The organism is Ruegeria sp. BHSC029 (assembly GCF_059613085.1).
Genome location: NZ_JBXWRU010000005.1, coordinates 172110 through 229295, shown reverse-complemented (window position 1 = coordinate 229295; position 57186 = coordinate 172110). Strand labels below are relative to the sequence as shown.

Here is a 57186-nt window from a genome sequence, read left to right as displayed (position 1 = left end):
TCTCTCGCCGCCGCAGGCCGGGCGGCATCTGGTGCAATGGCAGCCCGACTTTCTGCGCCGCCATCTCAACTATCCGGTCCCAAAGGCCTTCGTCCGGGAACCCGGCCAGGTACCAAAGCTGGTCACTGCCCTTGAGCGCCGGAGTCCCGTCTTCGAAGGTCAACTGATCGGGCGCGTGGCCGGTCAACCGCTCGACCCAGTGTTGCGCCGCTCCGCCGCCCTGAACCGGGCGGGTGATCTCGGGCGGTAGGGATTCCACCAGCGCCACGTCGCAGTCCAACGCCTGCAGGCCGGGGCGGCCTTGGGCCGGGATCTGGAAATCAGCCGTGATTGCTCCGGCGCGCGGGCCCAGAACCGTCAGTTTCGCAGCCGCCCGCAGGCGGTCGGCCAGCGCGTCGTCCAGCGTGGCCAGCCCGGGGGCGAGGATCAGATCATAGTCGGCGTCGCAAAGGCCCGAGGCCGGCACGACATCGACCGACAGCCCGGCGCGGCGCAGTGCGCGATAAGCGGAAAACACCAGCCGAAAATAGTTGAACCCAGCGCCCTGAGGCTGGGTCGCCCAGGCCCAGTCCGACGGATAGTCGAACAGGATGGCGGCCCGCGCCTGCACCGGTTCGACCGGTCCCAGCGCGGCCAGATCTTCGGCCGTCTGCTGCGCCTCGGCCAGACCGGGGGCGGGGTGGTTGTTCGGCGTCAGCAAGCCCGCGTGCATCTGTTCCTGCGCAAAAGGCGCCTGCCGCCAGCGGAAATAGCTGACCACCTCGGCCCCGTGGGCCACGGCCTCGAGCGACCAAAGCCGCACCATGCCCGGCAGGGGGGCCGGGTTGTAGGGCGCCCAGTTCACCGGTCCAGGCTGCTGTTCCATCACCCACCAGCGGCCGCGCCCGACGGCGCGGTACAGATCGTGGTGAAAGGCCTGCATGTCCGGGTCGCCCTGTTGCAGAAAGGCTGCCTTGTGTGCCGCGTCGGCCTCGAGCCGGTCGGACAGGAACCCGATCGGGTAGCTGTCCCAGGCGGCGATATCCAGATCGGCGCCCACCTCGAAATGGTCGAAATCCAGAATCCGGCCCATGTAGTTGTGCAGCAGCGGCGCGTCGGTCAGGGGCCGCAGCGCCTGAACCTGGGCCCGGTTGAAGGCCACCACCTGATCCGAGCTGAACCGGCGGAAGGCCAGCACATGTGCGGGGTTGGGTTCGGTCACGGTCAGGTTGGGCAGGTCGATCTGATCGAAATCACTGTATTCCATCGACCAGAACCCGTTGCCCCAGGCCGCGTTCAGCGCCTCAATCGAGCCATAGCGTTCGGCCAGCCAGCGGCGGAAGGCCTTCCGCGCGGGCTCGCTGTAGCTGACGGTGGTGTCGTGGCAGCCATATTCATTGTCGATCTGCCAGGCGGCCACATGCGGGTTGCGGCCATAGCGTTCACCCATGATCCGGGCGATGCGGACGCAGTCATGAATGTATCCCTGATGGCTGAAACAATAGTGCCGGCGCGAGCCGAACTTGCGCGGCTGCCCGTTTTCGTCCACCGCCAGCATGTCCGGGTGCCGGTCCAGCATCCAGCGCGGCGGCGTGGCCGTGGGCGTTCCCAGCACCACTTTCAACCCGGCCGCACCAAGGGTCTCGATGGCCTGATCCAGCCAGTCGAATGTCAGCCGGCCCGGTTCCGGCTCCATCCGGCTCCATCCGAATTCGCCGATCCGGACCCAGCGCAGACCGGCCTCGACCATGCGCGCGGCATCTTCGGCCCACATCGACTGGGGCCAATGTTCGGGGTAATAGCAAACGCCAAGTTCGGGGTTCATAGGATGACTCTGTGTTCCGCCTGACCTTGGCCCGCGTTTTCGGCGGCAAAGGTCATTCCGTTGGTGGGGTGCGACGCGATGGTGTCCTCATCCAGCCCCTCACGGGCCGAGGTGCAGAACAGCGTCGTCAGATCCGGCCCGCCGAAAGCGGGGCACGAGGTATGGGCCGCCGCGAATGGCACCGCGCGCAGAAAGGTTCCGCCGGCGTCATAGGCCGCAACCCGCGCCGCGCCCCATTGTGCAAGCCACAGATTGCCCGCGGCATCGACGACCGCGCCATCGGGGTTCAGCCCCTCGGCGCGCAGGTCCAGAAGCACCGCGCTGTCGCCCTCGGGCCAGCCGGTTTCTGGGTTCAGACCCCAGCGCCGCACCTGCCCGGTGGCCGTGTCGCAGAAATAGGCGCAGGACCGGTCGGGCGCGAAACAGATCGCGTTCGAGATGGTCACGTCCGGCACCAGTTGCCGCAGCTCACCCCACCACAAGCGATAGATCGCCCCCGCGCCCCGTTCCGCGCGCTTGCCCATTGTGCCGATCCAGAACCCGCCCCACGGATCAGCCCGCCCGTCATTCGAGCGGGTCACCGGGTTGTCGGCCTCGAGCGCGACGACGCGGTCCTTGTGACCGGTCTCAAGCCCGAACCGCCACAGGCCGGTTTCCGACGCGATCAGCAGCGTGTCGCGGTCGATCCAACCTGCGGCCGAGACGTGCTCGGCAAAATCCCAGCTCTGCGGGCCATCCGCGTCGCGGGTCATCAGGCGCTTGTTGACGATGTCGAACCAGAACAGCTGTTGCCGTTCGGGGTGCCACAGCGGGCCTTCGCCCAACTCGCACGGGCGGTCGTCAAAGACGTGGTTCATCGCGTGGCCTCGTCATAGGCGGCGACGATCCGGCGGGCGTTTTCGGCGATCTGGTCCACGGACATGCCGGGTTTGAACAGGGCCGAGCCTATGCCGAAACCGTCGGCCCCGGCCTTGAGCCAGTCGCCGAAATTCTCGGGCCCCGCGCCGCCCACGGCATAGACCTGCGTGCCCTTGGGCAGGATCGGGCGCATGGCCGCCAGCCCCACCGGTCCGGCCATCACCCCGGGAAACAGTTTCAGCCCGGTGGCTCCGGCGCGCAGGGCGACGAAGGCTTCGGTCGGGGTATAGACCCCGGGCCAGCTTTGAAGGCTCAGATCCACCGTGCGCGCGATCACCTCGGCATCGCAATTGGGCGACACGATCAGCTTGCCACCCACGGAGGCCACCTGTTCGACCTCGTCCACGGTCAGGACGGTTCCGGCCCCGACCAGCGCGCGGTCGCCGATCGAACGGGCCAGACGGCCGATGCTGTCCAGCGGGTCGGGCGAGTTCAGCGGCACCTCGATCCGGTCGATGCCGGCGTCCAGAATGGCCTGGCCGACGGCCTCGGCCTGCGCTGGGTCAAGCCCGCGCAGAATGGCGATGATGGGGCGGCTCATGCGGTTTGCCTCGTGAGGGTGCGGGCCGGCAGCAGACCGGCCAGCGTGGCCTGGGTCGCGTCGGCGGTTTCGACGAACGCGCCCTGTTGCTGCAGCGCGGTGGCATAGATGTTCGACAGGGCCTCGGCCCCGATGATGGCCAGTTGCTGACCCAGCCAATAGGGGCGGGTGGCGGCCAGCTCGGCACCGATCAGCGCACCGGACAGGCGGGCGCGGGCGGTGGCCGGATCCTGCCCGTGCAGCAGGTCGGCGGCGCGCAGCCCGAACAGCCGCCCGGCCAGTTGCTCGGGCTTGGACAGCGTGTCCGCCACGGCCGTGGCAAAGGCGTCGTCGTCCCAGCCGTCGCCCACCGAGTGTTTCAGCACCGAGTGCTGTCCCAGCAGATCGAACAGCTCACCGGTCATGAAGGTGCGGAAGCTGACGACCTCGCCGGCGCTGACCTGCACCCATTTGGTGTGGGTGCCGGGCAGGCAGATTACGCCATCCCAATGTGGGCGCGTGGACAGGTAGCCGGCGATCTGGGTTTCCTCGCCGCGCATCACGTCGGCGGGGTCGTCCTGTTTCAGGCCGGGTACCACGAAGGCGCGGATGCGTGGATCGGTGCCGGGCACGCGGACCGGAACGGTCGAGATCGGCTTGGCTGGTACCGCCACATAGGGCGCCTCGACCCAGCCTTGCCGGGCACCGACCATGCCGCAGGCGACCACGTCGACGGGCGCCGCGCCCAGCCAGCCCTGGACCAACGTCAGCAGCGCGTCCTGGAACTGATCCCGGCCCAGCGTCGCCATGCCCCGGTCGCATTGGGCGTGGTCCAGCACCGTGTCGCCCTGCATCGCCCAGGCGCGCAGATGCGAGGTGCCCCAGTCTACTGCGATCCACTCGGTGTTCATGTCCTCACCCCGTTGTGACCACGCCGCCATCGACGACCATGCATTGCCCTGTCATGGCGCGGCTGGCCGTCGATGCCAGGAACAGCGTCGGCGCGATCATGTCGTCCGGGCTCAGATGTTCCTTCAGGCACTGTCGATCCATATGCGCGGCCAGATCCTCGGGCGTGGCCCACATGTCCAATTGTTTCTGCGTCAGCACCCAGCCGGGCGCCAGCGCGTTGACGCGGATGTTCTTCGGCCCCAGCTCGCGCGCGAGCGAACGGGTCATGCCGGTGATTCCGGCGTTGGCCGTCGTATAGATCGGATAGCCTGCATTGCCCATCATGTAGCTGATCGAGCTGAAGTTGATGATCGACCCGCCGGTTTCGTCCATCTGGCGCGCGGCCTGCTGGCAGGCAAAGTAATAGGCCTTGAGGTTGACCTCGATCATCCAGTCCCAAAACTCGGTCGTGGTTTCCTCGAGGCTGTGGCGCTTGTCGTTCGCCGCGTTGTTGACCAGTACGTTCAGCGGACCGTGGGCCTCGGCGGCCTTGGTCATGGTTTCGTGCAGCAGCGCGGTGTCGGTCATGTCGCCCTGCAGGAACAAGGGCGCGCGGCCGTGCTTGGCGCGCATCTCTTCGACGAACGCGCTGGCGTCGGACCGGCCGATAAAGGCGACCTTTGCGCCCTGGGCCAGGAACCCATCGGTCAGGGCCGCGCCCACGCCGGACCCGCCGCCGGTGATGAAGACGGACGCGCCGTCGAGGTCATGGAAGGTTGCTGGCTGGGTCATCAATGGCTCTCTCTGGTCACAAGGCGGGTGTCCTTGCCCACCAGGAAATCAAGGTCAGCGCCGCGATCGGCCTGAAGGACATGGTCGATATACAGCTTGGCATAGCCGCGGGTGTAATGCGGGTCGTCGGGCCGCCAGGCCGCACGGCGGGCAGCCAGTTCCTGTTCGTCGACCAGTAGTTCCAACTCGCCCTTGCGGGCCGAGACGCGGATGCGGTCGCCGGTTTTCACCAGCGCCAATGGGCCGCCCGCCTGCGCCTCGGGGCTGACATGCAGGATCACTGTGCCGAAGGCAGTGCCCGACATGCGGGCGTCGGAAATGCGGATCATGTCACGCACGCCCTGCTTCACCAGCTTGGCGGGGATCGGCATGTTGCCGACCTCGGGCATGCCCGGATAGCCCTTTGGCCCGCAGCCTTTGAGCACCAGGATGGTCTCGGGCGTCACAGGCAGGTCGTCGCGGTCGATATTGGCCTTCAGGTCCTCGATGCTGTCGAAGACATAGGCCTCACCTTCCGTCTCCAGCAGGCTGTCTGTGGCGGCCGAGGGTTTCACGATGGCCCCGTTCGGCGCCAGGTTGCCGCGCAGAACGCGCAGCCCGGCGGCCGGTTTCACCGGATCGTCAAAGGCGTGGATCACGTCACGGTTGAAGCATTCCGCGCCCTCATAGTGGGCCGAGATGTCCTTGTTCAGAACGGTGCGGGCCGGGCGCAGATGCGATTTCAGCTCGGACAGGACCACCGGCATCCCGCCGGCATAGCAGAAATCTTCCATCAGGTATTTGCCCGAGGGCATGCAGTTGACCAGCAGCGGAATGTCCGAGCCGATCTCGAAATCCTGCAGGGTCAGGTCCACGCCCACCCGGCCGGCCAGCGCCAGCAGGTGCACCACGGCGTTGGTGGACCCACCCACCGCGGCATTGGCCAGAATGGCGTTCTCAAACGCCGCCTTGGTCAGGATGTCCGAGGGCTTGAGGTCCTCGTCCACCATTTCGACGATGCGTTTGCCGGTCATGTGCGCCAGCGCCATCCGGCGGGCATCGACGGCGGGCAGGGCGGCGTTTGTGGGCAGGCTCATGCCCATCGCCTCGACCAGCGACGCCATGGTCGAGGCCGTACCCATGGTCATGCACACGCCCTTGGACCGGCTCATGCCGGATTCGGCGTTCATGAAATCCTGCAAGGTCATCTCGCCGGCGCGCACGGCTTCCGAGAATTTCCAAACATCGGTGCCCGAGCCGATATCCTGACCGCGATACTTGCCGTTCAGCATCGGCCCGGAACTGACCACGATGGTGGGCAGATCGACCGAGGCCGCACCCATCAGCTGGCCCGGCGTGGTCTTGTCGCAACCACCCAGCAGCACCACGCCGTCGATGCCATAGGCGCGGATGGATTCCTCGACATCCATGGCCAGCAGGTTGCGGAACAGCATGGCGGTGGGCTTCATCTGGGTTTCGCCCAGCGACATCACCGGGAATTCGACGGGAAAGCCGCCCGCTTCCCACACGCCGCGCTTGACGCCTTCGGCGAGGTCGCGCAGGCCCGAGTTGCACGGCGTCAGTTCCGACCATGTGTTGCAGATGCCGATGATCGGGCGTCCGTCGAACGCATGATCGGGAAAGCCCTGGTTCTTCATCCACGACCGATGGATGAACCCGTCCTTGTCGAGCTTGCCGTACCAGTGCTGTGAGCGGCGTTTCTTCATGTCTTTGTTTCTTTTTCGTATTGGGTCGTGGTTTTCTTGTGTGTTTGCCGGATGATCAGGCCGCGCGGGCCGGACGGCACCAATCCGGCAGCCAGTCGGCATGGGCGGTCAGCAGGTCACTTACCAGGCTGCGGATCTGGCGCAGGTCCAGTTCGGCGGCGGTGTGCGGGTCCATCATGGCGGCGTGGTAGATGTGTTCGGGGTTTTCCTCGACCAAGGCGCGCACGGTCAGTTCCTGCACGTTGATCTGGCTGCGCATCAGGGCGACCAGCTGCGGCGGGATGCCGGTCACGACCGAGGGCTGCACGCCGTTGCTGTCGACCAGACAGGGCGTTTCGACCGCCGCGCCCAGCGGCAGCTGCGGGATCTGCCCGGTATTGGGCAGGTTGCCATAGGCGACATAGGGCGTGTCGGTGACGATTGCGTTCATAAGGTCGGCGGCGAATTCGTGGCTGCGGATCACTTCGATGTCGCGCCCGTCGGTCAAGGTCTTGGCCTGTTCCTTCCAGTTCGCGACCTGTTCCTCGCAGCGGGTGGGGTATTCGTCCAGCGGGATCTGGAACTGGTCGATCAAGTCCTGACGCCCGTCCTTGATGAACCACGGGACATACTCGGCCAGGTGTTCCGAGCTTTCGGTGCAGAAATAGCCCAGGTGATCCATCACCTCATACCGCACCTTGTTCGGACAGCGCGGCATCAGCAGCGGCGCCTTGGGCAACTGGCCCGCGTGAGAGCCAAGGCGCAGCGCCGGATACAGGTCGCGGCCCTGATGTTCCAGCCGCAGGAAAAACGCCACATGGTTCACGCCCGCAACGCGATAGCGGATTTCATCCTTGGGCAGGTCCAGGTCATGGGCCAGTTCCTCGACCGTGTTCTGGACCGAGTGGCACAGACCCACATGTTTCAGTGCCGGGAACCGTTCGGCCAGCGCCCAGGTGTTGATGGCCATCGGGTTGACGTATTGCAGCAGCGTGGCATCCGGGCACAGCTGCGCCATGTCGCGGGCCACATCCCACAGGACGGGCACGGTGCGCAGGCCGCGCATGATGCCGCCCACGCCCAGCGTGTCGGCGATGGTCTGGCGCAGGCCATATTGCTTGGGGATCTCGAAATCGGTGACGGTGCAGGGTTTGTAGCCGCCGATCTGGAAGGCGGTGATGACGAAATCGGCCCCGTCCAGCGCCGCGCGGCGGTCGGTATGGGTGGACACGGTCGCGCCGGTCCCGACCGAGCGGATCATGGCGCGCGCGACGGTTTCGCTCTCGGCCAGACGCTCGGGGTCGATGTCCATCAGGGCAAAATGGCTGTCGGCCAGCGACGGGGTCAGCAGGGCATCGCCCACGATATTTTGCATGAAAATCGTGGAACCTGCACCGATGAAGGTGATCTTGGTCATGACTGTAAACCTTGACTAGGCGTTATTTTACGGCACCGAGGGTCAGACCCGCGATGAAGTGTTTCTGCATCAGAAAGAACATGGCCACCGGCGGCAGGGCCGCGACGATCGAGCCGGCACTCATCAAGTGATACGCTGCGCGGAACTGCGCGTTGAAGCTGGTGATGCCGGCGGTGACGGGTTGGCTCTCGGCCCCCTGGGTCAGCACGACGGCCCAGAAATAGTCATTCCAGATGAAGGTGAAGATCAGAACGCTGAGCGCGGCGATTGCGGGTTTCATCAGCGGCAGGACCACGTACCAGAAGATGCGCCATTCGCTGATGCCCTCGACCCGGGCGGCCTCGATCAACTCAAAGGGCAGGGCGCGGATGAAGTTGCGCATGAACAGGGTGCAGAACCCCGTCTGGAACGCAATGTGGAACAGTACCAGCCCGGTTTTCGTATTGTAGAGCCCCAAGTCCAGCGTCAGGTCGCGCACCGGCACCATCAGGATCTGGAAGGGTACGAAGTTGCCGGCCACGAACATGAAGAAAATCCACAGGTTCGACTTGAACTTGTAGATCCCCAGCGCGAACCCGGTCATGCAGCTGAGCGCCACCGCGCCGATCACCGTGGGAACCGTGATCAGGAACGAGTTCAGCAGATAGCGCGGCATGTCCGAGTTGAAGAAGACCTGACCATAGTTCCTGGCGCCTTCAAAGCTGGAGGGTAGGCCCCAGTAGTTGGCGTTGGTGAAATCCGCCTCGGGCTTGATGGAAAACAGGGCCACCGCCAGCAGAGGGCCGAGCCACAGCAGAAGGGCGACCGGCAGCATTGCCTGATAGGAAATCTGCGCCGCGCGGGGTTGTTTTTCGATCGGTTTGGGAAACATCTCAGTGCCCCTTTTCTTCGCGGTACATCGACCACAGGAAGTAGGCGATGAAGCACAGCATGATCAGGAACAGGATCACGGCGATGGCCGCGCCATAGCCCATGCGGAACCCGTACTCCGACAAGGCGACTTCGAACATGTAATAGGCCAGCACGCGGCTTGACCCGAACGGCCCGCCCTGCGTCATGATCGAGATCAGGTCGAACGAGCGCAGCGCGCCGATGATGGTCACCACGAAGGCGATGAAGGTCGCCGGGCGCAGTTGCGGCAGGATGATATGCCACAGCATCCGCCCGCCCTTGGCGCCGTCCAGCCGGCCGGCCTCGATCTGTTCGGGGTCCACGGCGTTCAGGCCGGTCAGATACAGGATCATGCAATAGGCGGTCTGCGGCCAGAGGCCCGCGAAAATGATGCCGTAGGTTACGAAGCGTTCATCACCCAGTACGTTCAGCGGACCCAACCCGACCAAGCCCAAAAGCTCGTTCAGCAGTCCGAAAGTGGGGTCGTAGAACCAGGTGAAGACCAGCCCGACTACGACCTGGCTGATGACGAAGGGAAAGAAGAACAGGGATTTGTACAACCGGATTCCCCAGACCGTCTGGTTGAGGAACAGCGCGATGAACAGACCAGCCGGGATCGCCAGCAGGTACATGATCAGCCAGATCAGGTTGTTCTTCAGCGAGACATAGAAGGCGTCACGATCGACCCATTCCCAATACAGGTCTTCATAGTTGCGCATTCCGACATATTCGGCCGCGCCCAGCCCGTCCCATTCGTAAAGCGACAGGTTGAAGGACTGGAATACGGGGATGATCACGTAGACCATGAAGAACAGCACGCCCGGAGCCAGAAACAGCCAGGGTGCGATACGTTGCTGATTTCTGTGGAACCAGCTTTCGTGTTCGGTGACGTCGACAGCGGTCATGGTCAATCCCGGTTTGGAATGGGCAGGACGGGATCGTGCCCGTCCTGCGTTTGGCTACGGCGTGGCCGGGGTTGCCCCGGCCACAACCCGATCAGTTGTCATAGATGCGCTGACGTGCGCGTTCCAGCTTGGCCAGGATGCTGTCCAGGTTGTCCGGCTTGACCATGAACTCCTGGAAGCCTTCCATCGACACTTTGGCCATTTCCGCCGGTGCGTCGCGATCCCAGAACTGGGCGACGCCGCCGGGGCTGTTGGTCGACAGCATCTTGAAGCCTTCCTGCAGGAACTTGTCGTCGTCCACCGAGGATTTGGCGTTGACGGGCAGTTGTCCGAGGTTCTTGCCGTTGTTGATTTCGGTCTGCTCGTCAGCCGAAACGACAAAACGCAGGAACTCGCGCGCGGCTTCTTTGTTCGACGCGTTCGCCGGGATGTGGAACGTGTCGGTCGGCGCATCTTCGGCCAGCTCGACATCGGGGTTGATCGCGACGAACTGGTAGAAGTCCAACTGGTCGTCGGTCAGACCGGCCTCGCGCAGCGGAGCCACCGCGAAGTTGCCCATCAGATAGGCCGCTGCATCACCCTGAACCATGAAGGGCAGGGCCTCTTGCCAGCTGTAGGTCTGGTGGTTGTCGATGAACGCGCCCATGTCGATCAGCTGCTTCCAGTTGGCGAAGGTCTGCTTGACCCGGTCGTCTTCCCAGCTGACTTCGCCATTGGCCAGTTGCTGGTGGAAGTCGAAGCCGTTGGTGCGCATGTTCAGGTAGTCGAACCAGCCGCCAGCCGTCCACAGGAACTTGGTGCCGATGGTATAGCAGGCGCGACCCGAGTCGACGATCTTCTGGCAGTTGGCCAGCTCTTCTTCCCAGGTGGTCGGTTCGGACAGGCCCAGCTCGTCAAAGATGTCTTTGCGGTAGTAGACGCCCCACTGATAGTAGGTGTAGGGCACGCCCCACTGCTTGCCGTCGATGGTCATCGCGCCCTTGGTCGAGGCCAGGTTTTCGGCGATTTCCGGCTCGGCCCACAGGTCCGATACATCTTCGAACAGTCCGGCCTCGACATAAGGCTTCATGCGGTTGGCCGCGTACCAGGTCGCGACGTCGGGCGTGTCCGCTGTCAGGAAGTTGCGGATCTGGGTCTTGTACGCCTCGCGGTCGATGACCGTGGTCTCGATCTCCAGACCCGGGTGCTGTGCCGCGAAACGCTCGATCATCGCTTCCATCGTCGCGCGCGGCGCCGGATTCGATGTGTCGAGGAAGATTCGCAGCTCGCCGGTCAGTTCTGCCGAAACGGGCGCTGCAAGTGCCACACTGGCCGCCAGAGCCGCCGCAGTGCGCTTGAACATGGAATGCATGGTTTCCTCCCTTAGCTTCCATTTTGCGGTTCCAAATAGTGAAACCAAGTTTTATATATTGAAAACTACACATCGAATCGGCTAGGCTTGTCAATACCCTCGCGGCCCGTCCGCAAGGGGAAGTGGAGGAGAAATCAGACCCGTGGCAGGTGACGGAACCATCGGCAAGGCATGTGACGTGCTGGAACAGGTCGCGGCGTTCGGCCGGCCTGTGCGGTTTGCCGAATTGCTGGAAAGCAGCAGCTTTCCCAAGGCGTCCCTGTACCGGTTTCTGCAGTCGCTGACCAATCAGGGCATGTTGTCTTACGACCCAGACCGGCAGACCTATTCGCCGGGGCTGCGGCTGGTGCGGCTGGCGCATTCGGCCTGGACGCAAAGCTCGCTCGCGCCGATCGCGCGGCCGATCCTGGATGGGCTGAGCCTGGAAACCGGCGAGACGGTGCACCTTGCGCAGCTTGATTCCAGTCAGGTTCTGTATGTGGACAAGCGCAATGCCAAAAACCCGGTCGAGATGTATTCCGAGGCCGGAAAGGTTGGCCCGGCCTATTGCACCGGTGTGGGGAAGGCGATGCTCGCCTTTCTGGATGACGACCGGTTGGACAAGGCGATCTCGCAGCAAAGCTTTCACCGCTTTACCGACAAGACGCTGACCTCGGAGGCGGTGCTGCGGGCGGATCTGGCCCGGATCCGCGAACGGGGGTTCGCCATGGATGATGAAGAGCACGAGCCCGGCATCATCTGCGTGGCCTGTCCGATCCTAACATCGGGCGGGCGGGTACTGGGGGCGATCTCGATCACCGGATCGACCCAGCGCATGGATTTTGACCAGTTGAAGAAATGGGTCCCTCGGGTGCGGCGTTCGGCCGACCAGATCGGGTCCGAAGCCGAAGCATGGCGGTTCCCCGAGGGCCGCAAGGACAGGATGCAAGCATCATGACAGGCGTTACCCTGAAGGGCGCAATCAAGCGTTATGGCCAGACCCAGGTCATTCACGGCATTGATCTGGAAATCGAGGACGGCGAGTTCTGCGTTTTTGTCGGGCCGTCGGGCTGTGGCAAATCCACCCTGTTGCGGATGATCGCCGGGCTGGAAGAAACCACCGAGGGTGAAATCCGCATCGGTCAGCGTGACGTGACCCACATGGACCCGGCCAAGCGCGGTGTCGCGATGGTGTTCCAGACCTACGCCCTGTATCCGCACATGTCCGTGGCCGAGAACATGGGCTTTGGTCTGCGCATGAACGGTGTGCCCAAGGCCGAGATCGACAAGAAGGTCGCCGAAGCGTCGGAAATCCTGAAACTGGACCAGTATCTCAAGCGCAAGCCCAAGGCCTTGTCGGGTGGCCAGCGTCAGCGGGTCGCCATCGGCCGGGCCATCGTACGCGGCCCCGAGGTTTTTCTGTTCGACGAGCCGCTGTCGAACCTCGATGCCGAACTGCGCGTGGAAATGCGGGTTGAGATCGCCCGTCTGCACCAGGAGATCGGCGCGACGATGATCTACGTCACCCACGACCAGGTCGAAGCTATGACCATGGCCGACAAGATCGTGGTGCTGCGCGATGGCCGGATCGAGCAGGTGGGCGCTCCGATGGATCTGTATCGGGACCCCGACAACCGGTTCGTGGCGGGGTTCATCGGCTCGCCCGCAATGAACTTTCTGGAGTGCGATGTCGTCGAAGGAACGGTGCGCCACCCGGCTCTGACGGACTCGATCCCCGTCACCAATGGCGTGCCGACCGATGCCAAGAAGGTGGTCCTGGGAATCCGCCCGGAACATATTGCCGTGGATCGGTCCGGCGACACCTGTACCGTCGATCTGACCGAAGCGCTTGGCGGCGTCTCCTACAGTTATTTGCTGACGCCCAACGGTGACAAGTTGATCGTCGAAGAGCGGGACGACCAGCGCAGCAAAACGGGCGAACGGATCGGAATCTCGGTTCGGCCCGAACGCGCCATGCTGTTTGACCCGGAAAGCGGGATGCGGTTGCGCTGAACCGTTGTTCAATTGGAAAATGTAAACGCGCCGGGCCCTCTGCCTGGCGCGTTTTCCTTTTGCCAGACGAATCCTATGGATTTTGGATACAAAATCCGATACTGCGGGGTTGAGACAGGAAATCTGACCGCCCGGCGATGGACGCGGGCAACTTGGAAAGGATCGGCCACATGTCACCCGACGTCTTTACCGGCACCATGCCCGCGCTCATGACCCCTTGTACGCCCGACCGTCAGCCCGACTTTGACGCCTTGGTGCGAAAGGGTCAGCAGATGATCGAGGCGGGCATGTCCGCAGTCGTCTACTGCGGGTCGATGGGCGACTGGCCGCTGCTGACCGACGAACAGCGGATGGAAGGGGTCGAGCGGTTGATCGGCGCGGGCCTGCCCGTGGTGGTGGGCACCGGGGCGGTCAACACGCAATCCGCCGTGGCGCATGCAGCGCATGCGCAAAAGGTGGGTGCAGCTGGGCTGATGGTTATCCCGCGGGTCCTGTCGCGCGGCAGTTCGGTCACGGCGCAGCGCAACCATTTCAAGGCCATCCTGTCGGCGGCACCGGATATTCCGGCGGTCATCTACAACAGTCCGTATTATGGATTCGCCACACGCGCCGACCTTTTCTTTGCGCTGCGGGCCGAGCACTCCAATCTGGTGGGCTTCAAGGAATTCGGTGGCAAGGACGATCTGCGCTATGCGGCTGAGAACATCACCAGCCGTGATAACCAGGTGACGCTGATGGTGGGGGTCGATACGGCCGTCTACCATGGCATCGTCAATTGTGGCGCAACCGGCGCAATCACCGGCATCGGTAATGTACTGCCCAAAGAGGTTCTGCTGCTGACCGCTTTGTCGAAAAAAGCGGCCACTGGCAATGCCGAGGCCCGCCAGCGCGCACAGGAGTTGACAGAGGCCATCCACGTGCTGTCCAGTTTCGATGAAGGCCCCGATCTGGTTCTGTACTACAAGCACCTTCTGGTTCTGAACGGCGAGGATGAATACCGCTTGCACTTCAACGAAACTGACGCGCTGACCGATGCGCAGCGCCACTATTGCGAACAGCAGTACAGCTTGTTTCGCGCCTGGTTTGCAGACTGGTCAAGGCAAGGCGGGGTGATTGCCGCGTGCATGTGATCGACAGCCATACCGGCGGAGAGCCCACACGCGTGATCCTGGACGGCGCGCCCGATCTGGGCAGCGGTCCTCTGTCCGAACGCGCAGGGCTTTTGGCGACCCAGCACCGCCCGTTCTGGCGCTCGGTCATGCTGGAGCCGCGCGGTCAGCCAGCGATGGTGGGGGCGCTGCTGGTGCCTTCGGTCGATCCGTCCTGCGTGACCGGGGTGATCTTCTTCGACGTGGATGCGGTGCTTGGCATGTGCGGGCATGGCACGATTGGGTTGACCGTGACGCTGGCCCATCTTGGGCGGATCGGTGTTGGCATCCACCGGATCGAAACCCCAGCGGGTGTGGTCACGGTGGAGCTGCACGATCCCAACACAGTGACAGTAACCAACATCGAAAGCCGGCGGGTGCATCAGGCCGTTACGATCGAGGTTCCGGATTTCGGGCCGGTGACAGGTGATGTGGCCTATGGCGGCAATTGGTTCTTTATTGTCGATCCCAGCCCGGTGCCGGTCGAGCCCGCGAACATCCGGCAACTGACCGATCTGGGCGTCGCCATTCGGCAGGCCTCGGTCGCGCAGGGCGTGGGCGGCGAAGCGGGCGAGCCGATCGATCATGTGATCTTCCAGGAGGCTGCGCCGGACTCTGACGTGCACAGTCGAAACTTCGTTCTGTGCCCCGATGACGCCTATGACCGCTCGCCCTGCGGCACGGGCAGTTCGGCGCGGTTGGCCTGTCTGGCGGCCGATGGGCGCTTGGCGCCGGGTGAAGAAATCGTGCAGGCTAGCGTCATCGGCAGCCCCTATCGGCTGTCCTATCAGCCGGGTCCGAACGGCGGGGTGATCCCCTCGATCACCGGTCAGGCTTTCGTGATGGCCGAAAGCCGCTTGATTTTTGATCCCGCCGATCCATTCCGTTCGGGTATAGAGATCACATGAAGAAAGATGTCATCGTCATAGGTGCCGGCGTCGTTGGTATCAGCGCGGCGCTGGAATTGCAGCGTCGGGGTTACACGGTTCAGATACTGGACCGCGAAGGCGTGGCCGCGGGCAGTTCGGCGGGAAATGCCGGGGCGTTCGCCTTCCCCGAGGTCGAACCTCTGGCCACGCCGGGGATCATGAAAAAGGCCCCGAAATGGCTGCTCGATCCGTTGGGGCCGCTGTCGATCCCGCCCGCCTATGCCCTGCAGATCGCGCCGTGGATGTGGCGGTTCTGGCGGGCCAGCCGCCCCAGCCGGTACCAGGCGCTGGTCGCCGCGCAGGCCAACCTGATGCGCCTGTGCCAGGCCGCGACCGAACGGCAGATCGCCGATACGGGTGGCGAGGCGATGATGCAGCGCGACGGGCAGTTGCAGTTGTACGAAAGCGCGGCCGAGTTCCGCGCCGCCTTGCCCACGTGGGAGTTGCGTCGCCGGCATGGCATCGCCTTCGATCTGCTGGAAAGCCCCGAAGCGATCGCCGAGATTCAACCCGGGCTCAGCCCGCGTTTTTCCCATGCCGGGTTCACGCCACACTGGTGGAATACCGTCGATCCCAAACGCTGGGTCGAGCATCTGGCACAGGTGTTTCGCGACCGTGGCGGGGTGATCGAAACGCGCCCCGTACGCGCGCTGGAGCTGTCGGGCACGGGCGTCTGGGTGCGCTTCGACCACGGTGCGGCGGATGCCAGCAAGGTGGTCGTGGCCGCCGGGGCGTGGTCGCACCACCTGACCCGCACGGTGGGCGACCGGATCCCGCTCGAGACCGAGCGGGGCTACAACACGACCCTGCCGCCGGGCGCGTTCGACCTGCGGCTGCACCTTGCCTTCTCGCGGCATGCTTTCGTGGCCACCAAGATCAACGGCGGTGTGCGCATCGGCGGCGCGGTCGAACTGGGCGGGCTTGACCTGCCACCCAATTTCAAACGCGCCGATACCTTGCTGAACAAGGCGCGCCAGTTCCTACCGGGGTTGAAGACCGAAGGCGGGACGCAGTGGATGGGGTTCCGCCCCTCGCTGCCCGACAGCATTCCGGTGATCGGACGGTCTTCGAAATCGCCGAACCTGATCTACGCCTTCGGGCACGGCCATCTGGGCCTGACCCAGTCGGCGGGGACCGCCGAACTGGTGGGCGCGCTGATCGACGGCACCGATCCGTCCATCCCGGTCGATCCCTTCGCCGCCACCCGGTTCTGAGCGGGGGATGCGCAGCAGCAAGACCATCCACGTGATCTCGGCCCATGCCGAGGGTGAAGTGGGGGATGTGATCGTCGGCGGTGTCGCCCCGCCGCCCGGCGACACGATCTGGGCGCAACGCAGCTTCATCGCCCGCGACCAGACCCTGCGCAACTTCGTGCTGAACGAGCCGCGCGGCGGGGTGTTCCGCCATGTCAACCTGCTGGTGCCGCCCAAACATCCTGATGCCGACGCCGCCTTCATCATAATGGAGCCCGAGGACACGCCGCCCATGTCCGGCTCGAACGCGATATGCGTGGCGACAGTGCTGCTGGACGGGGGCATCCTGCCGATGACCGAACCGGAAACCCACCTGACGCTCGAGGCGCCGGGCGGGCTGGTGCGGGTGCGGGCCGAATGCCGCAACGGCAAGGCAGTACGGATCTACGTCCAGAACCTGCCCAGCTTTGCCGACCGCCTCGCCGCGCCGCTCGAAGTCGCAGGGCTGGGGACCCTGACGGTGGACACCGCCTATGGCGGGGACAGTTTCGTCGTGGTCGACGCCGCGGCGCTGGGGCTGCGCATCACCGAGGACGAGGCCGCCGACATCGCCCGTCTGGGGGTGGCGATCACCGACGCTGCCAATGCGCAGCTGGGCTTTGCGCATCCCGAAAACCCGGATTGGAACCACATCTCGTTCTGCGCGTTCTGCGGACCGTTGGCCGAAACCGAAACCGGTCTGACCGGCCGGTCCGCGGTGGCGATCCAGCCCGGCAAGGTCGACCGCTCGCCCACCGGCACCGCCGTTTCGGCCCGCATGGCGCTGATGGCCGCGCGGGGGCAGATGCGCCCGTGTCAGAGCTTTGAGGCGGTGTCGATCATCGGGTCGCGGTTTACCGGCCGGATACTGGGTACGGCCCAGGTCGGAGACCGCCCGGCCATCCTGCCCGAGATCTCGGGCCGTGGATGGATCACCGGCATCCACCAGCACATGCTGGACCCCGACGACCCCTGGCCGCAAGGTTACCGCCTGCGCGACACCTGGGGTGCCTAGTCCAGAAGGGCCAGCAGGTCGCGGTGCAGTTGCGCGGAAACCTCGGCATATCCCCGGGCGGTGTTGCGCGCGCGGGCGGCAAAGCGGCGCTGTGACGGCAGGCGCGCGCCCTGATCGAGGATATCGGCAAACAGGCGCTCGGCCCGCGCGTCGTTGGCCTGTCGTCGCCCGCCGCTGAACTGGTCGGGGTCGAAGGCGATGATGATGTCGCCGTGGTTAGGCGCGCCGCCCGTGCCTTGGGCGAACTCCATGCTCTCCAGGCTGGTCAGGTCGTCGATCAGCGGGCCGGCCAGAAGTTCGATCATGATCGACAGGGCCGAGCCTTTGTAGCCGCCGAAGGTCAGCATCGCGCCGTCCAGCGCCGCTTGCGGGTCGGTCGTGGGGTTGCCGTCTTTGTCGATCGCCACGCCTTCGGGCAGGGGTTTGCCCGCGCGCTTGTACAGCTCGATCTCGCCGCGGGCGAAGGCGCTGGTCGCGAAATCGAAGGTGAACGGGTCTTTGCCCATGCGGGGCCAGCTGAAGGCCAGCGGGTTGGTGCCCAGGCTGCCGCGCGTGCCCCCCGCGGGCGCCACCCAGGAATGGCTGGGCACCATCGCCATGGCTGCAAGCCCTTGGGCCGACAGGGCTTCGACCTCGGGCCACAGCGCCGAGAAATGAAAACAGCGGTTGATCGCCATGGCCGCGATCCCGTGGGTGCGGGTCTTCTCGACCAGATGCGGCAAGCCTTTCTGGAACGCCAGCAACGACATGCCGCCCTGCGCGTCGACGCGAACGATGGCATTGTCCGAGGGGGCGACCTGGGGCTGTGCATGGCCGTCGATCTTGCCGGCCTGCATGGTCTGCGCGCACATGAACAGGCGAAACAGCCCGTGCGACTGGCAATCGTCCATCTGGCAGGTGGTCAATAGTTCCGCGATCGCCTGCGCGTGGTCGGGGCCATAACCCACATGGGACAGAACCTTCAGGCTCAGATCGGTCATTTCTTCAGGCGTCAGCCGTACCGTTTCGCTCATGTTCCGTTCCTGGGTTTGATCTCGGCTGCCAAAGGGGTAGCGGGGAACCCTAGCCCTGTTCAACCCGATAGGCGGTTGGAAAAGCGCCTCGGGGCGGATATTTGTATCCAAAATGCAAATGCGGACAGACCCTTGGCAGCAAAACGCGCAATCACCCGTCAAAGCCTTCCCGATGCAATCGCGTCCGACTTGCGTGAACGTATTCTCAGCGGTGATCTGGCGGAAGGCGAGACCATCCGTCAAGAGGCATTGGCCGAAGACTATGACGTGTCGCGCATGCCGGTGCGCGAGGCGCTGAAACAGCTTGATGCCGAAGGACTGGTTCAGCTGACGAACAATCGCGGGGCGCGGGTCACGCGCCATTCTCTGTCCGAGATCGGCGAGATCTTCGACCTGCGGTCGCTGTTGGAGACCGACCTGTTCCGTCGGGCAATTCCGCAGATGACCCAATCTGACTTTGCGCGCTGCGAACAACTGCTGGAGCAGATGGAGGCGTCGTACGACGCCAACGACGTCAGCCGGTGGGGCGCGCTGAACTACCAGTACCATTCGGCCCTCTATGCGGCCGCGAACCGAAGCCTGACCAACGAGCTGCTGCATCGCGTGAGCCTGCAGTCGGACCGGTACATCCGAATGCATCTCAGTGTAATGCAACAACGCGAACCGGCCCGCAAAGAGCATCGCGAATTGCTGCGCCTTGCCCGGGATGGACAGGTCGAGCAGGCTTGTGCGCTTCTGTCCGCGCATATCGGACGAACCAAGGACCAATTGTTGGCACTGGTGGCTGCCAAGCGAGCGTCCGAGGAAGCGATCGGACGCTGACGCCAAGCGACCGGAAAGAAAGCGTTTTCAATTCTTCTCTGTCTGTGCCAGTTCTGGCGTCGCGGGATGCGTGCCGAAACATGGATCGACCAAGTGCCCAGTGATGACCTCAACAGTTCGGAACAGGCCGTGCGTCAGGCGATTGGGGCGTATTCCAGACGCGTCTGGCGGTTTGCGCTGGCTCTGTCGGGGGCGCAGGATGTTGCCGACGACCTGACCCAGGCCACTTGCCTGCGCGCGTTGGAGCGAAGCCATCAGGTTACGCATACTGATCGGTTGGATTCGTGGCTGATGACGATCTGCCGGTCAATCTGGTTGAACGAGCTGCGGGCGCGGACCGTGCGCAAGTCCCAGGGGTTGGCCGCAACGCCGGACGCCGAATTGATCGCGCCGGGTACCGACGCCGAAATGAATATTTTTGCGCGGGAAGTGTTTACACAGGTGATGCAACTGCCCGAAGCGCAACGCGAAACGGTCATGCTGGTCTTTGTCGAGGGCTACAGCTATCGCGAGGCCGCCGCGTTGCTGGAGGTTCCGATTGGTACGATCATGAGCCGGCTTTCCAATGCCCGCAAGAAACTGCAAGCTGCGATGCCGCAGGATGCCGCTGCGTCCGGCCGACGGAGGGACTCATGACCTTTTCCGACGATACGCTAAAGGCCTATCTGCAAGGCTCATTGGGGTCTGAGGAAAGCGATGCCATCGAGGCCGCTGTTGAGAACGATCCGGAACTGGAGCAGCGCCTGATGGATCTGGATCCGATCGCGCCGGTGGTTCGCGAGGTGTTCCGAGACATTCCCGCCGCAGCGCCACAAGTTGAACTGCCGCCTAGGTTTACGGCTTTGGCGGGGCCCTGGCGCCTGTTGGGCGTCGCGGCTGCCGCGGCCGTGTTGGCCGTATCTCTGACCTTTTGGCTGACCCGCTCACAGCCGATGGGATGGGCAGAGCAGGCGGCCCTGTACCAGTCGCTTTACACGCCGGATTCGATTGCAACGCTGGAATACCCGCCGGCGCTCGTCGACGCCCAGATCTCATTGGCCGAAGAGAAACTGGGCCGCCCGCTGAACCGGGATTCGCTTGAAGGTTTGCCGGGGCTGGAACTGAAGGCCGCGCAGATTTTGTCCTTCAAGGGCAAACCATTGGTTCAGATCGTTTTTGCCGACGCTGATGGCAATCCCTTTGCGCTGTGCGTGATCCGCCAAGGCGATGGCGCGCCGAATTCAGAGTTGAAGCAGGAAGTCCTGAGCGGGCTTGCAACGGCCCGGTGGGCGCGCGACGGATACGGATACATGCTGTTGGGGAACCGGCCGGACAACGATTTGACCGTGCAGCTGGATTACCTGGCCCAGACATTCGCCGGCTGAGCCGCCTTGCGCGAAACCTCTTGTGAACCGGTGCGATTGGCCGAACAATGCATGGTATGACGACCAAGGCCACGAACCCGGGCCCGGACGAGGACGATGTCCTGGACGGGCCGCGCAGTATCTATGACGTCGATCCGCCGGACGACGAAGACCTTTGGTTTCTGCCGCCCGAAGATGCAGCGGCGCCCGAGGACATGTTGCCGCCGGGTCCGCGTGCCGATCGGGGCGCTTTGTTCGACCCGCGGGACTGGCGCGCCGCCCAGGCAGAAGTGGCGCAGGGTTTGGCGGATCTGACCTTGACCTTCGGGGCGTTGGACGAGCGGTTGCGCAGTGGTCCAAAGGGGTGGACCCACCGGCTGGCCCTGATGGACGTATCCGACCTGGGGTGGTGGACCGGTGACCGGATCAGCGTTGATCGGCTTGCCCTGTGGACCGGATTGCGTATCGGAGCCACCGGGGACGATGTGCAAGCATTGTTTCGGGCGGGTTGGGCGGTTCGGCGACTGACTTCGGGCGCAGGGCCGTCGGACGGCGGCTGGCAATCGGGACTGGCCGCCTTTCTGGACCGGATGGCTCAGGGGATAGACGAAGTCCCAGAGGCGGTCGCGGACTTGGCCGAAGTGATGGATAGCGCACAAGCCCTGCACCCTGTCACGCAGTCGGCCATTGCCTTTCACGCGTGGCGCGCGCTGTCGCAAGGAAATGGACAGGATACCGAAGCAGCGGTGATCGCTGCGCGGCATGCGGCCACGATGGGTCGGGGCGGGGCACTGTTCATGCCGCTGGCACTGTCGGGCCCCGGGGCGCTGCGCGGCATCGGCACGCCAGAGGAAAAACTCAACGCTTGGGTTCGGGGGGCAGGGCAGGCGGCCTTGGCCGCGCTGCTGCATCTGGATCGCGTCAGCGCGTGGGAGGCCCGGGCACGCGAGGCCACCACGGATCTCAGCGGGCGGACGCCGCCGGTCCTGATTGATGTGCTGACCGCCTGGCCCATGGTTTCCGCGCCATTGGCCGAGGAGTTGACGCAGGCTTCGCGTGCAGCCGTGCAGCGCAATCTCGACAAGTTCACCGAACGTGGGTTGATCCGCGAAGTGACCGGGCAGGGCCGTTATCGGGTTTGGGCTGCCGCGCTGTAGTCCAACAACCATTCACGGAACGCGCGCGCGGGTGGCCGCAATGTGGCCCGTGATGGGTAGATCAGGTGGTAGGCATCCCGTCCCGGCACGGCCACCTCGGGCAGACACGGCACCAGGCCCGAGATCCGCATGATCCGGTCAGACGCGGGCGCGCGGGCCAGGGCGATCCCGACCCCTTGCGCGGATAGCTCGGCCGCCATCACTGAATTGTCCGCGAAGAAATACTTAGCCTGCCCGGTCGGCAGCCGCAGGGCTTCGAACACGTGCGGCCAACTGGCCCTGTGGGTCGAAACCTCGATCAGCGGAAACCGGGCCAGATCCAGCGGAGTGCTGATCTGGTCGGCAATGTCTGGTGGCGCCACGGGAAAAAGGGTCTCGGTCAACAGCATGTCACCTTCAGCCCCGAACAGCGTCGGGTTGCCGAACACGATCTGCAGGTCGGTAAAACGATTGGCGAAGTCGGCCATCCGGTTCCCGGTCGTCAGGGACAGGTTGATCTGAGGATGGGATTTTTGGAACTGGGTCAGGCCCGCCGCAAGCACCCCTTGCGCGAACAACAACACGGATTGGACATACAGCCGTTGGTCCCGGGTCTGGCCGAACAGGCCGGTAGTGGCTGAGTCCAGCATCACCAGCGATTGCTGCACGACCGGCAGGTACGCCCGCCCGGCCTCGGTCAAAGTGACGGCATGGGCATGGCGATGAAACAGCGGCGTGCCCAGACGAGTTTCCAGCGCCTTGACCTGTTGGCTGACAGCGGCGGCCGACATGTTCAGCTGGGCGGCAGCACGGGCAAAGCTTTCGGTGCGGGCCGCGGCCTCGAAAACGCGCAGCCAGTTGAGAGAGGGGATGCGGGTCGACATGGCAATCAGGCTAAGCTGAACTTATCCTGACAGGCAAGGCTTTGCGTTCTCGTCGCAAGACCGCTTCGGCTAGGCTGTGCGTGAACCGATCCGAAAAGGTGCACCCATGCCCGACATCCAAGACCTGACCCGGCACAAACTGACCCCATCGCAAGCAGCGCAATACTGGGAAGACGGCTTCCTGTTTCCGCTGGATATCCTGTCTGCTGACGAGGCCGCGCAGGTGCGCTCGGAACTCGAACAGATTGAACGCGACTGGATGGCCGCCGATCTGCCTCTGCCGCTGAATACCTACAAGCGCGTGAATTCACACCTCGTGATGCCGCTGGCGGCGCGACTGGCCATGGATCCGCGTATTCTTGATGCAGTCGAAGGCGTCTTGGGTCCGGACGTCATGATCTGGTCGGCCGAGTTTTTCATCAAAGAGCCGCGCACCGTCCAGACAGTTGGCATGCATCAGGACCTGACCTATTGGGGGATGGGCGAGACCCCGGATCAGGTTACGGCCTGGCTGGCCCTGTCGCCGGCAACCGTGGAAAGCGGCTGCATGGATTTTGTCCGGGGAAGTCACAAGAACCCAATACTTCCGCACAATGATACCTATTCCGAGACCAACCTGCTGTCGCGCGGGCAGGAGATTGCGGTCGAAGTGGCCGAGGAAGACAAAACCCATATCGAACTGGCGCCCGGGCAGATGTCACTTCACCACGGGCTGACCATTCATGGCTCGGGTCCGAACCGGTCGGACGATCGGCGTATCGGGATGGCCATCCGCTATATCAGCCCGAATGCGAAGCAGTTGGTGGCGGACCGCGACTACGCGATGGTCGCGCGCGGAGAGGACCGGCAGGGAAACTTCATCCATGTCCATCCGCCCGCCACCCTGTTTTCCGACGAGTCGCTTGCCCTGTACGAACAGGTGCGCCGCGATCTGGGCAAGGCGCTGGCAGCTGGGGCCAAGGCCACCGTTCCGCTCTATGATTGAGCCGGGTTCGAAACCCAAAGGCCAGGGGATTGGACGCCTAGCGCCCAACCCCGACATAGGTTTCAAAACCGGATTTCTTGACCTTGTCGCGTGAATAGATGTTCCGCAGGTCGACCATGCGTGGAGATTTCATCTCAGCGGCCATCTGCGTCAGGTTCAGCGCGCGGAACTCGTTCCATTCGGTCAACAGCACCACTGCGTCCGCGTCCTTGGCAGCGGCATACGGGTCTTCGACCCACTCTACACCCGGCAGCAGAGCCTCACCCTCGGATCGGCCCTGAGGGTCGACCACGCGAACTTTGGCGCCGCCACCGATCAGGGCGGGCACGATGGTCAGTGATGGAGCGTCGCGCATGTCGTCGGTGTTGGGTTTGAAAGTCACCCCAAGAACCGCCACGGTCTTGCCGTTGAAACTGTCGTCGCAAGCTTCGCGGATCTTTTCGATCATGCGTTTTTTGACCTCGTCATTCACGCGCATGACGGTTTCGGTGATCTGCATTGGAAAGGCATGTTCCTGTCCGATCCGCGCAAGCGCCGCGGTGTCCTTGGGAAAGCATGATCCGCCGTAACCGGGGCCGGCATGCAGGAACTTGTTTCCGATGCGCCCATCCAAGCCGATGCCGCGCGCCACTTCCTTGACGTCGCCACCGACCCGCTCGCACAGGCCAGCGATTTCGTTGATGAATGTGATCTTGGTGGCGAGAAAGGCATTTGCCGCATATTTGATCATTTCGGCGCTTTCCAGATCCGTCGTCAGGATCGGAAAATCGCGCAGGTAAAGTGGGCGGTAGATTTCGGCCATCACCTCGGCGGCGCGGTCGTTCTCGACCCCTACAACGACGCGGTCCGGACGCATGAAATCGTCGATCGCAGCGCCTTCGCGCAGGAATTCCGGGTTCGAGGCGACATCAAAGTCTGCCTTGGGGTTTGCCGCCGCGACAACTTCCTGAACCTTGCGGTTGGTCCCGACCGGAACCGTGGATTTTGTCACCACCACGGTGTAGCCATCCATGGCATGGGCGATTTCCTCGGCCGCTGCCATCACATAGGTCAGATCCGCATGGCCGTCGCCGCGGCGGGTTGGTGTCCCGACGGCGATAAAGACGGCATCCGCGCCCTTCACCGCATTCGCCAGATCGGTGGTAAAGCTCAGCCGGCCGGCGGCCACGTTCTTGGCCATCAGAACATCCAGCCCCGGTTCGTAGATTGGAACTTTTCCGTCCTGCAGCATCTGGATCTTAGCTTCGGCCTTGTCGACGCAAATGACGTCATGACCGAAATCCGAGAAGCACACACCCGACACCAGACCCACATATCCGGTGCCGATCATCGCAATACGCATTATTCAAATTCCCTTGTTACCAATGCCACCTCGGGCGGCCACACATTCGGAGAAACTTCCGCCGGTTTCAATGCCTGACAGTGGCCTCGGGTTGCATTCCATGACATCTTGCTGTTTTTGGGGCGACAAATGGGCGTCCATGAAACTGGTGGAACAAACTGATGACCAAAAAAGCGCTGATCACCGGAATTACCGGACAGGACGGGTCTTACCTGGCCGAATTTCTGTTGGCAAAGGGCTATGAGGTTCACGGGATCAAGCGTCGGGCATCCTCGTTCAACACCCAGCGGATCGACCACATCTATCAGGACCCCCACGAGCCTGATCCGAAGCTGCGGCTGCATTACGGCGATCTGAGCGATACCTCGAACCTGACCCGCATCATTCAGGAGGTTCAGCCCGACGAAGTCTACAATCTGGGTGCCCAATCTCACGTGGCCGTCAGCTTCGAGTCGCCGGAATATACCGCGGATGTCGATGCCATCGGCACCTTGCGCCTGCTTGAGGCGATCCGGTTCCTGGGACTTGAAAACAAGACCCGGTTCTATCAGGCGTCCACGTCGGAACTCTACGGGCTGGTCCAGGAAACTCCGCAGCGCGAAACGACTCCGTTCTATCCCCGCTCGCCCTACGCGGTGGCCAAGCTGTATTCGTATTGGATCACGGTCAATTACCGTGAGGCGTACCGGATGTATGCCTGCAACGGAATCCTGTTCAATCACGAAAGCCCGCGCCGCGGCGAAACCTTTGTCACCCGCAAGATCACGCGTGGTCTGGCCAACATCGCCCAGGGCTTGGAGAAGTGCCTTTACATGGGGAATATCGACAGTCTGCGCGATTGGGGCCACGCCAAGGACTACGTGCGGATGCAGTGGATGATGCTGCAGCAGGACAAGCCCGAGGATTTTGTTATTGCCACCGGCAAGCAGTATTCCGTGCGCCAATTCATCGAATGGTCGTCGGCCGAGCTTGGGCTTACCTTGGAGTTTTCGGGCAGCGGTGTGAACGAGGTCGCAACGGTGACGGCGATTGAAGGCGACAACGCCCCAGCGCTGAAACCCGGCGACGTGATCATGCGGATCGACCCGCAGTATTTCCGACCCGCCGAGGTGGACACTCTGCTGGGTGACCCGTCGAACGCCAAGGCCAAATTGGGTTGGGAGCCGGAGCTGACCGTGCAGGAAATGTGCGCAGAGATGGTTCTGGAAGACCTCAAAACCGCCAAGCGACACGCCTTGTTGAAAGAGCACGGGTTCGAATTGCCGGTCAGCCTGGAAAACGGCTGAGGAGGCAGAAATGCGCAAGATCTACATCGCCGGACATCGTGGCATGGTGGGTGGAGCAATCCTGCGTCAGCTCAAGGCGCGCCAGGCTGATGGTGAGGCGCTTGAACTGGTGACCCGAACCCATTCCGAATTGGATCTGACCGATCAGGCGGCCGTCCGCGCCTTCATGCAGGCCGAGCGGCCAGACGTCGTGATCCTGGCCGCTGCCAAGGTGGGGGGGATTCACGCCAACAACACGTATCCTGCAGATTTCATTTACGAAAATCTGATGATCGAGTGCAACGTGATCCATCAGGCTTTTGCGGCCGGCGTACGGCGTCTTTTGCAGCTGGGCAGTTCCTGCATCTACCCGCGTGAAGCAGCGCAGCCGATGCGCGAAGACGCGTTGCTGACGGGTGTTTTGGAGCCGACGAACGAACCCTATGCGGTCGCCAAGATCGCCGGAATCAAGCTGTGCGAAAGCTACAACCGCCAGCACGGGGTCGACTACCGGTCGGTCATGCCGACCAACCTGTATGGGCCGGGCGACAATTTCCACCCTGACAACAGCCATGTTCTGCCAGCACTGATCCGCCGCTTCCACGAAGCCAAACGCGACGGGCTGGACGAGGTGGTGATCTGGGGAACTGGCAAGCCGCGGCGTGAGTTCCTGCATGTCGATGACATGGCCGAGGCATCGCTGTTCGTAATGGATTTGCCGCAGGACGTGTATCAGGCGAATACGCAACCCATGCTGAGCCACATAAACGTGGGCTGCGGGCAGGACGTTTCAATTGCCGAGCTGGCCTCACTGATAGCCAAAATCACCGGATATACCGGCCGGATCACGCAGGACACCACCAAGCCAGATGGTACGATGCGCAAGCTGATGGACGTTTCCCGGTTGGCCAAGATGGGCTGGAAGGCACGCATAGGCCTCGAAGATGGTATCCGCGAGACCTATGACTGGTTCCTTGATCAATCGGCCGACGACCTGCGGGCCAAATAGGCACCCGGCCCAAAGACCGGGTGCGTTCGCTGATCAGAACCAGCGGCCGATGGCTGCGACTGTCGGGCTGATCGTGGCCGGATCGGACACCGCCGACAGAACTTGCCACGCTACCTGCGTTTCGGTCGGCAAATCGAAGCTGATTAACCGTCCCAGTGCATTACCGCTGCCGCTTAGGGTTGGAGTACTGCCCAGAGCAAAAGGCGCGGGGAAAGTCCAAGTATTCTGGGCGCTTGCAAACAGTAGCCCCATGCCGGCAGTACAGGCCACCGCACTCGCCGCGAGGGTGCAGATCTGGGTTCCGTCCGCGAAACGAACGAATTCGCCGTTTGCATTTGCGCCGCGTTCGATCACCGCGCCGGTCGGGGTCCCGCTAGACTGCGTCACCTGACCCAAGAGGTTACCCGGTCCATATCCGTAGTCGGCTCGCATCAGCCGTCCGGGTGTTACATCTTCAGGGTTGGCTTGAACGGCCGCGCCACTGATCGTTCCCGATGTGGCATCCACGCGCACCGCCTCGGTCCAAGAGCCGCCGTCCGGTGAAACCTTGATGGAAAAATCGGTACTGCCCGCAAGGCCCATCTCGGCGTGGCCGGTCCAGTTGGACTGAAACAGGAGGGAGGCGGTGTCAGTCGCGCTAGCTTTGTTGACCTTCAACTGGTGGCCGCTCCCGTCATGGCTCAGCAATGTGGCGGGACTCCGAACCGAAAGGCGGTTGGTCGGATCGTATCCGGTTGCGACCCCGACCCCGACAAGGTTCGCAGTATTGAGCGGAGGATCGATCCATCCGCCGTTGTCCCAGACCTTGAGCGCGGCGCCGGCTTGGTCCCAAACACGCCATCCGTTTGCCGGCGTGACAAAGACCCAAGCATTGTCCAGCCAAGCCGCGAGTTGCCCAGGCTTCCCCGCCCAGGCGCCTGTCGGGCTGGCCCCCAAGCCGTAGATGGCACCTTGATCTGGTGCCGCAGGTGGAATGGTTTCATCCAGAGCCACAACACTCAGCTGCACGATCAGGTCCAGCTGCCGCAGCGCTTCGTTGTGGGTGACGTGTTTTTGCGCCTGTGAGGGTTGCAGAAACGGCAGATTCAAACGGGGGGTGATTTGGGACACGGGCGGGATCCTCCTTGGGCCATCGATTCACGGAATTCGCTGCGCGCCACCCTGCCGCGGATGGGATGAATCCCCGCTTTCACGTGCGAACGGCACAAAAAGGATTTGGTTACTTGTGGATTTCCAAATACGAAACAAAGCCGCCCTTTTGGGGCGGCTGTGGATATTTTTTGTATGGAGGTCGGCCAGCTGATTCTGTCCTGTACGCCCAAAGAGTGAACCGTTGGCGACCGGAGCCGCGGTGTTCAGCCAGAATCAGCTACGGGCGTAGACATCCTCGTACCGGATAATATCGTCTTCTCCGAGGTAGGCGCCGGTCTGGACCTCGATCAGGACCATAGGCACCTTGCCGGGGTTTTCCATCCGGTGAACCGCGCCAAGGGGGATGTAGACAGACTGGTTTTCGCTGACTAGACGAACCTCGTCATCGATCGTGACCTTGGCGGTACCTTCTACGACGATCCAATGCTCGGACCTGTGGTGGTGGGATTGCAGGCTCAGGGCCGCGCCGGGGTTTACGTGAATCCGTTTGACCTGGAATCGTTCGCCCACAACCAGGCTCTCGAACCAGCCCCAAGGGCGATGGTCGACCGGCAGAGCTTCGGCCTGCGGTGCCCCTTTGGCCTTCAGGGCGGCCACGGCCTGTTTGACGTCCTGTGCCTTGTCCATGCTGGCCACCAGAACGGCATCCGGCATGGCCACAGCGATCATGTTCTCGAGCCCCATGGCCACGACTTCTTGAGAGGCAGACTCGGACCGGATCAACACGTTGTTGCAGTCGATCGTCGTCACCTCACCGGTGGTCGCAACGCCGTTTTCGTCGGGGCTGCTCAGCTCCTGGACGGCCGACCAGCTGCCGACATCCGACCAGCCGGCGGCATAGGGAACAACGCTCAGGTTTTTGGCCCGCTCCATGACCGCGTAGTCGATCGAAATGTCTTCGACTTTCCCCCAGGCCAATGCGTCCAGTCGCAGAAAGCCAAGATCGGCCTTCGCGTCCTCGACGGCAGTCTGCACCGGCGGCAACAGGTTGGGTGCATGATCCTGGAATGCAGCGATGATGTCGCGCACCGCAAACAGGAAAATGCCGGAATTCCACAGGTAACTGCCATCGGAGATCATGGCCTTGGCCCGATCCAGATCGGGCTTTTCAACGAAATGGTCCAATGCGACCGCAGCACCTGTCGCGTCGGGCGCAGCGCTGAGCTTCAGATATCCATATCCGGTTTCTGGCCGGTCCGGAGTGATCCCGAACGTCACCAGTTGGCGGTCCCTCTCGATGGCGGTCACACCTTGCGAAACCGCCGCGTGGAACGCGGATTTGTCGGGAACGACGTGATCGGACGGCGCCACCAGCATCAAAGCATCCGGGTCTACCTTCGACAGGTAAAGCGCGGCCGCTAAAACCGCCGGAGCCGTGTTGCGGCCCTCAGGTTCAATGAGGATCGGACCGGGGTCGACACCAATGGCGGTAAGCTGCTCGGTGACGATGAAGCGGAACGATTCATTCGTGAGTATCAGGGGCTTGGCGTACGGCGCGTCCTTGGGCCCTCGCATCCGGTCCGCACAGTCCTGCAACAGGCTGCTGTTGCCGACCAGCGGCACGAACTGTTTGGGATAGCTTTTTCGGGACAGCGGCCAAAGCCGGGTTCCGGAGCCGCCGCACAGAATGACAGGATAGATGGTGGTCATGACGAATGGGCTTTTCGGCTGGTTTTCTGACGTTTTATCGCAGTCATCACAGGATGGGTGAAGGACCGCCGCTTATTGGGCAGCCCGACCTGTGGCAACAATATCATTCAGATAGGCGCTCAGGTCGTCGCGCAGGTCATTCCGGGCCAGGGCAAAGGCCACGGTGGCCTGCAGGAAGCCCGCTTTTGATCCGCAGTCGAAGCGTTGACCATCAAAGCGGTATCCGAAAACCGGGACACCGTTGCCGATGTCTTCGGCGATGGCATCGGTCAGCTGGATTTCCCCGCCGCTGCCTTTCTTCATCTGATTGAGGTTGTACAGCACCGATGGCCCCAAAATGTATCGACCGATCACCGCCATGTTCGACGGTGCCTCGTCGGCCTTGGGCTTTTCGACCATGCCGCGGGCTCGGATCACCTTGCCGGAACTGTCGGCGGCGTCCAGTATCCCGTACGAGCTGGTTTTTTCGGGTGCGACCTCCATCGCGGCGACCATGTTGCCGCCGGTTTCCTCATAAGCCTCGACCATCTGCTGCAGGCAGGGTTTGTCGGCCGCAATAACGTCGTCCGGCAGCATGACCGCAAAGGGTTCATCGCCGATCAGACGGCGGGCGCACCAGACTGCGTGTCCCAGCCCCAGAGCCTTGTGTTGGCGGATATAGGCGATAGCACCGCTTTCCATGTTGGTATTCTCGAGAACCTCCAGCAAATCATCCTTGCCTTTGGCCTTCAGCTCCTGCTCCAGCACGAGATTGTGGTCGAAATAGTCTTCGAGCGCCGATTTCCCGCGTGATGTGACGAAGATGAACTCGGTAATACCCGCAGCGCGGGCTTCGTCGATGGCATATTGAACGAGAGGCCGGTCAACCAGCGTCATGATTTCCTTCGGAACGGATTTCGTTGCCGGAAGAAACCGGGTGCCCAATCCTGCGACAGGGAAAATCGCCTTGGTGACCTTGCGTGACATGTGACCTCTCAAATTCAAAAACTTAGCCGGCGGACGTGGTGCATCCGGGGCTTCCTCTTAGGCTGCGAAACCGGATCAATCAATGATGCCCGAAAAAACAGGCCGAAAACGACCGAAGGGTGCCATTTGGTCATGGCAAAGTCAAAACACCCAGTTCCAATAACTCTGCCCTAACGGGCAAGGACCCCGAAGCCGGTTGTCCGGCTTCGGGGACAGGATCAAGCGTTTGCCATGATCGCTTCCAGCGGATCATGCTCGGCCACGAAGTGCCCAGGCGCAATCTCGCTGAGCGCGGGAACATAGTCGGTCTGACCCGCCGCCAGACGGCTGGGCAGGAACCGCAGCGCCGCCTTGGGGTCCATGGGCGAGGGCAACTCGCCCGGCAGTTTCAGCCTTTGGCGGCTGCGCTCGACATCCGGGTCCGGGATCGGTACCGCCGAGATCAGCGACTGCGTATACGGATGAACCGGGTTCGCGCAGATCACCTCGCCATCGCCCAGTTCGACGATGCGGCCGAGATACAGAACCATGATCCGGTTCGACACCGCGCGCACCACCGACAGGTCGTGGCTGATGAAGATCATCGACAGGCCGAATTCCTGCTGCAGTTCCTTCAGCAGCTGCACGATCTGCGCCTGGATCGACACGTCCAGCGCCGAGACCGCCTCGTCGCAGATGATCAGCTTGGGCTTGTTGATCATCGCCCGTGCGATGCCCACCCGCTGGTTCTGGCCGCCCGACAGCTCGTGCGGGTAGCGATTGATCATGTTGGCGTTCAGGCCGACCCGTTCCATCATCTCGGCGACCATCTGCTTGCGCTCGCGCTCGGTCAGGTCGGGGCGATAGGTTTTCAGCGGTTCCGCGATCGAGGCCGAAATCGTCATCCGCGGGTCCAGGCTGGCCAGCGGGTCTTGGAACACGATCTGCAGATCCTTGCGGTACTTGTTCAGCTCGGCCCGTTTCAGCCCGACGATCGGATGGCCCAGCCAGCTGACATTGCCGGCGCTCGGCTCGATCAGCTGCAGCACGGCACGGGCGAGGGTGGACTTGCCGCAGCCCGATTCACCGACCACGCCGAGGGTTTCACCTTTGCGGATGTCAAAGCTGACGCCGTTCACCGCCTTCAACGGCACCTTGCGGCCAAAGATGCCGCCCGGAACGTGGATCGGGAAATGCACCTTGACGTCATCGACCTTCAGCAGCGGCGCCTCTTCGGTCTCCACTACCTTGGGCGCGTCGCCCGCGTCGATGCGGGGCATGGCCTCGATCAGGGTGCGGGTATAGTCGTGCTTGGGCGCGTGAAAGATCTCGCGCGTGTCTCCGGCCTCGACGAACTCACCCAGGCGCATGACCTGCACCCGGTCGCACATGCGGGCCACGACGCCCATGTCATGCGTGATCAGGGCGATGGCGGTGCCTTCGTCCTTTTGCAGACGCACCATCAGGTCCAGAATGTCGGCCTGAACGGTCACGTCCAGCGCGGTGGTCGGTTCGTCGGCGATCAGCAGCTTGGGATTGCACAGCATCGACATGGCGATCATCACCCGCTGGCGCATCCCGCCCGACAGCTCGTGCGGGAACTGGTCCAGACGGCGCGCGGCCTCGGGGATGCGCACGCGGTCCAGCCATTCCAGGCACCGTTGCCGCGCGGCCGAACCCTGCAGGCCTTCGTGCACCTGCAAGACTTCGCGCATCTGCTGGCCGACCCGCAAATGCGGGGTCAGGGCAGTCAGCGGGTCCTGAAAAATCATGCCCACGTCATCGCCGCGGATCTGGTTCAGCTTGTTCACGGGCAGGTTCAGAATTTCCTGCCCGTTCAGCAGCACCGACCCGGTGGCCCGGCCCGCCGGCGGCAGCAGCCCCATCGCGGCCATGAAGGTCTGGCTTTTGCCCGACCCGCTTTCGCCGACGATGCCCAGGCATTCGCCCGGCGCGATGTCAAAGCTGATGTTCTTGACGGCCTCGACCACCCCGTCGGGCGTGTCGAACTGAACGCTCAGGTTCTTTACGGAAAGCAGGCTCATGTCAGCGGTCCTTCGGATCCAGTGCGTCACGCAGGCCATCGCCGATGAAGAACATCGTTATGATGATGGTGACGTAAAATGCCAGGGGGTACATCAGTTGCCACAACGTGCCGTAACCCATGGTTCCGGCGCCCTCGGCGATCAGACGACCCAACGAGGTATAGGGCTCGGAAATCCCCAGCCCCAGGAACGAGATGAAGCTCTCCGTCAGGATCATCTCGGGCACCAGCAGCGAAGCATAGACGATCACCACGCCCAGCAGGTTGGGCAGGATGTGGCGGTACATGATGGTGAACTCGCTGACACCGGCGGCGCGGGCGGCCTCGATGAACTCGCGGTTCTTCAGGGTCAGGGTTTGGCCGCGCACGATCCGCGCCATGGTCAGCCAACCCACCGCACCCAGCGCGATGAACAGCATGAAGAACGACCGCCCCGCCACGACCAGCAGCAGGATGATGACCAGCGTGGCCGGAATGGCCAGCAGTATGTCGACGAAGCGCATCATCACGCCATCGACGCGCCCGCCGATATAGCCGGCGGCGATGCCATAGCACGTGCCCACGATCAGCGCGGTGGCCGCCCCGATCAGACCCACCAGCAACGAGGTGGTGGTGGCCTGGATGACCCGGCTGTACAGGTCTCGCCCCAGATCGTCGACGCCGAAATAGTGCCCGGTCTCGATGGACGGCATACCCATGCCGGCCACGTCGCCCATAACGTTCCAGTCGATTTCCTCGTTGCTCCAGACGGCAAAGTAGGGCCCGATGATCGTGAACAGAACGATCAGGCCCAGGATGAACACGCTGGCCATGGCGGCCTTGTTGCGGACAAAACGCATCCGCGCGTCCTGCCACAGCGAACGTCCCTGAATGACCGTGTAATCGGTGATGTCTTCGGCCAGATGGGCGGCTTTCTGAGATTTTCCAAGCATTTGCCAGCCCCCCTCAGTAACGGATTTTCGGATCGAACCAGGCATAAGCCAGGTCGGTCAGCAGGTTCACCAGCACGGTCAGAACGCCATAGAGGATCGTGACCCCCAGCAGCACGGCATAGTCGCGCGACAGGGCCGAACCCACATAGGCCTGCCCCAGCCCACCGGTCGAGAAGTAGATGTCAACGAAGACCGAACCGGTCAGCACATAGACGAAGACCGGCCCCAGATAGGACACCACCGGCAGCAGCGTGGGTTTCAGCGCATGGCGCCAGATCACGGTGCGGGTGGGCAGGCCCTTGGCCCGCGCGGTGCGGATGAAATTCGAGTTCAGAACCTCGAGCATCGACGAACGCGTGATCCGCGCGATCGAGCCCATGTACGAGGTCGCAAGCGCGATGACGGGCATGATCAGGTATTGCCACTGGCCCCCGTTCCAGCCGCCGCCCGGCAGCCAGCCCAGCCACAAGGTGAAGGTCAGGATCAGGATCGGGCCCATGATGAAGTTCGGCAGTGCCTGCGCGGCGATACCCAGACCCACGGCGAAATAGTCGATCCAGCTGTTGTGGCGGATCGCGGCGGCGATGCCCAAACTGACACCCACCAGCGTGGCCACGAGGAAGGACAGCATCCCGTAGGTCAGCGAAATCGGAAAGCCCTGCGCGATTATGTCGTTCACGTCGCGGTCCTTGAATTTGAAGGACGGGCCGAAATCGAAATGCACCACGATGTTGTACAGGTAGTCCCACAGCTGTTTCCACAGCGGCTGGTCCAACCCGTAGCGCGCCTCGATATTGGCCAGAACCTGCGGCGGCAACGGCCGCTCCGAGGTGAAGGGCCCGCCGGGCGCGAAGTGCATCAGAAAGAAACTGGCGACGATCAGCAACAGGATCGTCGGAACGGCGATCAGCAGTCGCCGGATGACATAGGCAAGCATTTCATGCCCCCAATTATTGGCCCTGCCCCAGAGCATGTCCGGGGCAGGGCGCGATCAAAGGATGATGATTACTCGGCGATCTTGTAGAGGTTCTTCGAGTACCAGTTCTGCTCGACGTTGTTCACCGGCCAGTTCCCCACGTCGCTGTCCATCATGTAGACACCGGCGTAGTGGTAGATCGGGATCACAGGGGTTTCCTGTGCGATGATCCGCTCAACCTCGGTGTACAGCGGGGCCGGATCGTCCGAGGTTTTGGCCTGAGCCAGCAGCTCGTCGACCTTGGCATTGTTGTACTTGCCGTCATTGTAGCCGGAATCCGACTGCAGCAGGTCCAGGAAGGTCGAGGCTTCGTTGTAGTCGCCGCACCATGCGCCGCGGGCCAGTTCAAAGTTCTGGTTGCCGCGCTCTTCCAGGAAGATCTTCCATTCCATGTTGGCCAGCTCGACCTGCGCGCCCAGCTTCTGCTTCCACATCTGGCTGAGGGCCACGGCGACTTTCTTGTGCGCCTCGGAGGTGTTGTAGACCATCGCGAAACTCAGCGGGTTGTCGGGACCGTATCCGGCCTCGGCCAGCAGTTCCTTGGCCAGCTCGTCGCGCTCGGCTTGCGTCATCGACGCCATTTCCACGACCGGCGGGGTGAACCCTGCGGTGGCTTCGGGCACGAAGGTATAGGCTTCGGGCTGACCGCCGGCCAGGATGTTCTCAGTGATGATCTTACGGTCAACCGCCAGCGACAGGGCCTGACGCACGTTCGGGTCCTTGAAGGCCTCGGGGCCGCCGTCGGACAGGTTGAACGTGTAGTAGTAGTTGCACAGGCGCGGGAAGCTGATTGCCTCGTTCGGGTATTCCTTCTTCAGGCGCGGAAACTGGCCTGCGGGCACCTCGGTGCGGTCCAGCTCACCGGCCAGATAGCGGGTCAGGGCCACGTTTTCATCGTTGATGACCAGCGCCACGACCTTGTCGATGATGGTGTTGTCGTTGTCCCAGTACATCGGGTTGCGCTCGCGCACCGAGCGTTCGTTGGGCAGGTGCTCGGTCAGGATATAGGCGCCGTTCGACACGATTTGGCCGGGCTTGGTCCATTCATCGCCGAACTGCTCGATGACCTTCTGCGGGGCCGGGAAGGTGGTCGAGTGCGTGGTCATCTGCGGGAAATAGGGCAGCGGCGCGCTCAGCTTCACTTCCAGCGTGTGGTCGTCGATCGCCTTGACGCCCAGATCCTCGACCGGCTTGTCGCCCGCGATGATCTCGGCGGCGTTCTCGATCGACATCAGCTCCATGAACCAGGCATAGGGCGACGACAGCGCCGGATCGACGGCACGTTTCCAGGCAAAAACGAAGTCATGCGCGGTGACCGGATCGCCGTTCGACCACTTGGCGTTGTCGCGCAGGGTGAAGGTGTAAACGTCCTTGGTTTCGTTGGTGGTATAGCCAGTGGCCACGCCCGGAACCAGGTAGCCGTCTTCGTCCTGGTTCATCAGACCTTCGAACAGGTCGCGGACAATCTCGGCGCCCGACACGTCCTCGACCACCTGCGGGTCGACCGAGCTGTGCTCGTCCAGCACGCGGTAGACGAAGGTCTGGTCATCGGCCAGCGGCTCGCCGGTGACCGGATGGGTGCCCGCGGCCAGCGCGGCTCCGGTGATGAAGGTCGAGCACAGCAGGCCCGCCACCGAGTTTCGAAGGATGGTGTTCATGATCTTCTCCCAATTATTGTGGCGGCGGTCTGCGCATCCATATGGGATGGCGTCCGGCGGCCCTGGTTGCCCGACATCCGCTGGGACCCGGTTCTTTTGAATTTTGGGTTGTGCCAATTCGCAAGGAACACTGCGTCGCAGCTTTCTGGATTGCAGTCGGTGAAGTGGATGCAAGAGCTTCCTCTCGCTGGCCGAGACCGTGCCACTATTTTGGGCAGGGTTAAAGCCTTCCCATGAGTCCGGATCGCCTAAAGGTAGAAAGAAACTTCGTGACGCGTGGTCGCCGAAATTTTGTAACGATGGCGTGTATCGTTGCGATATTTTCGTGCCCAGGCCGCCCGGATTGCAGCCCGAGGCGCGATCTGTTTCGGCAGAATTTCGCCGCTCGCTTTCGCCCGATCAGGCGAATCGCCAGCGGTCAGGGACGCAGCCGCGACTTCATGCCGGCTTCGGGGAAACAGGTTGGGGGCTGGTCGGTTTCTTCCTGCCAGCGGCCGATCGACCGGCGGGTTTTGTATCCCGGGAGCCCGTCGGCACCGCCCACGTCGTGCCCCATCGCGATCAACGCCTGCTGCATGGTCGCGATATCCGACCGGTAGAGACCGCCCACCTTGCCCCAGCGGCCTTTGAAATCGCCCACGCCATACTGAATGCGATCGCCCACATGGCCCACGAACAAGGCGTAGAGGTCGCTCATGTTGTAGTCTTTGAGAACGTAGAAATTGGGCGTTACGACAAAGGCCGGACCATTCCGGCCAGCCGGCATCATCAGGTAGCCCTCGCCGCGCAGCTCGTGTTCGGGGAAGGGGCGGCCCGATACGCGTGTGATGCCCATGGCGACCCAGTCGCGGATCGGGCGACCCTGATCGGGACCCTCAAGCGCGCAGGACACAGACGCCGGTACGGTCACCTCGAACCCCCAATCGCGGCCGCTGACCCAACCGTGCCGCGCGAGGTAGTTTCCGATCGATGCAATCGTGTCGTCGGCCGACCCCCAAATGTCGGCCCGGCCGTCTGCATTGCCGTCGGCCGCGTGGTTCAAAAAGCTGGTCGGCATGAATTGGGGCTGGCCCAACGCGCCGGCCCAGCTGCTTTTCATCGCGCGGCCGTTCACGTGACCGGCCTCGACGATCTGCAGCGCGGCGATCAGTTCGCCGGTGAAATACTCCGCGCGCGTGCTCATGAATCCCTTGGTGGCCAGCACCTGGATTGCGTCATGCCGGATCGGAACCTGCCCATAGCCGCTTTCGCGGCCCCAGACCGCAAGGATGATCCGGGCGGGAACGCCGGTCTGTTCCTCGACCCGGCGCAGCGTTTCCGCATGACGCTTGGCCATACGCCGACCGCCGGCGGCGGCACCCTGCACCGAATTTGTGTTGAAATACCGGCCGGGGGACCCGAACTCGGCTTGCCTTTGCTTTTTGGGCGTCCGCGCCGGAGAGCCCGGCGGAACAAGATCGGGCAGTTCCCAATTCAGGCGAACCCCGTCGGTTGCGCTGTAAAACGTGCGGCGCGATACACCCTGCGCCCGAGCCAACGGCCAGACCTGTTGCTGCAACCAGTCCTGAAACTGCCGCTCAACCGCGGCTCGGTCTTGCGCGATCGCTGCGCCGGAAAACGCGATCAGTCCAATCAGAATAAGCAGTAAACGCATGACACAATGACTGACCCGACCCACTGGTCAAGTCAACTCGATGGTGAGGTGGTTCCCGGCTGCCGGGGAAAAACCTTGTGAAATCTGCTGACTCTGCCGATAGTTGCACCAACCTGAAGTTTGATGAGGGCGATCCGGCGTGAGCGGAAACAGGACTATACCTGCGGTACTGACAGCGCTGATCGTGGTCGTATTGTGGTTGGGCACGGCGCAATCGGCTCTGGCCAGCGACAGTTTCATGGATCCTCAAGGCCCTATTGCGGCGGTCCAAAAAACACACCTGGTGCGCGCGACCGCGTTGATCCTGATTGCGGTCATTCCGGTTCTGGTTCTGGTTCCCTTGATCGCTCTTCGCTATCGGCGCCGCGCGCAAAGCCCGGCTGCCTATCGGCCCAAATGGGATTTCTCGCCCATGCTGGAAACCGCGATGTGGGGTGTGCCGGTGGTGATCGTGGCGCTGCTGTCCTTTTATCTTTGGAAAGCAACCCACCGGCTGGACCCTTACGCGGCCCCGTTCGGCGATGAACCGGCCCTGCGTGTGCAAGTGGTGGGGCTGGATTGGAAATGGCTGTTCATCTACCCCGACCTGGGCATCGCGACGGTGGGTGAGTTCGGGGTGCCAACAAAACAACAAGTCGCCCTGACACTGACGACGGACACGGTGATGCAGTCATTCATGGTTCCCGCCCTGGCGGGGCAGATCTATGCGATGCCGGGAATGACGACCCAATTGCATCTCGTGGCTGATGCCCCCGGACAAATGCAGGGCGAAAACACCCAGTACAACGGGCGCGGCTTCACCAAGCAGAAGTTCCAGACGGTCGCGATGCCGCCGCCGGATTTCGACTCATGGGTCGACCGTGTTCGGCAGAACGGTATCGTTCTGAATCCGGCAACCTATCGGACACTGGCCATGCGGACGGACCGGGACGAGGTTCAGGCCGCGCTTGGCACCGCGCAGATGCCCGATAATGCGCTGTATTTCCGCCTGGATGATGGCGATCTGTTCCACAGCATCCTGGGCCGGTATCACAACGGGCAACCTTTGCCGCAGGATCAGCAACCGGGAACCGCTCAATACGGGCAGGAGGACAAGCAATGACATCTGCCGAGTCCGGTTTCTTCGGCCGTCTGAACTGGGATGCCTTCCCCATCGCCGGGCTGATCCAAGACCCCAATACGAATGAAATCGTGGCCAATGCCGCGGCGGGCGTGGTGATCGTGGGGGTGGCCGCGGTTCTGGGACTGCTCACCTGGTTTCGCCTGTGGGGGCCGCTGTGGCGCGACTGGCTGACCAGCGCGGATCACAAGAAGATCGGCATCATGTATATCGTCTTTGCCATCGTCATGCTGGCGCGCGGCGTTCTGGAAGGCGTCGTGATGCGCGCCCAACAGGCGGCCGGGCCGGGCGAGGGGTTCCTCGAGGCCGAACACTTTGCCGAACTGTTCAGCACCCACGGCACGATCATGATCTTCTTCGTTGCGGTGCCCTTCGTGTTCGGACTGGCGAATTTCCTCGTCCCGCTGATGATCGGCGCACGCGACGTGGCCTTTCCGGTGATGAATCAGATCAGCCTCGGCCTGACGGTTTCGGCGGGCATGATGCTGATGGTCAGCCTGGTGGTGGGCGAGTTTTCCACCGGCGGCTGGACGGCCTATCCGCCCTATACCGGCGCGGCCTTCAATCCGGGCGTGGGGCCGGATTACTGGATCTGGGCGATCGTGGTGTCGGGCATCGGCACCACCCTGACGGGGATCAACTTTGCCGTCACGATCTACAAACTGCGCGCGCCTGGGATGAAATTCATGCGGTTGCCGATGTATTGCTGGACGATCATCTGCAGTTCGATCCTGATCGTGTTCGCCATGCCGCCCCTGGGGGTGGCGGCACTGTTGCTGGCCGCCGACCGGTATCTTGATTTCCATTTCTTCACCAATGACCTGGGCGGCAACATGATGAACTATGCCAACCTGTTCTGGCTGTTCGGCCACCCCGAGGTCTATCTTCTGGTTCTGCCGGCCTATGGCATTTATTCCGAAGTCTTCGCGACCTTCTCGGCCAAGCGGCTCTATGGCTACAACTCGCTGGTGATCGCGACCATGTCGATTGCGGTGCTGTCGTTTACCGTCTGGTTGCACCATTTCTTCACCATGGGCCAAAGCGCCCTGATCAACGCGGTGTTCGGCATCGCCACGATGCTGATCGCCATACCCACCGGCGTCAAGGTCTATGACTGGATGGCCACCCTGTATCGCGGCCGCATCCGGTTCTCGGTGCCGATGCTGTACGGGCTGGCCTTTCTGATGCTGTTCGTGATCGGGGGGCTCAGCGGGGTGATCCTGGCCAACCCAACCGTTGACTATCAGGTGCACAATACGCTGTTCCTGGTCGCGCATTTCCACAACGTGTTGCTGCCGGGTGTCCTGTTCGGATTGCTTGCGGGCTACAACTACTGGTTTCCCAAGGCGTTCGGCTTCCGCCTGGACGAGGCTTGGGGGCGGATATCGGTCGTGCTGTGGACGGTGGGCTTCATGCTGACCTTCCTGCCGCTGTATTTCGTGGGCCTGATGGGTATGCCGCGCCGCTCCTACAGTTGGGAGGACCCGAGCTTTCACCCCTACATGATCACGGCCGTCATCGGCGCGCTGGTCATTCTGGCGGCCTTGCTGTCGGTCGTCGTGCAGCTGTGGGTCAGCATCCGCAACCGCGAACAGAGCCGCGTATCGGTTGGCGACCCCTGGGACGCCCGCACGCTGGAATGGTCGATCCCGGCCCCGCCGCCGCCCTACAATTTCGCGATCATCCCGCATGTCACGGACCGCGACGATTTTGCCGCCGCGAAAGAGCGTGGCGAGGCCTACCCGCACCCCGACCGGTACGAGGACATCACCATGCCGCGCAACACCGGTATCGGTTTCGTGCTCTGCGTGCTCAGCGGTGCGTGGATGTTTGCGCTGGTCTGGTGGATCTGGTGGCTGGCGGCGCTGATGACCGTGATGATGATCCTGTCATTCATCCTGTGGACCTTTCAGACCGATACCGAAGAAGTGGTTTCAGCTGAAGACGTGCGCAGGCAGCACGAGGCCTGGCTGGACTTGGTCCGCAACGCGACCCCTGTGAACCGGGATCACGAAGGTGCGCCAGAAAACACCGGGCTTGCCCGACCGGATCTGGAGGCAGCGACATGAAGCCTGCACCAACCCACAGTTACCCAGGTCTGAACCTTGGGCGGCGTCATGCCAGCGCCCACAAGGCGACCGAAGTGGTGACCTTCGGTTTCTGGGTCTTTCTGATGAGCGACCTGGTCTATTTCGGGCTGATGTTCGGCGTCTACATCACCATGATCGACGCGCAGGCAGGTGGTCCTGGCCCGCACGACTTGTTCGATCTCTACAGCATCTTTGCCCAGACCCTGATCCTGCTGACCAGCAGCCTGACTGTTGGACTTGCCATGCTGGCGCTGAAATACAACCTGCCGCGCGGTCGGATCGTCCTGTGGTTCGGGGTTACGCTGCTGCTTGGGCTGAGTTTTCTGGTCCTCGAAATCCGCGATTTCATGTCGATGGCGGAAAAGGGTGGCATCCCGCAGCGCAGCGGTTTCCTGTCTGCCTTCTACGGGTTGGTGCCTCTGCACGGGCTGCATGTGGCGGCGGGCTGTGTGTGGCTGGTCGTTCTGGGCATTCAACTGCGGGTCATGGGGATGACCGACCTCGTGATTTCGCGCGTGGTGCGGCTGGCACTGTTCTGGCACTTCCTTGATCTGATCTGGATCGGCATCATCACCATCGTGTATTTCGGAGGGCTGACCTATGGATAAACGGTCCGAGATGCACAGGCGCGAGCGGCGCCGGTATGTGATCGGCTATGGCGGCTCGCTGTTGCTGACACTCACCGTGTTTGCGATCGCCTACTGGTTCGGCATCGAGACCAAGGGTGTCTACCTTGCAATTGGGCTGTTGGGTTTGGCGCAGCTGATTGTTCAGCTGGTCTATTTCCTGCATATCGACCGTCGCCGCAGCAGCCGCGAAGATCTGGATTTGGTCCTGTTCTCGACGCTGGTTCTTCTGATCATCATTCTTGGAACGGTCTGGATCCTGGGCAATCTGGCTATGCGGATGCACATGCCGGGCATGTAGCGACCGGCTAGCCCATCACCCACAGTCCCAGCCACAAGGCCAGCCAGCACAGTCCGAGGCTGAGCAGGATGTTTCCACCCGCAAGGACAATCGTCCGCTCGCGCTGCAGTTCAAGAGACTGGTAGGCAAAGCTGGAGAATGTCGTGAACCCTCCGCAAAAGCCGAAAACCAGGCGCTTTTCTTCTTCGGCCATCTCCACGGGCCCGCCCAGGTACCCGATCCAAAGCCCCAACAACAGGCTGCCCAATACGTTCACGACCAGCGTCGAGACCGGGAGGTCGTGAGTGATGGCCCGTGCGACCCAGTGACGAAGGACTGCTCCCAGTCCGCCGCCCAGCCCGAACACCGCATGCAGATACAGATCGGTCATTCGGCCGGCCCTCCTGAGCGGCGGCGGCGTCCAATTGCCTCGCCCAGAATGGCCGCGCCCAAACCGCAGATGACTTCGGCCGCCAACGGCAAGATGACCGACCAGCCGTCGGTTTCAGCGATCCGTTCCAGTTCGGCGGCAAAGGACGAAAACGTCGACAATCCGCCGCAGAAACCAACGGCCCCGAGGTGCAGAACATGGGCATGCACCCGGCCCCGTATGGCGTAGAGCCATCCCAGAATGAAACAGGCCACGACATTGATGCCGAAGGTCGATGTCAGCAACGGCATCCCCGGAATTTCCAGCGCAAACAGTTCGCGCAGGATCGACCCAGCCGCTCCTCCGACAAAGACGGCGGCGTACATCATGGGCTTCCCCGAAACTGCCGCCTGAGTTTTGGCCAAGGACGCTTCTCCGCCTGTGGGGTTTGGATTTGGATAGCGGCTGTGCCGCCCGGGTTCAACCGCCGCAACCAAGCCACCGCAAATCCGCCCGATGCTTGGGGTGGCAGTACAAAGGCTTGCAATCAAAGGGCAACCTGCCCACGATCTATCGGGACAGGCCCGATGGGGTCGGAACCAGAGGGCAGGTCATGACGTCGAATTCCGTATGCAAGGTATTGCTGGATATTCTCGCGGATGCCGGAGGGCGCCAGATCTTCGGCGTGACGGGCGATGCGCTCAACCCCCTGCTTGAAGCCATGCGCGGGGATGGCCGGTTCGAATGGATCGGGGTCAGGCACGAAGAAAACGCAGCCTATGCAGCCTATGCCCAGGCGCATCTGACCGGCGGGATCGGGATTTGTGCCGGAACCGTCGGTCCCGGAGCGCTGCACCTGATCAATGGACTGTACAACGCCCGGCGTGAGGGTGCAGGGGTCGTGGCGATCACAGGTCAGGTCGCTCATCGGGAGCGCGGGACCGGTTACCACCAGGAAGTCAATCTAGAGAAGGTGTTCGAGGATGTCTGCGGCTATCAGGCCGTGATCAATTCGCCGGACCAGATGCCGCGACTGGCTCAGATCGCCGTGCAACGCGCCTTGATCAACCGCGAGGTCGTGCGGATCGAACTGCCCATCGACGTGTCCGAACAGCAGGTGCCCAGCTTGCACCAACTGCACCCGATCCTGAAAACGCCATCAACGCTGATCCCGCCCGAATCCGAAATCGACCGTGCGGCCGAGATCATCAACGCGGGCAGGAAAGTCGCTCTTTTCGCCGGCGTGGGATGCAGAGAAGCCAAAGACAAGGTTCTGGCTCTGTCCCAACGGCTGAACGCGCCGATCACGCATTCCCTCAAGGGCAAGGACATTTTTGACTATGATGATCCCAACGTGGTCGGGATGACCGGGTTGATCGGCAATCCCGGCGGGTATCATGCAGTGCGCGACTGCGATGTGCTGGTGATGCTGGGGACGGACTTCCCATACGAGTGGTTCCTGCCGGAAAACGCGAAAATCATCCAGATCGATCGCAACGTCGAACATCTGGGACGCCGCGCGCCCATCGCATCGGGATTGCTGGGAGATGTGGGCGCGACGCTGGATTTGCTCTTGCCAAAGCTGGCCGCAAAGGACGACAGGGCGTTTGCCGATCGTCAAGTCAAGCTGTGTACGAAATGGCTGGCGCAGCAAGACCGCGACTCCAGTCTCGAGCGCGACACCGAGCCACTCCACCCGCAGCTATTCGCGCGGCAGGTCTCCGACAAGGCTGCCGATGACGCGATATTTGCAATGGATATCGGCGAATGCACGGTCTGGGTGGCGCGTCAGACGCGGATGAAAGGCGGACGGCGCATGGTGGGGTCGTTCAACCATTCGTCACTGGGGTCCGGGTTGCCGTCGGCGTTGGGAGCCGCCGCGCTGGATCCGCAGCGCGAGGTTTGGGCGTTCTGCGGGGACGGCGGTTTTGGCATGTCCATGCAGGATTTCGTGACTGCCGTGCGCTACGAGTGGCCCATTAAGGTGCTGGTCTTTAACAACCAGACGCTGGGCTTCGTGAAGATGGAGATGGAGGTGGCGGGTTATCCGCTGAACCCCGCTGCTACCGATCTGGTGAACCCGGACTTTGCGGAATATGCGAGGGTTTGCGGTGGGGACGGGGTCCGTGTGGAACATGCGGCTGACATCCCCGAGGCCGTCGCGCGGGCCAAAGCCAGCCGAAAGCCATTCATCATCGACGCCATGGTCACGCCCGGCGAGTTGGTCATGCCTCCGCATATCGATACCAAGATGGCCTGGGGTTTCGGCATGTCTAAACTGAAAGAAGGCATCCTGCTGGCCAAGGGTGAACACGCGCAGTGGGACAACTGGGTCAAGGAACTCAAGGCCAACCTCTGACCGGTTGGCCCAAGGGAGAGCAAGATGATCGTACGTCGAATCTATTATGTCGTGACCTATGTGGTTCTGCCTTTGACTGTGGTCTGGGGTTTGTACTGGCCTCCGGCATTCTGGCTGCTGGTTTTGCTGGTCCCTTACGCGTTGGTCGGGCTGTACGACATGCTGACCACCAAACACAACGTACTGAACAACTATCCGGTTCTGGGCCATTTCCGGTACATGCTGGAGTTCGTCAGCCCGGAAATCCGCCAGTATTTCGTGGAAACCAACGAAAGCGGGCGGCCCTTCAACAGGATTATTCGCGCGCTGGTGTATTCACGAGCAAAGGGACAGGTCGACACTCAGGCCTTCGGCACCCAGTACGATATCACCGAAGTCGGGTATCACCGGGCCAATCACTCGCTTGCGCCCAAGGACGTTCCGGAAAGCGAAGAGCGTGTGATGCTTGGCGGTCCTCAGTGTGAAAAGCCCTATCTTGCATCGCGGCTGAACGTTTCAGCGATGAGCTTCGGGGCACTCAGCGCCAACGCAATCCGCGCCCTGAACGGCGGGGCCAAGGATGGCGGTTTCGCACACAACACGGGCGAGGGCGGGCTGTCGCCGCACCATCTTGCCGAAGGCGGCGATATCATCTGGCAGATTGGCACCGGATACTTCGGTTGTCGGACGGTAGAGGGCGGCTTTGACAAGGACAAGTTCGCCCAGAATGCCCAGAAGGATGTCGTGAAGGCGATTGAGATCAAACTGTCCCAAGGCGCGAAACCGTCCCATGGCGGTGTTCTGCCGGCGGCCAAGGTCGATGAAGAGATCGCTCTTATTCGTGGCGTACCCGTGCATCAGGATGTGATTTCGCCACCCATTCACTCGGCCTTTGACGGGCCAACGGGCTTGATGCATTTCGTCCAACACCTGCGCGAAATGTCCGGGGGCAAACCCGTCGGTTTCAAGCTGTGCATCGGCAACCGGTCCGAGTTCATGGGGATCTGCAAGGCCATGCTGGAAACGGGCATTCTGCCCGATTTCATCACCGTAGACGGGGCCGAAGGCGGGACCGGCGCGGCGCCTGTGGAATTTACCAACCGTCTGGGCGTACCGTTGAACGAAGGGCTGATCTTCGTGAACAACTGTCTGCGCGGAGTAGGTCTGCGGGACAAGATCCGGGTGGTCTGTTCAGGCAAAGTGGCAACTGGTTATGACATGATCGAGAAATTCGCGCTGGGGGCTGACATGTGCAATGCGGCGCGGGCGATGATGTTCGCCGTGGGCTGCATTCAGGCCCTGCATTGCAATACGAACCGCTGCCCGTCAGGCGTCGCAACACAGGATCCCATTCGCGGGCGCGCGGTCAACGTGCCGCAGAAACGCAAGCGGGTTCACCGCTTTCATGACGCCACTCTGGAAAGCTTTCGCGAAATACTGGGTGCAATGGGGAAAGAGCGCGTATCTGACCTCGGCCCATCCGATATCTACCGCCGAATTGCCAATGAGCGCGAGTGCTCATACGCGGAACTTTACACCTTTATCGAGCCAGGTGCCTTGTTGAAAGACACAGTGCCGCAGGAATTTGCAGCGGATTGGCAGAAGGCGTTGGCGAGCCATTTCTGATTTTTTCTCGAATGTTCCAAGGATCCGTTCCTGTCTTGCGTCTGAATAGTCAGAATGAGCAAACTGACCTCGGATGAAGAATTGGCCCATGCGGCCACCAACGGGGACGCGGAAGCGTTCGCGACGCTGCTTGGGCGGCACTATGACCGCGTGTTCCGGCTGGCCTTTCGGCTGACCGGCAGCGCCGAGGTCGCCGAAGATCTGACGCAGGACATATGTGCCGCCTTGCCCGCCAAAATTGTCGGCTTTCGAGCGAGTTCAAAGTTCACGACCTGGCTGTATCGGGTCGTCTGCAACGCGGCACACGATGCGCGGCGTCGAACGGCCAGCCGAAACCGTGCAGCAATCGGCTGGGGCGATGTGGAAAAGATGCGGCGCGCCGAAGCCGTCGAGACGGCCGAGGCCCTGTCATGGCTGCAACGGGCCATGCTGAGCTTGCCCGAAGATCTGCGTCAGACACTGGCGCTGACGCTGGATGATGAAATGACCCATGCACAGGCCGCCGACGTGCTGGGCGTGTCCGAGGGCACGGTCTCATGGCGCCTGTCCGAAGCCCGAAAGCGCCTGCGCGCGATCAAACAAGAGGAGCTTGCCCAATGAGTGATGAGCTCGATGATCTGAAAACACTGATGGATGCCGCAACGCCTGCAGCAGATGAAAAGCGGCGGGCCGTCAATTTGGAGCTGGCCAGAAAAAACTTTGCTGATCTCCAAGGATCCCGACCCGGTACGCGTCCCAATGTCAAGCGAGGCCCGTTGGCCCGCGTGACAGAAGGAACCAAAGCCATGTTGAATGCAATTTCGACCCGCGGCGCGCTGGCCGCTACAACAGCCATCGCTGCCGTTGCGCTGATCATGATCGTGCCGCAGACACGGGACGGTGTGCTTTCCCCGAGTTTCGATACCGAGACCCGGGTGATAGGACAGCCGCAGGCGGTTCGACCATCCGGACAATCAGACGCTGAAACGGCCGAGATGGTTCTTGAGGAACCCGTTGTCGAAGCGCCGATGGTTGTGGAAGAAGCGCTGGAACCTCTGGCAAAACGCAGCCTTCTCTCGCAAGGCCGCCTCGCCGACAGCACAGTGGCCCCTTCGGTTTCGAGCGACGCTTTTCGTCCGCCAGCGCGACCCGAGCAGTCGTCCGAAGAATTTGCAAACGCCGAAACCAACTCACTCAGGGTCACCGCGGAAGAACCGGTTTCGACATTTTCGATTGATGTCGATACCGCATCTTACGCCATCGTCAGGTCCTCGCTTCTGGCTGGTCACTTGCCCCCGCGTGAAGCGGTGCGGATTGAAGAAATGGTAAACTACTTTCCCTACTCCTATCCGGCGCCGGACGGCGCTGTGCCGTTTCAGCCAAGCATCACGGTCATGCCCAGCCCCTGGAATACCGGTACTCGACTGGTCCATATCGGCATTCAGGGAACGCTTCCGGTGATCGAGGAGCGTCCGGCGCTCAATTTTGTCTTTCTCATCGACACCTCGGGCTCGATGCAGGACGCCAACAAGCTGCCCTTGTTGAAACAGTCCCTGCGCCTGATGTTGCCCGAGTTGCGACCCGAGGATCAGGTGTCGATCGTGACCTATGCCGGCAGTGCGGGCCAAGTTCTGGAGCCGACATCCGCAGCCGACCAGGCCAAGATCCTGCGGGCGCTAGAACAATTGGACGCGGGCGGATCCACAGCGGGACAAGCCGGGCTTCAGCAAGCCTATCAGGTTGCTGCAGACATGGCCGCCGAGGGCGAGGTGACGCGAGTCATTCTGGCCACGGACGGGGATTTCAACGTTGGCCTGTCCGATCCCGAAGCTCTCAAGGAGTTTATCTCTGACAAGCGCGACAGCGGAACATATCTGAGCGTTCTGGGTTTCGGGCGCGGTAACCTTGATGACGCGACGATGCAGGCCCTGGCCCAGAACGGAAACGGACAGGCGGCTTACATCGACACGCTGGGTGAGGCCCGCAAAGTGCTGGTTGACCAACTGACCGGTGCGCTGTTTCCGATTGCCAACGACGTCAAGATTCAGGTCGAATTCAACCCTGCCCAAATCGCCGAATACCGCCTGATCGGATACGAAACCCGCGCTTTGCGCCGCGAGGACTTTTTGAATGACACTGTTGATGCGGGCGACATAGGTGCTGGCCACAGCGTGACCGCGATTTACGAAGTCACGCCGGTCGGCTCCAACGCAATTCGCAATGCACCGCTACGGTATGGAAACACCGCCCCCGCTTCGGGCAGTGATGAAATCGGCTATTTCAAGCTGCGGTACAAAACACCCGGCGACACGCGCAGCCAGTTGATCGAGCAACCGATCTTGGACGGGCAGGGCCGCCAGAAGGACGACGTGAGGTTTTCCGTCGCGATTGCAGGTTTCGGCCAGTTGTTGCGCGGCGGCACTTACCTGTCCGACTGGGGCTATGATGATGCAATCGCGATGGGCAACACGGCCCGTGGGGCCGATCCTTTCGGGTACCGGACCGAAGCCGTGACCCTGATGCGTCTGGCGCAATCCCTGTCAAAATAAAGGGTGGGCAATCCGTGTCAGTTCAACGACGGGCGCGGATTGTTGGCAGCGTGTGAATGAATCTTCCGCACGCTCCACTCAACTGCGTCGCGCATGGTTTTGCCCAAGGCGGTGTCAAAAGCGGCGACAAGATCCGGCGTCTCGTCGCTGGTCGAAACAACCGCTTCCTGGAACGAGCTTGAGGCGATGATCTTGTCTTCGAACTCGTCGATGATCTTAATGTTCATTCGCACTTCGATCTTTACGGTTTTCGAGTTTTCGGTTTCTCCGACGACAATCCCCTGGAACTCGCGCAGGTCCGGAACGATGACGTAGTCGGCGCGCAGGCCGACCGTCGAACGGCCCACGGCGGCGACGCGACCGCTGTTTTCAAAGCTTTCGACCATCAACGCCTGAACGATCAAAGGTGCTCGGTCCACCCAACGCGCGCGCGGCAGATACTGGACCTGCAGGGGCGTTGGCTGCACGGCAATCTGGTCGCTATTGACCGCAGCGGTCGCAGTGGGTTCCTGGATGACGATCTGTTTCTGCACCCGGGGCAAAGACTGCGAGAACGTGCTCTTGGGGGTCAGCAGATACAGGTCGTTCGGTTTCGAGGCCTGTTTCAACGTGCCCAGACCGGCACATCCGCCCAGCGTCGTGATTGCAAGGGTCAGAAGAAGGGGCCTGATCATTGACGGAACTCCGATGCTTGGGTGCCCAGAAGGAAACGCGCGGGGTCGCGCTCGACCTTGTCGACAAGACGGTCCAGACTGATGACAAGGCGTTGGGATTCTTCCACGAAACGAACGAATTGTGGCAGTCCGACCCGCAGGAAGTCTGAAACCTGCCGGCGGTTTTGTTGAACGATGCCGTCAATCGTTCCCAACAGGTCCGATGCCGATTGCGACGCGCTCAGAACGTCCGCTGAAATCTGGTCGATCTTGTCGGTCACGTTCGTTACCGTTTCGGCCACTTTGGTGGCGGCGTTTCGGATGTCGTCAACAACCTGTGCAACGTCTTCGTCCATCACGCGATTGGCCGAGTCGAACGCGCGTTCTGCGGATGCCAGAGTTCCTTTCGCCGTATCCATGGCCGAGGTCACCGAGTCGAGCGTTTGGTTGGCGTTGGCAAAGGTGTTGTTCACCGTTGCCATTGTGACCGCGGCTTCATCCGACAACCCGATCAGGCGGTCCGCGAGTTGCGACCCGCGCTCGATGAAGGGGCGGACGTCGTCTTCGATGACCTTGTTTGCCGTGGCCAGCGTCTGGTTCGCGCTGTCCAGTGCGGTTTTCGCCGATTCCGAGGCCGTTTTGATGCTGTTCAGCGTATCAGTTCCGGTGGTCAGCGTGGTCTCTGCGGTATCGGCCAACTGATCCAGGCGTTTGGTGAAGGCCCCGATGTCCTTTGCCGCGCCGCCCAGATCGCTGGACAGGGATTCAAAATCGTTCAGGGTCTTGTCCAGTCGACCCGAGGCCGAAGCCAGGTTGTCGAGAATGTCCGACACGGCCTTGCGATTGTTGTCATCCACCACTGCGTTCAGGTTCTCCAGCAAGGTCACCGCCTCGTCCAGGACCTTGGGTGCGCCTTCGAACAGGGATTGGATGGCGCTGCGCTTGCTTTTGATGATGCTGTTCTGCGGCAGCCGTTCGGCATCGGGCGACCCGCCCGACAACTCGACATAGCTGACGCCGGTCACTCCCAGCGACTGCAACTGCGCGATCGTGTCCGTGGTCACCGGAATGTCGGCATCAACCTCAAGCCGGACCCTTACTTTGGACGGGTCATCGTCATCCAGGTCCAGCGAAATCACCTGTCCCACGGGCAGACCGTTATAGCTGACGCCACCGGCGGCTGACAGGCCCGACACGTTGTCGAACAGCACGTCATAGTAAGCGTATTGGCGCGTGACTTCGAACTTGGCCAGCCACAGGAAGAAGCCGAACGCGCTCAGGATGCCCGCCAGTGTAAACGCGCCGATCAGGATATAGTTCGCCCGGGTTTCCATCGCCTCTACCTGTCCTGCCCCTTCTGTTGCGCCGCGCGGGCCCGGGGGCCTGTGAAGTACTCCTGCACCCAAGGGTGGTCGACCTTGGTCATGTCTTCAATCGGACCTTCCACCAGCACGCGCTTTTCCGCAAGAACCGCAACGCGGTCGCAGATCGCGTACAGGCTGTCCAGATCATGTGTTACCATGAAAACGGTCAATCCCAAGGCCTGTTGCAATTCTCCGATCAATTCGTCGTAGGCCGCGGCGCCGATGGGATCCAGCCCGGCGGTGGGCTCGTCCAGAAACACGATCTCGGGGTCCAATGCCAGCGCCCGGGCCAGCGCGGCCCGCTTGCGCATTCCGCCTGACAGCTCTGACGGGAACTTGCCGCAACTCAGCTGCGGCAGCCCCACAAGGCTGATCTTGAGGCTGCCGAGCGCCCGCATCAAGCTTTCGCTCAGACCGGTGTGTTCGCGCAACGGGGCCATGACGTTCTGAAGCACGGTCAGCGAGGAAAACAGTGCCCCGTCCTGAAAGGCCACGCCCCAGCGTTTCTCGATGCGGCGCCGGTCGGCCTCGGGACCGTTCAGCACGTCGACACCCAAAACTTCGATACTGCCTGCCGCCGGTTTGTTCAGCCCGACGATGGTGCGCAGAAGGACGGACTTGCCGGTCCCGGACCCCCCGACAATGCCCAGCACTTCGCCGCGCCAGACATCCAGGTTCAGGTCGTCATGCACCACCTGCGGACCGAACTGGTTGCGCAGATTGCGCACACGGATCACCGCTTCGCGCTGCGCGTCCAGCTTGGCGGTCGATGTCTGAGCGGATCCATCCATGTCAGACACCGATCTCGGAGAAGAAAATGGAAAACAGCGCGTCGATGGCAATGACCATGAAAATCGACTGAACAACTGACGCGGTGGTGCGTTGGCCGACGCTTTGGGCGGAACCCTTGACCTGCATTGCCTGCCAACAGGCGATCACCCCGATGACCATGGCAAAGAACGGCGCCTTGATCAGCCCAACCGCCAGATGCCAGACGCTGGTGTTCTCCTTCAGGCGCGTAATGAACATTCCGGGGCTGACGCCCAGATCGATCCAGCTCATTAGGGCGCCGCCAAAAAGGCCGGCGATATCGGCCACGAAGCCCAGTATCGGCAGCATGATCAGCAGTGCAAGAACCCGTGGAATGACGAGCACCTCGATCGGGTCCAGACCCAATGTGCGCATGGCGTCGATTTCTTCTTGCACTTTCATCGAGCCGATCGAGGCCGTGAAGGCCGAGCCGGATCGACCAGCCACGATGATGGCGGTCAGCAGGATACCCAGTTCGCGCAATACCGAGATCGAGATCAGCTCGACCACGAAAATTTCCGCGCCGAACTGTTTCAACTGGGTGGCCCCCTGAAAAGCCAAAACCACGCCGATCAGAAATCCCATCAACGCCACGATGGGCAGGGCCTTGAACCCGGTTTCCTCCATCTGTGACACGACCGCGGCGCGGCGCAGGCGCCACGGCATGATCATCGTGCGGCCCAGCCGGTGCAGGGTCAGGCCCAGAAAGCCGAGAATCGACATGGTGTCGCGCCCGGCGCCCACCGTTGATTGGCCCAGGCTCTCAAGCCAAGGCATGAAGCCTTTTGGTGGGGCTTCGGCGGGAATGTCCTTGGGAATGTTCTCCGAGACGGTTTCCAGCAGCGCGGAATGTGCCGGTTTCAACCCGTCGAAAGCCACGGTCGCCCCCATGGCTGCACAGCGGTTTTTCAGGTCCGCGATCAGCCACGCGCCGCCGGTGTCCAGTGCATCGATTTCGGACATGTCGACCGTCACATGCGCCGCATCCGGGCGGGTGGCGCGAAAGGCATCTTCGACGGCGCTCAATGACTGTGTCAGCATTTCGCCAGACACAATCACGCGCGCTGTGCCGCCTTCCTGTTCGACTGCGATCGAGGGTTTCGTCATGCCGGTATCAGACGGGAAACCGTTCCGGGCCGCAATGGCTTTGTTCAACCGGGCGGCGATTTGGGTGCGGGGGTTACCGGTTTGCACGGCCCGGGTCGCCCAAGAGGCGAGAATTGGCGCAAAACCGGTTGCCTGCCCGAGGGAACCCCGACACAGTCCGCACCGTCGAACACCAGTTTTCCAATGGGAATCACGGCATGAGCCAAGCAGGAAACGTTCTTTTCATCATCATCGACCAATTGCGGGCCGATTGTCTGCGCGGTGCTCTGGCTGATCATGTCAACCTGCCCAATCTGCGCTCCTTCATGGACGAGGCCGTTTCGTTCGACCGGCATTTTTCCGTAACCAATCCCTGCGGGCCGTCCCGCGCCTCGATCCTGACCGGGCAATATGCGATGAACCATCGTTCGGTCCGCAATGGCACGCCGCTGCGTCATGACACGCCGAACATCGCGACCGAGATGCGAAAAGCCGGCTATCTGCCGATGCTGTTCGGCTATACGGACACCTCGGCCGATCCTCGGGTTCATCATCCGAATGATCCATCGGTGAAGACCTACGAAAACCCGATGCACGGGTTTCACGAAGTGCTCGAAATGCGCCTTGAGGAGTCCTATCCTTGGCGGTCCTACTTGATGCGCCGGGGATACGAGTTTGAAGACTACTGGGATCTCTACAAGCCGGTTTCGCCGGATGGGTCGGCCCCAAAATTGAACGACCCGGCCCTCTACACGGCCGAGGACAGCGACACCGCATTTCTGACCAACGGTTTTCTGGACGGAATTGCCGCCTATCGGAACTCGGGATGGTTCGCGCATTTGACGTATATCCGTCCGCATCCGCCACTGGTGGCCCCCGCGCCCTACAACCGGATGTACGATCCCGACGCGTTGCTTTTGCCAAGCCGTCTGCCCGGCCCCGAGGACGAAAAGGCCGTGCACCCGTTCTTTGGACCCGCTCTGGACTCGAATACACCAAAAGACTGCGTGCAAGGTTTTGCCGATGTGGAGCCGACGGATGAGAACACGCAGACCCTGCGGGCCGTCTATCTTGGATTGGCAACTGAGGTTGACCATCATATCGGCCGGGTCATCCGCTTTCTCAAGGACAGTGGCCAGTACGATGACACACTGTTGGTGATCACCGCGGATCATGGCGAGATGCTGGGCGATCATTTTTCCTGGGGCAAAATGTCGGTATATGACGCGGCTTACCACACGCCGCTGATCATTCGCATGCCTGGCAACGCTCAGATGGCCGGCCAGCGTGTCGAAGTGCCGACCGAGTCAATTGATGTCGCACCCACGATCCTGGACTGGGTTGGGCAAGAGATCCCGAACTCGATGGATGGTCGATCCTTGTTGCCGCTGCTGCGTGGTGCCGTGCCTCAGGACTGGCGCCGGTATTCCTTCAGTGAGCTGGACTTTGCCGATCCGCTGACGCCCACTCAATTTCAGCGTGATCTTGGAACGGGTCACAGCAACTCGTGTCTGGGCATCCTGCGTGACGAACGCTTTACCCTGGTCGAGTTTGCAGCCGACCTGCCGCCGTTGTTGTTCGACCACCACGGTCGGGGCGAGGCCGAGAATGTCGCCGCAAACCCTGACTACGCAGCTGATTTGGCGCGGCTTGGTCGTGAAATGCTGCGCCACCGTATGCGGAACATGGATCATTCCCTTTCCCTGCATTCCGTGACATCGCAGGGGCCGAAATCAGTGCGCAGGTTCGATTGATTCAGGCGGTTGCCGACGATTTTCAAAATCTGTGCCGCCGCTGGTGGACACAGTTCCGCGCGCCTCGGACGCCAAACAAATCCAGATAATTCAATGGACAAACGGTTTCCGTGGGGTATCGTGACCTTGGAATTTCCCGCGCTGATCGCACTCGTCCGGGCCTCCGGACAACTGACGTTCAGGGTGGACTGAGCGACGCAACAAACCCGAAAGGCGCAGTATGGTCGATTGGCTGGTGAATATCCTGCAAACCTATCCGGAACTGGCTGTCTTCCTCGCCATCGGCATCGGGTTTTTGGTCGGACCAATCAAGGTCATGGGGTTCAGCCTGGGTTCGGTCACGGGCACCCTGTTGGCGGCCGTCGTGATCGGGCAGGCACAGATCAGTATCGATTCAGCGGTGAAGTCCACCTTCTTCATTCTGTTCATCTTCGCAGTTGGTTACGGCGTTGGGCCGCAGTTCATTCGCGGCCTCAAGGTTGACGGCGCGCGCGAGGTGCTTTTTGCGCTAAGTGTTTTAGCCCTGTGTCTGATCGTTCCGGTCGTGTCGGCCAAGATCGCCGGGCTCGAGCTTGGCTACGCCGCGGGCCTGTATGCCGGCTCGCAAACGATTTCTGCGGCGATCGGAGTGGCGACGGACCAGATCAACCAGTTGGGTTTGTCGGCCGAGCAGGCCAAAACCTATTCCAACCAGATCCCGGTCGCCTATGCGGTGACATATATCTACGGCACGATCGGGTCGGCGATCATTCTGGCCAAGATCGGCCCCCGCCTGATCGGTGTCGATCTGGTGGCAGCCTGCAAGGAATACGAGGCCAAGCTGAGTGGCGGCGAGGATGTCGAGACCGGAAACGGCATCGTTTCGGCCTATCGCGCGATCGAGGCGCGCGCCTTTGAGATTCCCGAAGGCAGCGAATTGCTCGGCCAGCCGGTCAAGGACCTTTTGCCCGGTGTTCGCGTCTATGCCGAACGCCTCAGCCGAGGTGGCAAGATCGTCGAGGTTGACGCGGACACGGTGCTGCAAGCGGGTGATGTCGTGATGTTCTCAGGCCGGCGCGGTGATCTTGTCGGAGCGCTCGAGCCCAGCCTCAAGGAAGCGGATGGGCCCGAGCTGCTGAGTATCCCATCGGAAAAACTGGACGTTTTGATCACAAGCAAGGACGTGCACGGCAAGACATTGGATGACCTCAGCAAGATGCCTCAGGCCCGTGGTGTGTATGTGTCCAAGCTGACGCGGAACATGATTGATCTGCCGCTGCTGCCGGGCACGGTTCTGCACCGCGGCGACATTCTGACCATTCTGGGCAGCAAGCGACATGTCGAGGCGGCCATCGCCGAAATCGGGTACGCCGACCGGCCCGTTGACACGACCGATCTGGCCTTTGTGGGCTGGGGCATCTTCATCGGGGGTGTCATCGGCACGCTTGCAATTACAATGGGCGGTTTTCCGATCAGCCTGTCGACCACTGGTGGCGCGTTGCTGGCCGGGCTGCTGCTGGGGTGGCTGCGTACCGTTCACCCGACCTTCGGTCGCATTCCCGCACCGTCGCTGTGGTTGATGAATACGCTGGGCCTGAATGTCTTCATCGCGGTGATCGGGATTTCGGCCGGGCCCGGTTTCGTGGCCGGTTTGCAGCAGGCGGGTATCGCGCTGTTGTTATGGGGTATTGTGGCCACGTCTTTGCCGATGATTTTCTCGGTTTATGTCGGGCATTACATATTCAAGTTTCACCCTGCCATCCTGTTTGGCGCCTGCGCGGGCGCCCGCACCACGACAGCTGCGCTCGGCATGATCCAGGAGGCCGCGCAAAGCCGGATTCCGGCCCTGGGCTACGGCATGCCCTACGCGATCGGAAACACCCTGTTGACGATATTCGGGATGGTCGTCGTTTTGATCCTGAGTTGATTTGGAAAGGTCTTGAGTCATGGACAGATTGAAGCTGCACGATTACGAAGCCCTCAGCCCCTTTCAGATCAAGGACGAGTTGATCAAGCTGGCCTCGGTCGAGGCGCGTAAATCCAACAGCGCCTTTTTGAATGCCGGCCGGGGCAATCCCAATTGGGTCGCCACCCGCCCGCGTGAAGCGTTCTTTGCGCTTGGCCAGTTTGCTGTGACCGAGTCGCGCCGCGTCATGAATCATCCGGCAGGTCTTGGGGGGATGCCGGCAATGGCAGGTTGCCATGACCGTCTGTTGGAGTGGGGCAAGGCCAATTCCGAGATGCCGGGCGCCGACACGCTTT

General features: G+C 62.0%; 51 protein-coding genes (2 of these 51 running past the window's edge). 24 read left to right on the top strand and 27 right to left on the bottom strand.

The window, feature by feature from the left end; genetic code table 11:
• The 10 genes from AC2FML_RS14055 to AC2FML_RS14010 all read right to left on the bottom strand — a co-directional run.
• On the bottom strand, positions 1–1804 hold the 5' portion of the coding sequence (locus AC2FML_RS14055) for a beta-galactosidase (protein WP_496783663.1). It extends 116 nt beyond the left edge of the window; the window shows 1804 of its 1920 coding nt (coding positions 1–1804); its start codon is at positions 1802–1804; the stop codon falls past the left edge of the window.
• Positions 1801–2661 (bottom strand): SMP-30/gluconolactonase/LRE family protein, encoded by an 861-nt coding sequence (locus AC2FML_RS14050; protein WP_496783661.1) that lies wholly within the window; start codon positions 2659–2661, stop codon positions 1801–1803. The genes AC2FML_RS14055 and AC2FML_RS14050 overlap by 4 nt, the downstream gene beginning before the upstream one ends.
• Positions 2658–3263 (bottom strand): 2-dehydro-3-deoxy-6-phosphogalactonate aldolase, encoded by a 606-nt coding sequence (locus AC2FML_RS14045; RefSeq protein ID WP_260066689.1) that lies wholly within the window; start codon positions 3261–3263, stop codon positions 2658–2660. The genes AC2FML_RS14050 and AC2FML_RS14045 overlap by 4 nt, the downstream gene beginning before the upstream one ends.
• A complete protein-coding gene (locus AC2FML_RS14040; RefSeq protein WP_496783660.1) occupies positions 3260–4153 on the bottom strand; it encodes a 2-dehydro-3-deoxygalactonokinase in 894 nt (297 codons plus the stop codon). Before AC2FML_RS14040 ends, AC2FML_RS14045 begins: the two co-directional genes overlap by 4 nt.
• A 4-nt stretch (positions 4154–4157) precedes the next feature.
• Positions 4158–4925: an SDR family NAD(P)-dependent oxidoreductase gene (locus tag AC2FML_RS14035; RefSeq protein WP_170371976.1), complete on the bottom strand. Its 768-nt coding sequence runs from the start codon at positions 4923–4925 to the stop codon at positions 4158–4160.
• A complete protein-coding gene (locus AC2FML_RS14030) occupies positions 4925–6631 on the bottom strand; it encodes an IlvD/Edd family dehydratase (protein WP_496783658.1) in 1707 nt (568 codons plus the stop codon). Before AC2FML_RS14030 ends, AC2FML_RS14035 begins: the two co-directional genes overlap by 1 nt.
• Before the next feature lie 55 nt (positions 6632–6686).
• Positions 6687–8027, bottom strand: a complete 1341-nt coding sequence (locus tag AC2FML_RS14025) for an alpha-glucosidase/alpha-galactosidase (RefSeq protein WP_496783657.1) — start codon at positions 8025–8027, stop codon at positions 6687–6689.
• A 22-nt stretch (positions 8028–8049) separates the two neighbouring features.
• Positions 8050–8898: a carbohydrate ABC transporter permease gene (locus AC2FML_RS14020; RefSeq protein ID WP_093963150.1), complete on the bottom strand. Its 849-nt coding sequence runs from the start codon at positions 8896–8898 to the stop codon at positions 8050–8052.
• Between the two features lies 1 nt (position 8899).
• Positions 8900–9823: a carbohydrate ABC transporter permease gene (locus AC2FML_RS14015; protein WP_093963149.1), complete on the bottom strand. Its 924-nt coding sequence runs from the start codon at positions 9821–9823 to the stop codon at positions 8900–8902.
• Positions 9824–9914: 91 nt separating this feature from the next.
• A complete protein-coding gene (locus tag AC2FML_RS14010; RefSeq protein WP_093963148.1) occupies positions 9915–11174 on the bottom strand; it encodes an ABC transporter substrate-binding protein in 1260 nt (419 codons plus the stop codon).
• Positions 11175–11316: 142 nt separating this feature from the next.
• Here AC2FML_RS14010 and AC2FML_RS14005 point away from each other — a divergent pair, with 142 nt between their 5' ends.
• The 6 genes from AC2FML_RS14005 to AC2FML_RS13980 all read left to right on the top strand — a co-directional run bounded on the left by AC2FML_RS14005 (position 11317) and on the right by AC2FML_RS13980 (position 17490).
• Positions 11317–12111 (top strand): IclR family transcriptional regulator, encoded by a 795-nt coding sequence (locus tag AC2FML_RS14005; protein WP_170367390.1) that lies wholly within the window; start codon positions 11317–11319, stop codon positions 12109–12111.
• On the top strand, positions 12108–13166 hold the full coding sequence (locus AC2FML_RS14000) for an ABC transporter ATP-binding protein (RefSeq protein WP_170407438.1): 1059 nt from the start codon (positions 12108–12110) through the stop codon (positions 13164–13166). Before AC2FML_RS14005 ends, AC2FML_RS14000 begins: the two co-directional genes overlap by 4 nt.
• Before the next feature lie 170 nt (positions 13167–13336).
• The gene (locus AC2FML_RS13995; protein ID WP_496783654.1) at positions 13337–14296 is read left to right on the top strand and encodes a dihydrodipicolinate synthase family protein; all 960 of its coding nucleotides are present in this window, start codon (positions 13337–13339) and stop codon (positions 14294–14296) included.
• On the top strand, positions 14287–15222 hold the full coding sequence (locus AC2FML_RS13990) for a 4-hydroxyproline epimerase (protein WP_496783652.1): 936 nt from the start codon (positions 14287–14289) through the stop codon (positions 15220–15222). The genes AC2FML_RS13995 and AC2FML_RS13990 overlap by 10 nt, the downstream gene beginning before the upstream one ends.
• Positions 15219–16457, top strand: coding sequence for an NAD(P)/FAD-dependent oxidoreductase (locus AC2FML_RS13985; protein ID WP_496783650.1), 1239 nt, complete (start codon positions 15219–15221; stop codon positions 16455–16457). The genes AC2FML_RS13990 and AC2FML_RS13985 overlap by 4 nt, the downstream gene beginning before the upstream one ends.
• 7 nt (positions 16458–16464) lie before the next feature.
• Complete coding sequence (locus tag AC2FML_RS13980; protein WP_496783648.1) at positions 16465–17490, top strand: trans-3-hydroxy-L-proline dehydratase; 1026 nt, start codon at positions 16465–16467, stop codon at positions 17488–17490.
• On the opposite strand, the gene AC2FML_RS13975 is transcribed toward AC2FML_RS13980, so the two are convergent.
• Positions 17487–18503, bottom strand: a complete 1017-nt coding sequence (locus tag AC2FML_RS13975) for an Ldh family oxidoreductase (protein WP_496783646.1) — start codon at positions 18501–18503, stop codon at positions 17487–17489. The two genes, AC2FML_RS13980 and AC2FML_RS13975, sit on opposite strands and share 4 nt — an antisense overlap.
• A 132-nt stretch (positions 18504–18635) precedes the next feature.
• On the opposite strand from AC2FML_RS13975, the gene AC2FML_RS13970 reads away from it, so the two are divergent.
• The 4 genes from AC2FML_RS13970 (at position 18636) to AC2FML_RS13955 (ending at position 21825) form a co-directional block, all read left to right on the top strand.
• On the top strand, positions 18636–19325 hold the full coding sequence (locus AC2FML_RS13970; protein WP_170367384.1) for a GntR family transcriptional regulator: 690 nt from the start codon (positions 18636–18638) through the stop codon (positions 19323–19325).
• Between the two features lie 66 nt (positions 19326–19391).
• Positions 19392–19961: an RNA polymerase sigma factor gene (locus tag AC2FML_RS13965; protein WP_496783645.1), complete on the top strand. Its 570-nt coding sequence runs from the start codon at positions 19392–19394 to the stop codon at positions 19959–19961.
• The gene (locus tag AC2FML_RS13960) at positions 19958–20689 is read left to right on the top strand and encodes a hypothetical protein (RefSeq protein ID WP_496783643.1); all 732 of its coding nucleotides are present in this window, start codon (positions 19958–19960) and stop codon (positions 20687–20689) included. The genes AC2FML_RS13965 and AC2FML_RS13960 overlap by 4 nt, the downstream gene beginning before the upstream one ends.
• A 56-nt stretch (positions 20690–20745) precedes the next feature.
• Complete coding sequence (locus AC2FML_RS13955) at positions 20746–21825, top strand: helix-turn-helix domain-containing protein (protein WP_496783641.1); 1080 nt, start codon at positions 20746–20748, stop codon at positions 21823–21825.
• Here AC2FML_RS13955 and AC2FML_RS13950 read toward each other — a convergent pair.
• Positions 21798–22688 carry a LysR family transcriptional regulator gene (locus AC2FML_RS13950; protein WP_496737153.1) on the bottom strand — a complete coding sequence of 297 codons (891 nt, stop codon included), beginning with the start codon at positions 22686–22688 and terminating at the stop codon, positions 21798–21800. The genes AC2FML_RS13955 and AC2FML_RS13950 overlap by 28 nt on opposite strands.
• A 106-nt stretch (positions 22689–22794) precedes the next feature.
• On the opposite strand from AC2FML_RS13950, the gene AC2FML_RS13945 reads away from it, so the two are divergent.
• Positions 22795–23673: a phytanoyl-CoA dioxygenase family protein gene (locus AC2FML_RS13945; protein WP_496783640.1), complete on the top strand. Its 879-nt coding sequence runs from the start codon at positions 22795–22797 to the stop codon at positions 23671–23673.
• 37 nt (positions 23674–23710) lie between these two features.
• Here the strand turns inward: AC2FML_RS13945 and AC2FML_RS13940 are convergent, their stop codons facing one another.
• On the bottom strand, positions 23711–25015 hold the full coding sequence (locus AC2FML_RS13940; protein ID WP_170367380.1) for a UDP-glucose dehydrogenase family protein: 1305 nt from the start codon (positions 25013–25015) through the stop codon (positions 23711–23713).
• A 161-nt stretch (positions 25016–25176) separates the two neighbouring features.
• Here AC2FML_RS13940 and gmd point away from each other — a divergent pair, with 161 nt between their 5' ends.
• On the top strand, positions 25177–26301 hold the full coding sequence (gmd, locus tag AC2FML_RS13935) for a GDP-mannose 4,6-dehydratase (protein WP_496783638.1): 1125 nt from the start codon (positions 25177–25179) through the stop codon (positions 26299–26301).
• Positions 26302–26311: 10 nt separating this feature from the next.
• Entirely contained in the window at positions 26312–27289 is a 978-nt protein-coding gene (gene fcl, locus AC2FML_RS13930; RefSeq protein ID WP_496737159.1) for a GDP-L-fucose synthase, read from the top strand.
• A 33-nt stretch (positions 27290–27322) separates the two neighbouring features.
• On the opposite strand, the gene AC2FML_RS13925 is transcribed toward fcl, so the two are convergent.
• From AC2FML_RS13925 to AC2FML_RS13890, 8 genes are all read right to left on the bottom strand, one after another.
• On the bottom strand, positions 27323–28399 hold the full coding sequence (locus AC2FML_RS13925) for a DUF2793 domain-containing protein (protein ID WP_496783636.1): 1077 nt from the start codon (positions 28397–28399) through the stop codon (positions 27323–27325).
• A gap of 255 nt (positions 28400–28654) precedes the next feature.
• On the bottom strand, positions 28655–30091 hold the full coding sequence (locus tag AC2FML_RS13920) for a mannose-1-phosphate guanylyltransferase/mannose-6-phosphate isomerase (protein ID WP_496783634.1): 1437 nt from the start codon (positions 30089–30091) through the stop codon (positions 28655–28657).
• Positions 30092–30163: 72 nt separating this feature from the next.
• A complete protein-coding gene (gene galU / locus AC2FML_RS13915; RefSeq protein ID WP_093963131.1) occupies positions 30164–31057 on the bottom strand; it encodes a UTP--glucose-1-phosphate uridylyltransferase GalU in 894 nt (297 codons plus the stop codon).
• 218 nt (positions 31058–31275) lie between these two features.
• Positions 31276–33081, bottom strand: a complete 1806-nt coding sequence (locus tag AC2FML_RS13910) for an ABC transporter ATP-binding protein (protein ID WP_496783632.1) — start codon at positions 33079–33081, stop codon at positions 31276–31278.
• 1 nt (position 33082) lies between these two features.
• A complete protein-coding gene (locus tag AC2FML_RS13905; RefSeq protein WP_170341315.1) occupies positions 33083–34012 on the bottom strand; it encodes an ABC transporter permease subunit in 930 nt (309 codons plus the stop codon).
• Between the two features lie 13 nt (positions 34013–34025).
• A complete protein-coding gene (gene oppB, locus AC2FML_RS13900; RefSeq protein ID WP_093963128.1) occupies positions 34026–34949 on the bottom strand; it encodes an oligopeptide ABC transporter permease OppB in 924 nt (307 codons plus the stop codon).
• 68 nt (positions 34950–35017) lie between these two features.
• Entirely contained in the window at positions 35018–36646 is a 1629-nt protein-coding gene (locus AC2FML_RS13895) for a peptide ABC transporter substrate-binding protein (RefSeq protein ID WP_496783631.1), read from the bottom strand.
• Positions 36647–37064: 418 nt separating this feature from the next.
• Positions 37065–38300, bottom strand: a complete 1236-nt coding sequence (locus AC2FML_RS13890; protein WP_496783629.1) for a lytic murein transglycosylase — start codon at positions 38298–38300, stop codon at positions 37065–37067.
• A 139-nt stretch (positions 38301–38439) separates the two neighbouring features.
• Between AC2FML_RS13890 and AC2FML_RS13885 the strand changes: the two genes are divergently transcribed.
• The 4 genes from AC2FML_RS13885 to AC2FML_RS13870 are packed head-to-tail and all read left to right on the top strand — an operon-like array spanning position 38440 to position 42437.
• A complete protein-coding gene (locus AC2FML_RS13885) occupies positions 38440–39402 on the top strand; it encodes a cytochrome ubiquinol oxidase subunit II (RefSeq protein WP_367646476.1) in 963 nt (320 codons plus the stop codon).
• Positions 39399–41489 (top strand): cbb3-type cytochrome c oxidase subunit I, encoded by a 2091-nt coding sequence (locus AC2FML_RS13880; RefSeq protein ID WP_496783627.1) that lies wholly within the window; start codon positions 39399–39401, stop codon positions 41487–41489. The genes AC2FML_RS13885 and AC2FML_RS13880 overlap by 4 nt, the downstream gene beginning before the upstream one ends.
• A complete protein-coding gene (locus tag AC2FML_RS13875) occupies positions 41486–42118 on the top strand; it encodes a cytochrome c oxidase subunit 3 (protein ID WP_170341891.1) in 633 nt (210 codons plus the stop codon). The genes AC2FML_RS13880 and AC2FML_RS13875 overlap by 4 nt, the downstream gene beginning before the upstream one ends.
• Positions 42111–42437 carry a cytochrome o ubiquinol oxidase subunit IV gene (locus AC2FML_RS13870; RefSeq protein WP_244952445.1) on the top strand — a complete coding sequence of 109 codons (327 nt, stop codon included), beginning with the start codon at positions 42111–42113 and terminating at the stop codon, positions 42435–42437. The genes AC2FML_RS13875 and AC2FML_RS13870 overlap by 8 nt, the downstream gene beginning before the upstream one ends.
• Positions 42438–42444: 7 nt before the next feature.
• On the opposite strand, the gene AC2FML_RS13865 is transcribed toward AC2FML_RS13870, so the two are convergent.
• Both AC2FML_RS13865 and AC2FML_RS13860 read right to left on the bottom strand, forming a co-directional pair.
• Positions 42445–42807 (bottom strand): fluoride efflux transporter FluC, encoded by a 363-nt coding sequence (locus tag AC2FML_RS13865; RefSeq protein WP_170341325.1) that lies wholly within the window; start codon positions 42805–42807, stop codon positions 42445–42447.
• Positions 42804–43175 carry a fluoride efflux transporter FluC gene (locus tag AC2FML_RS13860; protein ID WP_254430357.1) on the bottom strand — a complete coding sequence of 124 codons (372 nt, stop codon included), beginning with the start codon at positions 43173–43175 and terminating at the stop codon, positions 42804–42806. Before AC2FML_RS13860 ends, AC2FML_RS13865 begins: the two co-directional genes overlap by 4 nt.
• 224 nt (positions 43176–43399) lie before the next feature.
• Between AC2FML_RS13860 and AC2FML_RS13855 the strand changes: the two genes are divergently transcribed.
• From AC2FML_RS13855 to AC2FML_RS13840, 4 genes are read left to right on the top strand one after another with little or no spacing between them, the layout of a single operon-like run.
• Entirely contained in the window at positions 43400–45145 is a 1746-nt protein-coding gene (locus AC2FML_RS13855; RefSeq protein ID WP_496783625.1) for a thiamine pyrophosphate-dependent enzyme, read from the top strand.
• Between the two features lie 24 nt (positions 45146–45169).
• Positions 45170–46750 (top strand): FMN-binding glutamate synthase family protein, encoded by a 1581-nt coding sequence (locus AC2FML_RS13850; protein WP_496783624.1) that lies wholly within the window; start codon positions 45170–45172, stop codon positions 46748–46750.
• A gap of 54 nt (positions 46751–46804) precedes the next feature.
• Entirely contained in the window at positions 46805–47350 is a 546-nt protein-coding gene (locus AC2FML_RS13845) for an RNA polymerase sigma factor (protein ID WP_170359347.1), read from the top strand.
• The gene (locus AC2FML_RS13840) at positions 47347–49278 is read left to right on the top strand and encodes a vWA domain-containing protein (protein WP_496783622.1); all 1932 of its coding nucleotides are present in this window, start codon (positions 47347–47349) and stop codon (positions 49276–49278) included. The genes AC2FML_RS13845 and AC2FML_RS13840 overlap by 4 nt, the downstream gene beginning before the upstream one ends.
• Before the next feature lie 17 nt (positions 49279–49295).
• Here the strand turns inward: AC2FML_RS13840 and AC2FML_RS13835 are convergent, their stop codons facing one another.
• The 4 genes from AC2FML_RS13835 to AC2FML_RS13820 are packed head-to-tail and all read right to left on the bottom strand — an operon-like array spanning position 49296 to position 53212.
• Positions 49296–49952: an ABC-type transport auxiliary lipoprotein family protein gene (locus AC2FML_RS13835; RefSeq protein ID WP_496783620.1), complete on the bottom strand. Its 657-nt coding sequence runs from the start codon at positions 49950–49952 to the stop codon at positions 49296–49298.
• The gene (locus tag AC2FML_RS13830) at positions 49949–51265 is read right to left on the bottom strand and encodes an MlaD family protein (RefSeq protein ID WP_496783618.1); all 1317 of its coding nucleotides are present in this window, start codon (positions 51263–51265) and stop codon (positions 49949–49951) included. Before AC2FML_RS13830 ends, AC2FML_RS13835 begins: the two co-directional genes overlap by 4 nt.
• Positions 51266–51270: 5 nt before the next feature.
• Complete coding sequence (locus AC2FML_RS13825) at positions 51271–52086, bottom strand: ABC transporter ATP-binding protein (RefSeq protein ID WP_170341340.1); 816 nt, start codon at positions 52084–52086, stop codon at positions 51271–51273.
• 1 nt (position 52087) lies between these two features.
• On the bottom strand, positions 52088–53212 hold the full coding sequence (locus AC2FML_RS13820) for an ABC transporter permease (protein ID WP_170359354.1): 1125 nt from the start codon (positions 53210–53212) through the stop codon (positions 52088–52090).
• 197 nt (positions 53213–53409) lie between these two features.
• Between AC2FML_RS13820 and AC2FML_RS13815 the strand changes: the two genes are divergently transcribed.
• From AC2FML_RS13815 to AC2FML_RS13805, 3 genes are all read left to right on the top strand, one after another.
• The gene (locus AC2FML_RS13815; RefSeq protein ID WP_496783616.1) at positions 53410–54945 is read left to right on the top strand and encodes a sulfatase-like hydrolase/transferase; all 1536 of its coding nucleotides are present in this window, start codon (positions 53410–53412) and stop codon (positions 54943–54945) included.
• Between the two features lie 220 nt (positions 54946–55165).
• Positions 55166–56851, top strand: a complete 1686-nt coding sequence (gene aspT, locus AC2FML_RS13810) for an aspartate-alanine antiporter (protein ID WP_496783614.1) — start codon at positions 55166–55168, stop codon at positions 56849–56851.
• Positions 56852–56870: 19 nt separating this feature from the next.
• A protein-coding gene (locus AC2FML_RS13805) for a bifunctional aspartate transaminase/aspartate 4-decarboxylase (protein WP_496783612.1) crosses the window boundary here: on the top strand, positions 56871–57186 show its 5' portion. The gene runs 1301 nt beyond the window's last position; 316 of the gene's 1617 nt are visible here — the first part of the coding sequence; its start codon is at positions 56871–56873; its stop codon lies beyond the right edge, outside the window.

Bases quoted from the DNA above. Each gene is read 5' to 3' on its own strand.
- AC2FML_RS14050 (WP_496783661.1), bottom strand. From the start codon at position 2,661: ATGAACCACGTCTTTGACGACCGCCCGTGCGAGTTGGGCGAAGGCCCG.
- AC2FML_RS14045 (WP_260066689.1), bottom strand. From the start codon at position 3,263: ATGAGCCGCCCCATCATCGCCATTCTGCGCGGGCTTGACCCAGCGCAG.
- AC2FML_RS14040 (WP_496783660.1), bottom strand. From the start codon at position 4,153: ATGAACACCGAGTGGATCGCAGTAGACTGGGGCACCTCGCATCTGCGC.
- AC2FML_RS14035 (WP_170371976.1), bottom strand. From the start codon at position 4,925: ATGACCCAGCCAGCAACCTTCCATGACCTCGACGGCGCGTCCGTCTTC.
- AC2FML_RS14030 (WP_496783658.1), bottom strand. From the start codon at position 6,631: ATGAAGAAACGCCGCTCACAGCACTGGTACGGCAAGCTCGACAAGGAC.
- AC2FML_RS14025 (WP_496783657.1), bottom strand. From the start codon at position 8,027: ATGACCAAGATCACCTTCATCGGTGCAGGTTCCACGATTTTCATGCAA.
- AC2FML_RS14020 (WP_093963150.1), bottom strand. From the start codon at position 8,898: ATGTTTCCCAAACCGATCGAAAAACAACCCCGCGCGGCGCAGATTTCC.
- AC2FML_RS14015 (WP_093963149.1), bottom strand. From the start codon at position 9,823: ATGACCGCTGTCGACGTCACCGAACACGAAAGCTGGTTCCACAGAAAT.
- AC2FML_RS14010 (WP_093963148.1), bottom strand. From the start codon at position 11,174: ATGCATTCCATGTTCAAGCGCACTGCGGCGGCTCTGGCGGCCAGTGTG.
- AC2FML_RS14000 (WP_170407438.1), top strand. From the start codon at position 12,108: ATGACAGGCGTTACCCTGAAGGGCGCAATCAAGCGTTATGGCCAGACC.
- AC2FML_RS13995 (WP_496783654.1), top strand. From the start codon at position 13,337: ATGTCACCCGACGTCTTTACCGGCACCATGCCCGCGCTCATGACCCCT.
- AC2FML_RS13985 (WP_496783650.1), top strand. From the start codon at position 15,219: ATGAAGAAAGATGTCATCGTCATAGGTGCCGGCGTCGTTGGTATCAGC.
- AC2FML_RS13980 (WP_496783648.1), top strand. From the start codon at position 16,465: ATGCGCAGCAGCAAGACCATCCACGTGATCTCGGCCCATGCCGAGGGT.
- AC2FML_RS13975 (WP_496783646.1), bottom strand. From the start codon at position 18,503: ATGAGCGAAACGGTACGGCTGACGCCTGAAGAAATGACCGATCTGAGC.
- AC2FML_RS13965 (WP_496783645.1), top strand. From the start codon at position 19,392: ATGCGTGCCGAAACATGGATCGACCAAGTGCCCAGTGATGACCTCAAC.
- AC2FML_RS13960 (WP_496783643.1), top strand. From the start codon at position 19,958: ATGACCTTTTCCGACGATACGCTAAAGGCCTATCTGCAAGGCTCATTG.
- AC2FML_RS13955 (WP_496783641.1), top strand. From the start codon at position 20,746: ATGACGACCAAGGCCACGAACCCGGGCCCGGACGAGGACGATGTCCTG.
- AC2FML_RS13950 (WP_496737153.1), bottom strand. From the start codon at position 22,688: ATGTCGACCCGCATCCCCTCTCTCAACTGGCTGCGCGTTTTCGAGGCC.
- AC2FML_RS13945 (WP_496783640.1), top strand. From the start codon at position 22,795: ATGCCCGACATCCAAGACCTGACCCGGCACAAACTGACCCCATCGCAA.
- AC2FML_RS13940 (WP_170367380.1), bottom strand. From the start codon at position 25,015: ATGCGTATTGCGATGATCGGCACCGGATATGTGGGTCTGGTGTCGGGT.
- gmd (WP_496783638.1), top strand. From the start codon at position 25,177: ATGACCAAAAAAGCGCTGATCACCGGAATTACCGGACAGGACGGGTCT.
- fcl (WP_496737159.1), top strand. From the start codon at position 26,312: ATGCGCAAGATCTACATCGCCGGACATCGTGGCATGGTGGGTGGAGCA.
- AC2FML_RS13920 (WP_496783634.1), bottom strand. From the start codon at position 30,091: ATGACCACCATCTATCCTGTCATTCTGTGCGGCGGCTCCGGAACCCGG.
- galU (WP_093963131.1), bottom strand. From the start codon at position 31,057: ATGTCACGCAAGGTCACCAAGGCGATTTTCCCTGTCGCAGGATTGGGC.
- AC2FML_RS13910 (WP_496783632.1), bottom strand. From the start codon at position 33,081: ATGAGCCTGCTTTCCGTAAAGAACCTGAGCGTTCAGTTCGACACGCCC.
- AC2FML_RS13905 (WP_170341315.1), bottom strand. From the start codon at position 34,012: ATGCTTGGAAAATCTCAGAAAGCCGCCCATCTGGCCGAAGACATCACC.
- oppB (WP_093963128.1), bottom strand. From the start codon at position 34,949: ATGCTTGCCTATGTCATCCGGCGACTGCTGATCGCCGTTCCGACGATC.
- AC2FML_RS13895 (WP_496783631.1), bottom strand. From the start codon at position 36,646: ATGAACACCATCCTTCGAAACTCGGTGGCGGGCCTGCTGTGCTCGACC.
- AC2FML_RS13890 (WP_496783629.1), bottom strand. From the start codon at position 38,300: ATGCGTTTACTGCTTATTCTGATTGGACTGATCGCGTTTTCCGGCGCA.
- AC2FML_RS13880 (WP_496783627.1), top strand. From the start codon at position 39,399: ATGACATCTGCCGAGTCCGGTTTCTTCGGCCGTCTGAACTGGGATGCC.
- AC2FML_RS13875 (WP_170341891.1), top strand. From the start codon at position 41,486: ATGAAGCCTGCACCAACCCACAGTTACCCAGGTCTGAACCTTGGGCGG.
- AC2FML_RS13870 (WP_244952445.1), top strand. From the start codon at position 42,111: ATGGATAAACGGTCCGAGATGCACAGGCGCGAGCGGCGCCGGTATGTG.
- AC2FML_RS13865 (WP_170341325.1), bottom strand. From the start codon at position 42,807: ATGACCGATCTGTATCTGCATGCGGTGTTCGGGCTGGGCGGCGGACTG.
- AC2FML_RS13860 (WP_254430357.1), bottom strand. From the start codon at position 43,175: ATGATGTACGCCGCCGTCTTTGTCGGAGGAGCGGCTGGGTCGATCCTG.
- AC2FML_RS13855 (WP_496783625.1), top strand. From the start codon at position 43,400: ATGACGTCGAATTCCGTATGCAAGGTATTGCTGGATATTCTCGCGGAT.
- AC2FML_RS13850 (WP_496783624.1), top strand. From the start codon at position 45,170: ATGATCGTACGTCGAATCTATTATGTCGTGACCTATGTGGTTCTGCCT.
- AC2FML_RS13845 (WP_170359347.1), top strand. From the start codon at position 46,805: ATGAGCAAACTGACCTCGGATGAAGAATTGGCCCATGCGGCCACCAAC.
- AC2FML_RS13840 (WP_496783622.1), top strand. From the start codon at position 47,347: ATGAGTGATGAGCTCGATGATCTGAAAACACTGATGGATGCCGCAACG.
- AC2FML_RS13835 (WP_496783620.1), bottom strand. From the start codon at position 49,952: ATGATCAGGCCCCTTCTTCTGACCCTTGCAATCACGACGCTGGGCGGA.
- AC2FML_RS13830 (WP_496783618.1), bottom strand. From the start codon at position 51,265: ATGGAAACCCGGGCGAACTATATCCTGATCGGCGCGTTTACACTGGCG.
- AC2FML_RS13825 (WP_170341340.1), bottom strand. From the start codon at position 52,086: ATGGATGGATCCGCTCAGACATCGACCGCCAAGCTGGACGCGCAGCGC.
- AC2FML_RS13820 (WP_170359354.1), bottom strand. From the start codon at position 53,212: ATGACGAAACCCTCGATCGCAGTCGAACAGGAAGGCGGCACAGCGCGC.
- AC2FML_RS13815 (WP_496783616.1), top strand. From the start codon at position 53,410: ATGAGCCAAGCAGGAAACGTTCTTTTCATCATCATCGACCAATTGCGG.
- aspT (WP_496783614.1), top strand. From the start codon at position 55,166: ATGGTCGATTGGCTGGTGAATATCCTGCAAACCTATCCGGAACTGGCT.